This window comes from Myxococcus sp. SDU36 (assembly GCF_030168875.1).
Lineage (GTDB): Bacteria > Myxococcota > Myxococcia > Myxococcales > Myxococcaceae > Myxococcus > Myxococcus vastator.
This window is the reverse complement of the sequence record NZ_CP077414.1, coordinates 1,886,069-1,941,908: the sequence shown is the minus strand read 5'-3', so window position 1 is coordinate 1,941,908 and position 55,840 is coordinate 1,886,069. Positions and strand designations below refer to the sequence as shown.

Sequence of the window (55,840 nt, the reverse complement as noted above, 5' to 3'; positions counted from 1 at the left end):
CAGCCTAGGGACGGCCTGATTCCGCAGTCAAGTTCAAGGGCGGCGGAGCGCCCTCCCCTCGCCCACGGCCTCATCGCTCCAGGGGGCCCAGGTCGTCGAAGTGGGTCAGCTTCCGGAACTCGGCGAAGCGGGCGTGGATCTCCGGGCGCGTCACCTCGCGCAGGCGCTCCAGGCTGAACTTCTCCACCGTGAAGGAGGCCATGACGCTGCCCATCACCATGGCGCGGCGCAGCAACGCCTGATCCAACACGCCATTGGAGGTGGCCAGGGCGCCCATGAAGCCGCCGGCGAAGGTGTCCCCCGCGCCGGTGGGGTCGAAGACCTCCGCCAGGGGGAAGGCGGGGCACGCGAAGATGTGCTCGGCCTCGAAGAGGAGCGCGCCGTACTCACCGCGCTTGATGACCACGCGCTGCGGGCCCATGGCCATGATGGCGCGAGCGGCCTTCACCACGTTGTGCTCGCCGGCCAGCTGCCGGGCCTCCGCGTCGTTGACGAACAGGAGGTTGACGCGGGAGAGCGTCTTGAGCAGCGCCTCCCGGCTGCCCTTGATCCAGAAGTTCATGGTGTCGGCGGCCACCAGCTTCGGCGCCTTCACCTGGTCCAGCACCTGCGCCTGGAGCTCCGGGTGGATGTTGCCCAGGAAGACGTAGGGCGTATCCCGGTAGGACTCCGGCAGCTTCGGGGAGAAGGCCTGGAAGACGTTGAGCTGGGTGTCCAGCGTCTGCGCCTCGTTCAGCTCGTAGCCGTAGCGGCCCTTCCAGCGGAAGGTGCGGCCCGTCTCCCGGGTGAGGCCCTCCAGGTCGATTCCCCGGCCACGAAGGAAGTTGAGGTGTCCTTCGGGGAAGTCCTCGCCCACCACCGCCACGACGCGCGCGGGGCTGAAGAACGAGGCTGACGTGGAGAAGTAGGTGGCCGAGCCCCCGAGGATGTCCTCCTTCTGGCCGAAGGGGGTTTCCACTGAGTCCAGGGCAACGGAGCCGACGACGAGCAGGGACATGCGAGCTTCCTGGGGGGAGATGCCGTGAAAGCAGGCACGGCGCTCCCCTGGGCCCCGTGCCCATGCCGGGTACGTCGTTTCCCGTTTGACGTCAAGCGCCGAGCGCCGGGTTCAGGGGACCGGAATGCCTGTCAAGGTGAGGATGGCCTTCAGGTCATCGTCGGTGAAGAACAGGCCGCCGCCCACGAAGAAGTCGCGGCCCGCCACCAGGCGCCGCGTCGCCAGGTCCCGCTGCTGCGCGTTGAGCATGTCGTCCATGCCCGCGATCAAATAGAGGTGGTCAATGGGCTGGGCGCGCAGGCTGGCGCGCAGGCGGGGGTAGCGCAGCTCGTCGTCCGCGAAGTTGAAGGCGTCCATCTGGACCCGGAGCGCGTCGTTGAAGAAGTGCAGGTCGGCGCCCACGCCGCCGGTGGACTCGATGAGGCCCACGCGCAGGGTGGTGAAGTACCAGCGCTTGGCGAACTGCGCGCTGACCTTGAGGCTCTCCTTCGTCACCTTCCGCGTCTGCACGACGGGGTCGCCCTCGGACGGGGGGTTGGTCTGCAGCACCTCCGTCGTCACGCTGCCGCGCGGGTCGTCCACCAGCTCCAGCAGGTAGTACTTGTCCGGCTTGGGGATGAGCCGCACGGAGAAGACGTTCTTCGAATTCCCCTGCGCGGCCAGGTAGGTGCTCTGGATGCCAATCTCCGCCTGGAGGTCGGTCAGCCGCGAGGCGAAGCGCGACACGTCCTGTACCGTCTCGCGGAGCTCGCGGCCCACCGTCTCGTCGGCCAGCAGCACGCCGGCGGCGCCCTCCCCTTCCTTCACCTTGCGGGTGATCTCCTCCAGGTTGCCCAGCGTGCCGTCCAGCTTCCTGAGCGTCTCCTTGAGGCTGGCGACGGACTCCTTCACGTCGCCTTCACCCGTGCCCACGATGTTCTTCACGCTGCCGAGCACCTGGCGCACGTCGCGGGTGATGAACTCGATGTTGTCGATGATGCGGGTGATCTCCGCCTGGTTCCCCTGGGTGATGCCGCGCACGTCCCGGGAAATGGCCTCGACGTTGCCGACGATGGTGTCCAGGCGGTCCGCGTTGCGCCGGACCGTGGCATCCACGGAGTCCGACAGCCGCACCAGGTTCTCCACGATGCGCTGGAGCGACCCCGCGCCGCGCTCACCGCCGAGCACCTCCCGCAGCGCCCCCGTCACCTCCTGGATGTCGGCGGTGATCTGCGACAGCGACTCGAAGACGGCCTCCATGCCCTGCGTGTCGACGACGCGGCGAATCTGCCCGCCCGTCTCCAGGCTGGGGGCGCCCTCCGTGCCGGGGTTGAGGTCCAGCAGGTAGTCACCCAGCAGCGACTCGGAGCGCTTGGTGACGACGGCGTCCTCACGCAGGTCCACGTCGTCGCGGATCTTCAGCCAGACCTTCGCCCGGGTGCCCTCGAGCGTGATGCCGTCGATTTCGCCCACCGGGATGCCGGCGATCTGCACGCGCCCACGCACGGCGAGGCCGGACGCATCCCGGAAATAGGCCCACACCTTCGTGGATTCGCTGTCGCTCAAACCACCCTTGCGAGCGAACAGGACGAAGGTGACGAAAAAAGCCCCCGCCGCGATGACCAGCAGGCCCACACGGAAGGGCGTGACGAGCTTCTTCACCTGATGTGACTCCGAGCGCGACCGGCCGACGCGACTCTAACGTTTTGCATCCCGACTGCCACATTTTCCTGGGGCCTGCCGCCCTCGCGCCGCCCCGCGCCCCCGGTCAATTCTTCCCGAACCAGGTCTCCAGGAACACCTTCACCGCGGGGTGCTCCGCCTCGCGGAGCTGCTCCGGCGAGCCGTTGGCCACGATGACGCCCTTGGAGAGGAAGGCGATCTGGTCCGCCACGTTGAAGGCGGAGGAGATGTCATGGCTGATGACCACGCTGGTGACGCCCAGCTCCTTCTGGGCGGCCAGGATCATCTCATCCACGTAATCCGTGGTGATGGGGTCCAGGCCGGTGGTGGGCTCGTCATAGAGCACCACCTTCGGATCCATGACGATGGCCCGCGCCAGGCCCACCCGCTTGCGCATGCCGCCGGACAGGTCCGCGGGGAACCGGTCCTCCACGTCCTTCTTCAGGCCCATCAGCTCCAACCGCGCGCGGACCTTCTGGCGGATGACGTCCTCCGCATCCTTCGTGTGCTCCCGCAGCGGGAAGGCCACGTTCTCGAAGACCGTCATGGAGTCGAACAGCGCGGCGGCCTGGAACACCATGCCGAACTTGTTGCGCACGTCCTGGAGCGACTCGACGCCCATGGGGACGATGTCCTCCCCGTCGACGATGACCTGCCCCTTGTCCGGCTTGAGCAGGCCAATCATGTGCTTCATCAGCACCGTCTTGCCGGAGCCGGAGCCGCCCAGGATGACGCAGGTGCTGCCGACCGGCACGGTGAGGTTGATGCCGGTGAGCACCTTGTGGTCGCCGAACGTCTTGTGCAGGTCGACCACCTGGATCATCGGCGTGCCGGACGCCGGAGCGTTGGAGGCCGGGGGCGCCATCAGAAGAAGAGGACGCCCAGGATGAAGTCGAGGATGAAGATGGACAGCGCGCTGGCCACCATCGCCTCCGTGGTGGCCTGCCCCACGCCCTTGGCGCCGCCCGAGGCGTTGAAGCCCTTGAAGCAGCAGATGAGGGACACCGCCAGGCCGAACACGGCGCCCTTGAGCAGGCCCTGGAAGATGTCCTCCGGCGCCAGCCACTGCTGCGTCCGGGAGAGGAAGGTTCCGGGGGAGATGCCCAGGCCGCCTACCGCCACCACGTAGGCCCCGCCCATGCCCATGGTGTTGAAGAGCATGGTGAGCGCCGGCACCATGAAGAGGCCGGCCAGCACCCGGGGGACCAGCAGGTACTGCACCGGGTTGACGGCCATGGTCTCCAGCGCGTCCACCTGCTCGGTGACGCGCATGGTGCCCAGCTCGGTGCACATGGCGGAGCCGGCGCGCATGGTCACCATCAGCGCGGAGAACACAGCCGCAAGCTCGCGGGTGAGCGTCAGGGCCACCGTGGGCCCCACCAGGCTCTCCGCGTCGAAGAGCTGGAAGGCGGTGGACGTCTGCAGCGCGAACACCATGCCGGTGAACGTGCCGGTGAGCGACACGATGAAGATGGACCCCACGCCCACGAAGTCCAGCTGGGCGAAGAGGTTGACCAGCCGGAAGGGGCGCCGCACGCTCCAGCGGAACACGTCCAGCCCCAGGGTGACGATGCCGCCCAGGGTGCTGACGATGTCGATGAGGCCCTGGCCAAAGCGCGTGACGGCCTGGGTGAAGGGCCCGGGCTCGCGTGCCGGCTCGCTAGGGGTCTGCGTCGTCATTCGTTCGGGGCTACTCTTTATGGCGGCACGCTGGCCGGCACAAGGCCCGGAGAGGCAGGCGACGAAGACACTTCCTCCCTTGGAAGCGATGCCGTTATGTTCCGCGCCCCTTTACTCCCATGCCCGGCGCCGTCCGCTGCCGGGCAGAGAAACTGACGAACGAACATGGCAACTCATAAGGTCGGCGGCGAGGTGGATGCGCTTTGTACCCGATGCAAGCTCACCCTCGCGCACACCATCCTGGCGATGGTGGGAACGAAGATTGCTCGGGTGCGCTGCAACACGTGTGGCGGAGACCACGTCTATCGCGCGGCGCCCGGCGCGACGGATCGCCCGTCGTCCAGCACCACCCGCACCCCGCGCGCGTCCTCCAGCGCGGCCTCCAAGGCGGAGAAGCTCATCATCTCCTTCGAAGAGCAGCTCGCTGGCAAGGATGTCGCCAACGCGCCCCGCTACAGCCCGAAGGACACCTACAAGGTGGATCAGGTCATCCAGCATCCCACCTTTGGCACGGGCTTCGTCTCGGCTGTTCGCGGCGACAAGGTGGACATCACCTTCCGCGGCGACACCAAGACGCTGGTGCACGGCCGCGGTGGTGGCCCGGTGGAGAAGCCCGCCTTCAACCCGCCCAACCGGCAGGTGACCGGCCCCGCGGACAAGCCCCAGCCCGTCAGTGACAGCGCCGAGCCGGCGCCCGCGGACGGCGCCGAGCCGCCCCCCGCGTCGGAGGACTGACCGGGGCCGCACAGCCATCATGGAGGGGCACGGACGATGACACTGCGCGCGCTGCCCCTCCTGATGGTCCTCGCCATGCCGGTGGCGGGGATGGCGGGTGCGCCTGACGTCACCGTGACCTGGTCGCCCGAGCGCATCGTGCTCGGCACCGATGCCCCGGTGACGTTGAAGGTCCAGGTCCCCGCCGGCACGGGTCCCCTCCACGCCGCGGCTTCCACGGGCACCTTCGCCTCGAACCGCGTGGAGGGTGGCGCTGTCCGACTCTTCGACTGGCGCCCTCCCTCGGTGCGTTATCCGCAGGTGGCCGTGCTGCTCTTCTGGACGGACGCTCCCGCCGCTGACGCGCCGCCCCCGGTGACGGTGGTGCGGCTGCCGCTGGTGGGCCTCACGGAGCTCGATGTCGCCACGGCGGCGGGCGCGCACGTCGAGGTGGAGGTCGCGAATCGTCGCTTCGGCCCCGTTCGGGCGAACGGCCGGGGACAGGCGCGCGTGCCCATCGAAGTCCCTCCTGGCGTCCGGCAGGCGCGGGTGCTGGCCACGCGAGGGACGCTCCGCACCGATGCAACCGTTCCGCTGGACCCTCCGCCGGACTCGCCGCTGGCCGCGGTCCTCACACCGCCGGCCCTGCCCTCGGTGGAGGGGGGCTGGCTGTTGATGGCGGACGAAGCGCCCCTGCGCGCCAGTGACGTCGACGTGGTGGCGGAAGGCGCGGTGGTCGCCCCGGCCCCGGAGGACACGCGGACGACGAGCCTTCCGTCAGCGGTGGTGGCCCCTGCCGCGGAGGACCTCCGGGCAACAACGGGGCCGCCGGCTGGCGACGTTCCCCGCGCGGCCGACGTCGGAGCCGAGGCCCAGGACGTGCTGCGCGTTCGCGTCATTCCCGCTTCCGGCGCCCAGCGGGTGAAGGTGCGCGTCCGCCGAATGGACCGGGCGCACGCGGCACCCACCGAGGCCGACGTCACCGTGCTGTCCACGTCCGTCACCGCGCGGGCACCCGAGGCGGTCGACACCTGGCGCAGCTCGTACTTCCTGCTCGCGGGTGGCGTGTTCGCGAGCGGCGCCAACTCCGGTCCGTCGGGCGGCGTGGGCGTGTCGGTCCTCACGCCTTGGTGGCGTCACCGGGTCGCGGCGGAGCTGGAAATCGGAGCCCGCACCGCCACGGACGGTGGCCCGGTGGATGCGCGCGAGACGGTCCACTCGCAGGTGGTGGCATTGCCCCTGCTGCTCTCCGTGCGCGTGGAGCTCTTCCGCCGTGGCGCGTTCTCCCTCCACGGGCGAGCAGGCGCTGGGCCCGTCCCCTTCTTCCACCACGCCCTCTCCAGTGACTTCCAGGGCGAGGTGAAGGAGAGCCGCGTCGTTGGCATGGGCTTCGTCGCGCTTCAAGCAGCCCACCGCTTCGACCGCTGGAGCGCGTTGGCGGAGGCGCGAGGCGCCTGGGCCCCGGTGCACACGCCCTGGCTGGACAGCCAGCTCGGCGGACTGGCCATGTACCTGGGCATGAGGTTCGAGCCGTGAGCCTGGCTCGCGCCGTGCTCCCCGAGCCAGCAACGGCCTCGAATTCCGGAGCAGGAAAGGACCAGAAGGCGCAGTCCCGGACCGTGTCTCCGCTCCCGGTTTCGGGCCTGATTCCCGTCCCCTTCGCATTCCTCTCCAGGAGTCTCCATACCCATGAGCATGACCCAGGCCAACTCCCACCACGGGCTCGCCGCCCTGCTGACGCCCCAGAACAGCGTGCTGGTGCTGATCGACCATCAGCCCTACCAGTTCGCCAACCTGCACAGTCACGAGCCGACGATGGTGATCAACAACGTCGTCGGACTGGCCAAGGCGGCCAAGGTCTACAACGTGCCGACCATCCTCACCACGGTCCTCGAGGAGCGCGGCGGCTACCTGATCAAGGCCTTGCAGGACGTGTTCCCCGAGCAGAAGCCCATCGACCGCACCTTCATCAACACCTGGGAGGACCGCCGCGTGGTGGACGCGGTGAAGAAGACGGATCGGAAGAAGTTGGTGATCGCCGCGCTGTGGACGGAGATCTGCCTGGCCATGCCCGCCATCCAGGCGGCCGGTGAGGGCTTCGACGTCTACGCCGTCACCGACGCCTCGGGTGGCGTCAGCCGCGAGGCGCATGACATGGCGGTGCGCCGCATGCAGATGGCGGGCGTGACGCCCATCACCTGGATGGCGGTGGTCGCCGAATGGCAGCGCGACTGGGCCCGCGAGGAGAGCGCCGCAGGGCTCGCTGGCGTGCTGGCCGAGCACGGCGGCGGCAGCGCCGTGGCCTTCGCCTGGGAACTCCAGCTGCTGGCGGGCCGGCCCGGCTCGGGCGTCTGAACGCGGCCCTCCCCGGCAGGGGAATGACGGACTTCCCGACTGCTGGCATTGTTCTCCTGAGTCCGCTGTCGTCAGGGGGCTCAGGAGAACGAGGCCTTGGAGACGCGCGCTGAACGGCTGAGCCCCCTGCCATTGAATGTGGTGGCCATTTCCGTTACCCGGCGGAAGTGGAATGGCGTCTGCGTGGATGTGAATGAGATCCGCTGTTCGGGTCGGGCCGAGCATCCGCTGTGCTTGGAGGGCCAGACACGCCTGAGCGCGTTGTTGGAGGAAGTCGGGTCGCCCTGCGAGCCCCGCCTGCGCGAAGGCCGGCCCTGCCCCATCGGGTACGTCCCACGGCAGTTGAACCTCATGCCCGCCGGCATGCCGCTGTGGGGCTACGGCGCCGACTCGCGACTGGTGCGCGATGCCGTGCTCACGTTCGACCTGAAGGGCCTGGGTGAGCGCCTGGGCCAATCGCTGGCCCCCGCCGGATTGGACGCGCCGAGACTGCGCTTCGCCGATGACCGGCTCTGGACGCTGATGCGCTTGCTCGCCGAGGCGGTGGATGACGACGACCCCGCCGCGCAGCTCTACGGCGACGGACTGATCGCCGCCATCTTCGCCATGCTGGGCTCGCGCCGTGGGGAGCGACCCTCGACGCGCAAGGGGCTGGCGCCGTGGCAGCTGCGGCGGGTGCTCGACTACCTGGAGTCGCGCCTGCCCGAGCGGGTCGAATTGTCGGAGCTGGCGGCGCTGGTGGACCTGTCACAAGCGCACTTCAGCCGCGCCTTCAAGGCCTCCACTGGCGTGGCTCCCTATCAATGGCAGCTGCGGGCCCGCCTCCAGCGCGCACAGGCGATGATGCTGACCACGCCCGTGACGCTGGAGCGCGTCGCTGAAGCGACGGGCTTCGCCGATGCGGTGCACTTCGGCAAGGCCTTCCGGCGGGCCCACGGCACCACCCCCGCGAGGTGGCGCCAGGACCGGAAACGCTAGGTGTTGGACGGGGCAGCCGTTGAGCCCCGTGCGTTCTTGGCCGCCATGAAGGTTCGTCGTTACTCAGGGTCGAGGCTCCATACCCCTTCATCCCAGCGCTTCAGTGCTTCCTGCGCCACGAACGGCACGAGTCCGGTCAAGTCCCGAATCCTGTGTAGTTGGTTCGGAGGGGGTTCGGGGGAGGAAGGCTCCTCGGCGGCGTCATGCAGCGGAAGTGTCAGGGGTTGATTTCAGCAGAGACATGTCAAGGTAGCGGCGGTCATCCCAGACACCGGTGACTTCGAGGGCGACAGCGGTGATGAGGCGCAGTGCACTGGCGCGGTCCGGGAAGGCGCCGACACCACGGATGCGGCGCTTCACCTCGCCGTGGAGGCGCTCCAGTCCGTTGGTGCTGCTCGTCGCGTACCTGATGCCGACGGGTCACGTCGCGGCCTACAGCGTGCCGCTCGTCGGGGGCGCGTTCATCTGGGGTGGAAAGGTGTACCGCTGAGCTGCGGCAACTCCAATAGGAGACACTCGGTTCTGGCTCCCCAGGGGCCGCGCTGCGAGACTCGGGCGCGCTGCGAGCACTCTCGCTGTCGAGCGTGGCGGGCAGCCCCCCTTCCGTAAGGACGTGGCCATGCGTTCCCGAACATGCGGCGCACTCCTGCTGTTTCTCTCGGCCTGCGCAACGACGGAGCCAAGCCCGAGAGGCCCAGCGGCCTGGAACCCGAGGATCGCCAACCTCCAGAGAGCGGCGACGCTGCCGTGGGCGGATGGCGGGCGCTGCGTGGTGCGGGAGGCATCCAACGAATGGCCTTTCCTCGCGGAGAGGTGCTTTCACGCTCTCGATCGCGACAGGGTCAGGTTTCGGGATGTCACCGGAAGATGCGCTGTCGCCTCTGCGCCTGCGGCTGCGGCTGCCGTGCCCATGGGCGTAGCGCTCTGCGTCTTTGCGTCGCCGGCCGTCATCACTGGAGCAGTGATTGTTATTGGAACCGTGGTGGTGGCGGTTGCGATCAAGGAGGGGCTTGATGCTTATGAGCGGAACGCATCGCGTGAGCGTGCGAGGCCTGAGACCCAAACGCGGCCATCCCATGAGCAGGAGCGTTTGACGCACCGAAAGCCCAAGCCCGATCCATCAGGGCAGGACGGGTTCCCTCCGGGGCCGACCGATCCATTGGACCGAGAGCGCCGCCCCGAGTGCAGGCCCGTCCCGGTGCCGCACGCGGGCGAGGATGACCCGCATAACGAGTGCGCCGACAAGTTTCCGCCGAACCGCTACCCCGGCATGGACGTGCTCGTGAACGGAAAGCAATTCGACGCGCTGCAAGTCGGCGTGCGTGTGTTGTGGGAGATCAAGACCCACCAATTTGACACGTATTCGCTCTTTCTTCGGAATCGGGTGGCGCGCGACCATGTGGATGAGATGCGGGAAGATCGCGACATTGCGCAGAACTGCGGATATGACTTCGTCGTTGGGGTGAGCAGCGCCGCGCACAAAAAGGCGCTGCTCGATTTGGCGCCCGACCTTGAACCCAATATCGTCGTTACAGAGTGCAAACGATGACCACGCAAGATCGCCTCCATTTCGCCGTCTACTCGCCCGCGCTCGTGGACGACGATGGCCGCACGCTCGCCGTTGTCCATGGGATTGAGCGGGCTCTTCCAGGTTTGCGCCTAGAGTGGGAAGTAGACAAAGGAGGGCGCCCCATCAAGCTACCGCAGCGCGACGCCTGGCTCTCTGAGGCGGCAACACGCGGAAACTTCCCGTTGCTGTGCAATGGCGACGAGAGCTACCCCGTGACGATTTCCGGGTTGAAAACACCCGCGAGTCAGGCACCGGGAGGCCAGCCGCTGCTCGATGTCCATGCGGACCTGCCGCTAGACGCGACTGTTATCGCCGCGGCATCGAGTGTGCTGGAAGGCATTGCCGAAGGCGCGCGCGCCTTCTGGGGGCTTTCGTCGTCGGAGGGCTACGGCTCGGAAGTCGCGCAGCAGATGCGCCACTCAGATCATGGACCGGAGCGTTCACCCCGTGGGCTTCCCATGCTCAATTTCCCGGAGAAAATCCGCTCACCTGAGATTCCCTATTATCTCGGGTGGCTGAACTACTGGTCTGCCCCTGCCGCGCAGGCCATCGGATTCCCGGACCCTGCCCGCGACGCGGACCTCCTCTCACGGGCACGGCGCACGGCGACGGGGGGATGGGTCGTGCAGCTCACGGACGCGCCGCTCGACCTGGACACCCCCGCCCACCTGGACGCGCTGAAGCGGGCCTATGAGCGCTTCCCGGCGATCGGCGGGCGCTCTGCGCCTTGACCCCTCAGCTCGGGGCACCCCTGCGCGCGTGCCGGCGATGGTAGGGTGCCCATCCGGCGTTGACGCGCACGCCTGCTGATGGGCGAGCAAACCGGCAACATGGCACCAGCCCCCCGGGCCGTGGGGGCCAACACCCGGCAGTGTGCTAGTTCGTGCTGAGCACGTCCTGCGACGCCGCGGAGCGCCGGGGAGCGCGAATGTCCAGCTCCGCGAGCAGCTCGCCCGCCTGCCGCAGCAGCGCCTTCAGCTCTGCTTCCGCCTCGGTCGGCCCGAAGAATTCGCCGTCGCCCAACCACGCACGCAGGTCCGTCGCCAGCGCCCGGGCCGTCTGGTAGCGGTCAGCGGGCCGGGGTTGAAGGAGCTTGCGCAGCGGCAAGGCCAGCCCCTGCGGAAGCGACTCCGTCATCGCCTCCAGCTCCGCCTGTGTGTAGGTCGCCGCGCGCCAGATCGCGTCTTCGACGACGGACGGACTCCCCGCCATCTGGGCCCGCTTGATGGCCTGCCGGACGCGCCGGCGCTGCCGGACCGACACGGAGTCCTTGACGTCCTCGGTCAGGGTATCGGGGGCGTCGAGGAGGTTCTTCCCCGTCGCCAGTTCGAGCAGGACGTTGCCCAGCGCGAAGAGGTCCGAGCGCGCATCCACGCGGCCCGTCAGGAGCATCTCCGGGGACGAGTAGAACGCATCCCCCTGCGCGCGGTGCACGGTGGACGCCACGCGGCCGGGCAGGTCCGAAAGGGCGAGCCCGAAGTCGGCGATCTGCGTGGCGCCATTCCAGTCCACGAAGATGTGCCCCGCGTCGAGCGACCGATGAACGATGTTCAGGGGCCTCCCCTTCTCGTCCGCGGCTTCGTGAGCGTGCGCGAGCGCCGTTGCCACCTGCGCCCCCACGTACAGCACGAAGAGGGGCGATAGACGCCGCCGGCATTCACCCGCGACCGTCACCAGGTCGTTCACGCTGTTCCCCAACGGCCGGTCGGTGATGGCGTACCAGCCGCCCTCGCCCTTGTGTATCCCGTGGACGCGAACGATTCCGGGGTGATCCAGAAACGCCGCGAGCCGCACTTGCTCTTCGAGCTTCAACCGGGCGCGCTCGATACGTGCCCACGATTGCCCATCGCGGGGGACCCCGACCGCCTTCAGCAGCACCTGTTTTTCGACGTGGCCTTCCAGGGTGCGGCGCCTCGCCAGAAGGAGGCTCAGCCCGTGGTGGGCCTCGCCCAGGTTGTCGCGGAACTCGTACTGGAAGCCATCCTGGACGAAGAGAATCGCCCCTCTTGGAACCCCGAACTCGATTGCCGACACGATCGTCCCTCCTCACATTCGCGCGGGCACCGAAGCCAACGCGTCGTGCCGGAACCTTACCTGGGAGATAGTCGGTGAGGGAACTACCCCAAGGGGTCCTGTCCGGTCTGCCGAGGGACGGCCGGAATCGACCCCCTACCCTCCACGTCCCCCAAGGGGCTCAAGGCCAGCGGTAGACGACAAACCCGGCGTTGAAGTTGCGCGCCTTCACTTTGCCGTCCGTGAAGGCCTGGGCAATGCTCTCAACCACGAAGCAAATGGGCTGCTCGTCCTGACCTGGGAGCTTCACGCGGTCATACCGGACGACGAGCGACGGTCCGTCCGCGCGGCCCATCTTGTCGGACAGATAGTAGGCCTTGCCGTAGAAGCGGGTCCCGGCGGGGGCGCGCTCCCACTGGCTACCGCCCTGGTCCATGCCCTTCGGGACGATCCCCACCACATCGGCACCAGGGGTGAACCACACGTCATCCGTTCGGCCGTAACGATCGTCGAGCTGAACCGCGAACCTGTAGCCGCTCTGCCAGTGCAGGTGGTCCTGCATGGCCTCTATCGCCCCTGTCGGGCAGGTGAAGGACTCGGGCCGGATCTGGGCGCTGGGACAGCCGGCCATCAACGCCGCGGCGAGCGACAGCGACGCGCAGTTGACGGCAGCGGGAGACTTCTTCGATGCGCGAGACGTGCGTCCTTGGGTCATCGCTTCAGGCGGCGGGGTCTTCAAGGTGGATCCTTCCTTCTGTGCGGCAGCGCTCTCCGGCCCCGAGGGAGCCACGGGAGTGGGGGCAGGAGGTGACATAGCAGGAGAGGCTTTCATAGGCGGAGCCGAACGACGGGGGCTGAGAGGACGCGGGCTCGCCGCGACGTGCGGATCGGTGGCAGGGGCCTCAACCTCGCCTGAGTAACTCCAGAGGCCCGCACCGACTGCGAGCGCGACGACGCCAGCGATGGCGGCAAGGCGCCACACCTGCCGACGCGGGCGGTCCAGCAAGGCAACCGGCCGCTTGAGGGGGACGGGCGTGGGCAGCACGGCCAGTGCCGCGAGGGGGGCGCCTCGCGCGGGCTCCACCTGTCGCTGCTCCGATGGTGGGTGGCACGTCACGTCGTAGGCGTCAGAGGGATGGGCCCGGAGATCCGCCAGCTCGCGACGGAGCGCCTCGGTGTCGACCGGGCGCTGGGAGGCCTCATGGGACAACATGCTCAGAACGAGGTCGCTCACCCCGTCGGGAACACGCGCGTTCACCGTTCGGGGAGACGGCGTCATCAGGGCGGGGTTGTTCAGGTCGAAGCGCGCCCGGTGCGCCGTAGGTCGCGGGTCGGTCAGCAGCTCGTGGAGCATGACGCCCAGCGCGAAGATTTCATCGGAGACCTGGGAGGCGTAGCGGGCCCGGGGCTCGTCCCTGTGTTCCCGCATGAATTGAAACTGCTCGGGGGCCCGATAGCGCTCGGTGCCCGGGGGCAACCCGCCTTCCGTCAGGTCCTCGGCGAGGGTATAGGTCGCGCAGCTGAAATCGATGATGACAGGTTCACCATCGCTCTTCCGGATCAGGACGTTGAGCAACTTCAGGTCCCGATGCAGGACACCCATCCTGTGCATGTACGCCAGCGCACCCGCGAGCTTTTCAAAGACGCTCAGGAGCTCGCGAATCGTCGGGTGCTTGCGTTCGGCCCACTCCGCGAGCGTCCAGCCGTCCACGTAGTCGAGCGCGAGGTAGAGGTGGCCACTCTCCGCGAACCCGAACCCTCGCGGCTGGACGATATTCGGGTGGTCCAGCATGAGCAGCGACGTCACCTCACGCAACGTGCGCGCGTGGGTCTGCTTGGCGTCGCCGCTGGTCTCCCGGTGCCTGGCTACTTTGAGGGCACGCTGAACGCCGTTCTTTTCGCCAAGGAAGACAACCGCGAAACCGCCGCCGCCAAGCGTCTTGGAAATCTGCCACCCGTCAATGAGCGAGACTGCCGGCACCGCGATCGGCTTCGTCACGGGGCAACCTCCGCTCCAGGCTTCGGAAACCGCACGTCCGGAATCGACAAGTGCCGACCACCCTCCCCGCGCAGATCCAAGGTGGAGACGAAGCTTGCGTCAGACTCCTGGATTTCGGCGACCGCGAGAACGCGCCTGCTTTCCCCGGGAGGAATCGGGAGCTTCTTGTCGGTCACGATCCGCGCACGCAAAGGCATGCCAACCCGACCCGTGAAGGTCGCCTCCAGCGGTGCCCAGGCGGGTTGTCCGGCCCCGTTGACGATCAACATGTCTACGAGAATCCACCCCTTCCCCCGAAAAGACACGGCCTTGATTGATTCAAGTCCGCGTGCGCCGCCCAATACCTCTTTAATGGGGGAAATTGAGACACCCTCCGCATCCAAGTAGCCAAGCAGCACGAAATCTTCGGGCTTCGGCGTCGGGGCGCGAGCGTCCGTCGGACAGGTCTCGTTCGGTGGCGCCGGGCGCTGCACCTCGATCCGGATATCCACTACAGCCGGGTCGGTCACGAGCGTGAAAGCCGCCCGTGCCGGAACCTTGCCGTCAGAGAAGAAGACTCCGAGTTCCTGTCGTTCGCCAGCGGGAAGATCGGCCAGGGGCTGAACGATGACGGAGCGCTCGCCGGCATCCAGGACGCGGAGCCGCGACTCATCGAAGGTGAGGGTCTTCCGCTGGATTGGCGAGGGAAAGAACAGCAGCGTCATGGTGTCCCGCGCGACGTGGATGACGGGCGGCGAGTCGGCGGGAGCGCTGGCGACTGTAACGGAACGCTCGCGCCTGACGCGCGCCCCCGGTGCCGATTCAGCCCTCGCGGCAGCTCCCCACGCGAGTGCCAGCGCCAGAGGAAGAGCCAATCTCAAAGGTTGGAACAATGGTACGTGACCTCCCGAATGGGCACGTTACCATCACCAACGCACGCGCAGTGGGGCTCTTTCCTACCGCCGGCGCGGCCTCCCAAGCCCCCGAATCGCGTCAAGGCGCTGCACGTCCGCCGATCTCCGGGAAGCGCTCGTAGGTCCGCTTGAGCATGTCCAGATGGGCGGGGTCGTTCAAGTCGAGTGGCGCGTCGGTGAGCTGCACGACCCAACCCGATGCAGTGCGCCGCGCTCGTGAGAGCAGGTCGGCGTCGCGGGCGGGGTCTGGGAACCCGATGGCCTGTGCGGCAGCGGCAGACCAGTAGTTCATCCAACCAAGGTAATAGGGAATCTCGGGCGAGCGAATGTGCGGGGGGAGTTTCAGGGCGGGCAGTCCCCGGCGTGGCGAAGGCGGACCTTGCAGCGTGGGTGCTGTCTGATACGCGATGTCCACCTTGGCGGCGTACGGCGTTGCACTCCCCCAGAAGGCGCGTGCGCCCTCCGCCACGGCTTCAAGCACAGCCGCCGCTGCCGCAATCACAGCCTCGCACAGTGGCATTTTCGCATGGACTTCCAAAAGGGGCTGACCGCCTGGACTGAAGAGTCCCGACCTTTCCCTTCCATCAACCGTCACGGGGTAATTCACGTCCCCGTTGCAGACAATGGGGAACTCCCCGTCGTCAATGCTTTCCAGGAGCCATGCATCACGCTGTGGCAATGGGATGGGGCGCCCGCTGTCTGAGAGCCGCCACTTCAGCCGCAAGCCGGATAGTGCCTGTTCCATTCCATGGATGACGTCGACCGCGCGACCGTCTTTGCCCACGAGCGCAGGCGCGTAGGTGATAAGGTTGAGGGTTCTTTGCTGAGTCATCGTGGGCATCCCGTGACGCTGATATTGAGGGACTCATCCTCGGCGAGCAGAGCGTCTTTGTGCGCTTGGGTGCTCACTCCGACCCTTCAAGCGGTGCTCTCATAAACGCAAATCGCCCAGACAGCTGGACGACCATGAAACCTTTGCCAGCGATTCTGACGCGCTCTGCGTCTTTGGCCTGCCCACTGGCGAGCCACTTATCTGCATCTTCCTGAGTTGCGAACTCATGGGAGACGATGAGCTTGAATGAGGGGTCAAAAAATCACTATAGAACCTACGGAAGTCATCCTCCCGCCTGACGTGGCGAGGATATATCAATGCAATCTGGGCAAGCTCAATTGCATCTCTTTCCGACGAACCCTCCGGGTACACCTGAGCAATCGAACCAAGCAGACTGAGATTTACGTCTATGTCGAAGTCTGGAATATAAGGCATAACAACACCGCGCCTTTCGTCTTCGCGTGACAGACGCCCTGGATGCCCAGGGCACGCCCAACGGCGTCAAGGCGCGGTGACGGTTGTCCGCAGCAGCTCGCGAGCCCGCGCCATGTCCCCGGGCACGGGCGCCTCCACGGCGCGCGCCTCGACACCCGCCAGCGCGGGCCACTCCACCCGCGCGGCATGAAGCGGCGTACGAGACAGCACCACCGTGTCCCCTGCCCCGCCCAGCTCCTTCTCCGTCAGCGGCGCCTCGCGGCCGTACTGGTGGTCCACGAGCAGCGGGTGCCCCAGGGACAGCAGGTGCACGCGAATCTGGTGCGTTCGCCCGGTGAGCGGCTCGGCCTCCACCAGGGACGCGCGCTCGAAGGTCTCCACGGGCCGCACGCGGGTGCGCGAGGCCTTGGCCTCCGTGTCCCCTGGCCGAGCCACGCGCATGCGACCCTTCCTGCCAGCCACCAGGGGCGCATCCACCATTCGCGGCGCTTCGACCCGGCCCTCCACCAGCGCCACGTAGCGCTTGCGCACCGTCCCCGCCTCGAAGGCTCCCGACAGGGCCCGGTGCACCGCGGCGTCCAGGGCGAACACCAGGGCCCCCGAGGTGTCCCGATCCAACCGGTGCACCACGAAGACCTTCTGGCGCCGCTGCGTCTCCAGCAGCTCCCGGAGCGAGGGGCCGCCTTCGCGCCCGGGAATGACGAGCATCCCGGGCGGCTTGTCCACCACGAGCACGCCGCCGCCCTCGTAGAGGATGCGGACGTCCGTCACTCGTACTCCGTCGCCGGCACCACGGTGATGGGGCCCAGGCCCTTGAGCTGCTTCTTCACCACGGCCGCCTTGCCCAGCACCACCACCGCGGGCGCCTGCGCGAAGCAGTACTTCCTCGCGGCGGCGATGACTTCCTTCGGCGTCACCGCGCGCAGCCGGTCCCGGAACTTCTCCACCCAGTCATCTCCCAGCCCGTGCAGGCGGGCCTCGGCGATGCTTCCGGCAATGGACTCGTTCGTCTCCGTGCGCAGCGGGTACAGGCCGGCGAGGTAGGACTGGGCATCCGCCAGCTCGCGGGGCTTGAGCCCCTTCTCCCGGACGCCGCCAATCTCCGCCAGCGCCACGTCGATGATTTCGCGCGTGGACTCCGTCTTGGTGAAGGTGGACAGCGCGAAGACGCCCGCCGCGTTCATCGAGTCGAACCACGAGCTGACGCCGTAGGTGAGGCCGCGGTTGACGCGAATCTCGTTCATCAACCGCGAGGTGAACCCGCCGCCCAGGGCGATGTTCATCGCCGTGGCCGGGAAGTAGTCCTCGTGCCCCATGCGCATGCCGGGCCCGCCCAGCCGCACCTGCGACTGCGTCTGGTCCGGCTTGTCCACGAGGATGACCCGCCCTCCCAGGGCGATGCGCTCCGGAGCGGGGATGACCACGGGCGCGCCCGGCCCTCCCGTCCAATCCGCGAAGGCTTCCTCGGCCGCCGCCGCCACGCGCCGCGGGTCCATCGCGCCCACCACGATGAGCATGGACACCTTGGGCCCCATGCGCGCTTCGTGGAAGCGCACGACGTCATCGCGCGTGAAGGTCTTCACCGTCTTCGACGAACCGCCCACGTCGTGGCCGTAGGGGTGGTCCCCCCACAGCGCGCGGACCATGGCGCGGTCGGCGATGACGGACGGGTCGTCCAAATCGTTGGCGAACTGCGCCAGCTCGCGCTCGCGCGCGTCGTCCACTTCGGACTGCGGGAACGTGGGCTCGCGCACCACCTGGCCCAGGATACCGAGCATCTGCTCGAAGTGCTCGGACGGCGTGGTGAGGGCCACCGACAGCGTGTCTTCACTCACGCCCACGCCCAGGCTGGCGCCGACGAACTCCACCGCTTCGTCAATGGCCTGCGCGTTCAGGCGGCGGGTGCCCCGGCGCAGCAGCCGGGCGGTGAAGTCCGCCAGGCCGTGCTTGCCGTCCGGGTCGGTGGCGCTGCCCGCGCGAATCACCAGCCGCACGGACACCATGGGCAGGGGCCCACGCTCGGCGGCGATGACCTTCAGGCCGCTGGACGTGGTGCTTTCATGCAGCGTGGGGAGCGTGAGGGCGCTCGTCGTGGCGCGAGGCGCGCCGCGCTTCGACGCGGCCTTGCGCGGGGACGAAGCCTTTCGGGCGGCAGGGACCTTGCCGCCGGCGCGCTTCGCAGGACGTGCGAGGGACTTTCGGGAGGGGCTCTTGCGAGAGGCCATGGTGTCAGGGCTTTCCTTGGAGGGGCCGGGCTCAGGCTTCGGTGGGCGCGGGAACCAGCGTCACCACGGAGCGGTGCTCGGGCGCGAAGTACTTCGCGGCCACGGCCCTGACCTGGTCGTTGGTGATGGAGGCGTAGGTGGAGGGCAGCGTCAGCAAGCGGCGCCAGTCGCCGAGCAGCGCCTCGTAGTGGCCCAGGGCATGCGCCCGGCCGCTGTTCGTGGCCAGCTCGCGCAGGTGGTCCGAGCGCAGGTTGTTCTGCGCCTTCTGCAGCTCGCGCTCGGTGATGCCCTCGCGCGCGACCTTCTCCAGCTCCGCGTACAGCGCGGCCTCCACCTGCTTCGGGTCGGAGTCCGGCTTCAGGGCCAGGTAGAAGAGGATGGTGCCCGGGTCGATGCGCCAGCTCCAGTCGAGCATCAGCGACACGGCCAGCTTCTGCTCGTACACCAGCGAGCGGATCAGCCGGCTCCCCTCACCCTTCGTCAGCACGTACTGGATGACGTCCAGCACGAAGGTGTCGTCCTCGCGCGCGGACGGGCCCCGGAAGCCCAGCATCAGCGCGGGGGACTGCGCGGGGTGGCGGACCTCGGCGCGGCGCTCGCCCTTCTGCTCGGGCTCGGAGTTGAGCACCGCCGCGGGCGCGGGGCCCTTGGGGATGTTCCCGTAGTACTTGCGCACCAGCGCCAGCGTCTTCTTCGGGTCAATGGCCCCGACGATGTAGAGCACCGCGTTGTTGGGCGCGTAGTAGGTCCGGAAGTAGTCCTGGCAGTCCTCGCGGCGGATGGCCTCGATGTCCGCCATCCACCCGATGACGGGCCAGCGGTACGGATGCGCCTTGTAGACGAGCGTGCCCAGCTCCTCGTCCATGAGGCCGAAGATGTCGTTGTCCACGCGGACGCGGCGCTCTTCCTTCACGACCTCGCGCTCGCTGGTGAGCGTGTCCTGGGAGATGCGCAGCGAGCGCATCCGGTCCGACTCCAGGTCCAGCACCGTCTCCAGCGCGTCGGCGGAGAAGTCGTCGTAGTACACCGTCAAGTCCGTGGACGTGTACGCGTTGGACCGGCCGCCGTTGGACTCCAGCGTCTTGTCGAACATCTTGGGGCCGTACTTCTTCGCCCCGTTGAACATCATGTGCTCGAACAGGTGGCTGATGCCGGTGATGCCGGGCCGCTCGTTGCGGCTGCCGACCTGGAACACGGTGTAGAGGCTGACAACGGGCGCCTGGTGGTTGGCGAGCAGCCGCACATGGAGGCCGTTGGGAAGCGTGGCCTCGTGGACGTCGAACAGGGACTCGAGTGCGGGGTCCGCCACGCGAGTGGGTACTTTGCTCGGGGAAGCCTTGGGCATAGGGCCCCGAACCTAACCAGAGCGTGGCTATAGATCCACGACACCCGCACGCAAGGCCATCACCACGGCCTCCACATGAGAGTTGACGCCCATCTTCCGGTAGATATGCGACAGGTGCGTGCGCACCGTCCGCCGCTCCAGCGTCATCACGTGCCCCACCTCGGCGTTGGACAGGCCCTTGGCTACGTAGCCCAGCACCTCGAACTCCAGCGGCGTGAGCGCCCAGGGGTTCTCCGGCTTCTTGTCCTCCTGGGTGGACTTCGCCTGGACGGACTGGAAGTAGTTCCAGAAGCGTTTGGCGATGATGGGCTCCAGGACCGTCCCGCCCTCCATCACCTCCTGGATGCCGGAGCGGATCTTCTCCGGCCCCACCCGCTTGACCAGGTAACCGGAAGCCCCGGCCTGGATGGCTTCGTAGACCTTCGTCTCGTCGTCGAAGGACGTGAGGATGAGGATCTCCACCTCCGGGGCGCGGCGCTTCACCCGCTGGGTCACCTGGATGCCGTTGATGCCGGGCAGCTCCAGGTCCAGGAGGACGAGCTGGGGGCGGAGCTGGACGATGTCCTCCACCGCGGATTCCCCTTCCTGGGAGGTGCCCACCACCTCCAGTTCGGGAAAGGTGGCCAGCACCTTCACCAGGTTCTTGAGGAGCTGGGGTTGATCCTCGACGACGAAGATGCGGGTCGGATCCATGGTCACCGCCTCGGAGACGTGAACGAGTCCACCAGCACCTTCAGGTGCTGGCCGCGCTTGATGCGCAGGTCCAGCTCCTTGGGCTCTCCGGTGGCGACGGACACCAGCTTGATGCGCCGGGTGCCCACCTTGATGGGATATCGGTTGAGGGGCGTGCGACGGCTCAGTCGCGCGCCGTCGACGTAGACGGCCGCCGGCACATTGGTGGTGATGGTGACATACGCGCGCTGAGACTTCGGGGGCGGCCTCGGCTCGGGGGGCGCGTCCTCCTCGTCTCCTCTCGACGCGGCCTCTGGAGCGGGCGGCGGACGCGCCGGCGCCGGCGGCGCGATGGGCAGGGCAGGCGGTGGGCCCACGGGTGCGGCCTCCGCCTCCGCCTCCCGCGGGGCCTCCTCCGGCGCGGGGGCGGCGTCACCACCGAGCTGCCACGCGGCCACCAGGAAGGTGACCAGCCCCACCCCGGCGATGGCCGCCGCGATGCCCAGCCTGCGTCCATACCGGTGCTGGGCCACGGACAACCGCTGCTCCGCGCTCATCAGGCGCCGGTGTACGTCGGACGTCGAAGACAGCGCCGGATCGGATGGCGGCATCGCCATGTCGTCACGCACGCGCGCCGAGCCCGGCTGCACCGCGGGCAACACGTCCGGGATCGTCTTGGGCCCCTTGGCCTCCGCGGGCGCACGGCGGAGACGGGCGCCGCGGCGTCCTGGCGCGGAGACGGAGACCGAGCCCTCGTCATCCGCGGACGGTTCGGGCGAGGAGAAGTCCTCCACGACCTTGAGGCGCGGGTTGCGCCCGATGCGGGTGTGGCCACTCCCGCCCCCCACCGACGACGGCGGGCGCCGAGGCTTCGGCGGGGCGGCGCCCGGCGGCGCGTCCCACCCTTGCTCCAGCGGTCCGGCGGGAGCGGGCCCGGTGTCCTCCTCCCCCGGCGCGGAGGTGGCGTCGGAATGGGAGACGCGCGAAGGCGCCCGTACCCGCGTGGCCACGTCCGCCACGTCCCGCTCGTACAGCTCCGGGCGGTATTCCTCGAACGCGGGCTCGGAGGCCTGCTGCGTCTCCGCGCTGGCCTCGTCCTCGGTCAGCGCGCGGCTGTACGGGGCCCGCTGGACCACGGACTTCTCAAGCTCCTCCGCGCGCAGGTCATCCATCTCCGCGCCAAAGATGGGCTCCAGCGTGAAGGGCTCCTTGAACGGCGGGGGCCCCGCGCTGACGTGGCTCATCTCGTTGGGGAACAGCTCCCGCACGAAGCGGCGCACGTCGTCCGCCGAGGGCATGCCGCCGCTGGCCGCGAGCTGATTGCGCAGGGACATGGCGAACTCGCCACAGGAGCGGAAGCGGCGCTGCGGCGTGGGCTCCAGCGCGCGCAGGATGAGGGGGTCCAGCCGTGAGTTGATGCGACGGTCCACGCGGCTGGGCGGCGGCAACGCCTCGCTGCGCCGCGTGGACACTCCGCCGCTGCCGGGCACCACGGGCTCACGCTGGGTGAGCAGCTCGTAGGCGATGGCGCCCAGCGAGTAGATGTCCGACTGCGCGGAGTGCGGATCGCCCCGCGTGACTTCCGGCGCGCGGTACGTGCCGCGGCCCCGGTGGCCAAACGACTTGCGCAGCTGGGGCACGGCCATGAGGGCGCGCAGCGCGCCGAAGTCGCACACCGCGGGCAGGCCGTCATGCGACAGCACCACGTTGCCCGGGGTGATGGCGCCGTGCACCACGCCCGCCTGATGTGCCTGGTCCAGGGCCTCCAGGAGCTGGATGATGATGTGCAGCGCCACGGTGGGCGGCAGCACCACGTCCTTGGAGTGCAGGCGCTGGAGCGCGGTGCCCAGGGTGAAGCCGTCCACGTCCTCGCGGACCACGGCCAGTCGCTGGCGGATGACGCCCAGGTCCACGACGTGGAGGATGCCCGGGTGCCGTACGGGCTGGAGCAGCCGCGTCGTCTCCGCCAGGTCATGGGCGTAGGCCGGGTCCGACGTCCTGGGGTGGAAGAGCTTCACCACCACGGGGATGCCGGGGATCTCGATGCCCTGATACAGCTCGGCCAGCTCCCCGCCTTCCACCTTGCCCGTCAGCCGGTACGTGGCGGTCATCGCTTCTTTCGCGCCGGACGTCGCCGCGTGACGGCGGAAAAGACGAAGCCACACCACACGCACGACTCACCGCGGCGGCCACGCGGCAGCTCCAGGGTGCACCCCGGGCACCGAGGACGGACCCGGACCGGGCGCTCGGCCGCACGCTGGGCGGGCTTGCGCGCGGCGGGCTTGCGCGCGGCGGGCTCGGTGACGGGCCTGGTGGCGGCGACCTTCAGACGCAACCGGGCCTCCAGCCGGCGGACCCGGTCTTCGAGCGCGGCAATCCGGGCGGACAGGCGAGCTTGAACCGCCTCGGGGGCCTCCGAGGGCTGTCGTCGGGTGGGCGAGCGCATCGCAGAACCCGGAGCGTGCCACGCCGGCTCCAAACCCCGCAAGGTAAGAGCCGGGCCAGCCACACGCGTGTTATGTGTCTGAGTCCCTTGGCACCATCACTTTCCCCGTTCCGTCCCATCCCGGGTGGGCCCGCGCCGGACCCGCTTCACGGGAGCTTCCGTTCTCCCCTCAATCGAGCCCGCGCCGAGGACGCCGCGCAGCGGGCCGGTGGACTGCTCGCCGACGAGGAGCTCACGCGGCTGCTCACCTCGCCCCGCGAGCGCCGGGAGGTGGTGCAGCGGGCGCGGGACATCTTCGTCAACCGCAACCTGCGCATGGCCAGTGTCGAGCTGTTCGGCTTCGACATGGATTACACGTTGGCCATCTATCACATGCGCCGGTTGGAGCAGCTGTCGTTCGACATGACGCTGGCGAAGCTGGTGAGCGAGTACGGCTATCCGCCGGTGGTGGGCGGGCTGCTGTACGACCACCACTTCGTGATGCGCGGGCTGGCGGTGGACCGCGTGAACGGCAACATCCTGAAGATGGACCGCTTCGGCCACGTGGGCCGCGCGTACCACGGGCTGCGTCCGCTGAAGCGCGAAGTCTCTCGGGAGCTGTACCGCAACAAGCGCGTGCGGCTGCGCACCCCGCAGTTCGCGTGGAACGACACGTTGTTCGCGCTGCCGGAGACGTGCCTCTTCGCGGGCATCATCGAGCTGCTGGAGTCGCTGGGACACACGGTCCAGTACGGCAAGCTGTACGACGACATCCGTGAGGCCATCGACACGGTGCACCGGGACAACTCGCTCAAGCGCGAGGTGCGCAAGGATTTGGCGCGCTACGTGTTCCTGGACCCGGAGCTGGGGCCGGCGTTGCACAAGCTGCGCTCGGGTGGGAAGCGGCTGTTCCTGCTGACGAACTCCGCGTGGGACTACACGGACGCGGTGATGAAGTACCTCCTGGACGGGCAGCTCGCGGAGTACCCGAGCTGGAGGAACTACTTCGACGTAGTGGTGACGGCGGCGGGCAAGCCGGGCTTCTTCACGGACGCCCGCCCCTTCCTGGAGCTGGACGCCAACACGGAGGAAGGCCGCGTGGTGGGCGAGGCCACGTCACTGGAGCGCGGCAAGGTCTATTCGGGTGGCAACCTGGCGCGCTTCGAGGAGCTGACGGGCTACCGGGGCGAGAACATCCTGTACGTGGGCGACCACATCTACGGCGACATCTTGAAGTCGAAGAAGTCGTCGCTGTGGCGCACGTGCATGGTGGTCCAGGAGATTGAAGACGAAATCACGTACACGGCGACGCGGCAGGAGGAGATTGGAACGCTGTCGCAGGTGGAGGTGCTGCGTGAGCGCTTGGACGACGAGGTGAACCACCACAAGACGTTGCTCAACCTCCTGGAGCGGCGGCTGGAGCGCGAACACCTGGCGCCGGATGAGCGCCTGGGCGTGGAGGAACTCCGCAAGCAGACGAAGGTGGAGCTGGAGCGGATGCGGCGGGCCTTGAAGGAGGCCAGCGAGGTCGCGGACACGCTCGAGGAGGACGTGGAGGAGGGCTTCAACCCGTACTGGGGGCTGCTCTTCAAGGAAGGCAACGAGAACAGCCGCTTCGGGTACCAGGTGGAGCAGTACGCCTGTCTGTACACGAGCCGGGTGTCGAACTTTTTGCACCATTCGCCCATGCAGTACTACCGCTCGCCTCGGGACAAGATGGCCCACGAGCAGGCCGGCGCCCTGTCCTCCCGGCTGTCCCCGATGGGCAGCGAAGGTCCTCCGAAGGGCGCCGGGACCGAGGAGGCCTCAGGCGACGTGTCAGACCCTCCCGTAGGATGGGAACCTGTCGGGTAGCCATCCCTGGAGGTTGGATGCTACCTTGAGGACTTCACGGGTTCCATCCAAGGAGAGGTGTGGGCATGGGCAGGGGCAGGAATCGGAAACCAGCGACCTACGAGGACATCGAGCAGCTTCCGGTCGGCTGGGTCGGAGAAATCGTCGACGACGCGCTGTATGCCTCGCCCAGGCCCGCCTATGGGCACCTGCGCGCGTCCGGCCGACTGACGAGCCTCCTCGCGCATCCCTTCGAGTTCTCACGTGAGGGGCCTGGTAGCTGGTGGTTCCTGGTTGAGCCCGAGCTCCACTTCGAGCGCGATGTGGTGGTGCCCGACGTGGCCGGGTGGCGCCGCGAGCGGCTGCCAGAGCCCCCAGACCCCGAGCTGCCCTGGTTCAGCACCGCGCCAGACTGGCTGTGCGAAGTCCTCTCCCCCTCCACGCGGAGCCTGGACCGGGTCCGGAAGATGCCGCTGTACTTCCGCCAAGGCGTGGCGAACGTGTGGCTCATCGACCCCGTGCGCCAGTCGTTGGAGGTCTACCGGCGCGGGGCCACGAGCTGGGTCCGGAGCCAGTTGTTCACGGGGAGCGTCACCGTGAGCGCGGAGCCGTTCGAAACCCTCTCCCTGGACCTGGGCATGCTGTGGACGCCACGAATGGGAGGCGTCGTGCAGCCGTGACAACGGCCCTCACGGCGCGGCGGAGGCCCCCACGCGGCCCCAGATGACGTCGGTGAAGCGCGAGCCGGGCTCGTCCTCCAGGCCCAGCTTGCGCAGGTCGTCCGTGTACTTCGCGCCCTTCACCACCACCCACCGCCGCGCCACGCGCCGGGCCTCCGCCAGCGTCTCGTGCGTCAGCGGCGCGTGCTCCGCGAAGCGACGCAGCATGTCGAACGCCGGCTGCGACTTGCGCGGCTTCGCGAACATCGGGTCGAAGAAGACGACGTCGAACGCGCGCGACGGCAACGTCTTCAGGTACTCGCGCGCGTCCGCGTGCAGCACTTCAATGGGCCCGGAGTCCTCGCCCAGCGCGTAGCGCCGCAGCCCCTCCCCCGCCACCGCCCCCAGCGCCAGGCTCCGCTCCAGCCCCACCACGCGCCCCGAAGGCCCCACCGCCAGCGACGCCACCATCGCGTCCTGCGCCAGCCCCAGCGTGCAGTCCAGCACCGAGTCCCCGGCGCGAAGCTCCGCCACCCGCACGAAAGCATCCGGCTCCCCCGCCCGCAGCCGCATCCGCCGCAGGTGTGCCATGCCCGCGTGGAACCCGAACGAGCCCTCCGCGTCCCACAGCGTCACGCCATCACCGCCCACCACCAGCAGCGCCGCCGCCTTCGTCCCCAGCCACGGCGCCACGCGCTCCTTCGCGCGCCGAGCCAGGAAGGGCACGCCCCACCGCGCCGCCACGGCCCGCGCCTCGCGCACCAGCGCCGCGTCCACCTTCGTGCTCGTCGTCACCGCCAGCGGTACCAGGGCCACCCTCCTGCCTCGCATCCACCATGCCCGCGGCGAAGGGGCAACGGATTCCGCCATCCACGACGCTCCGCGCCACGTCACAGTTGGCCCATTGCGTCAATCGTGGAAGCCCCTGCCTGCCTCCGTCGCGGAGCCGACAGGATTAGTACGAATTAACGAACTCCATAGGAATTCGCGCCCTCGTGCCTCAGAATCGGACTTCCTTCGGACGATGGAGAATCTCCCCAATCCGCGCCCGGAGTGGATCGCTTGGAGAGGACAACGATGCACAACAGAGCAACAGGAATGGCCGTTGTTGTACTGGTCGCAACCCTCTTGGTGGGCGACGCGTTCGCAGCCACCTTTGGAGTCACGCCGTCGGGCTCGTCCGCCGTCTTCTACGTCGACACCAACGCCTGGGCGGACATCCACTACGTCCGCAACAATCAGGGGCAGCTCAACTATCGGATGGGCATCGTCAACGGCCGGAACCAATACACGGTGACCGGCCTGTCCGCAGGCGAGACCATCGACTACTCATTCACGTACTGGGACGTGTCCTGCAACTGCGCCCGTGACACGGCCTGGACGCGCTACACGCACTCCGGCACGCAGCCTCCGCCCCCCCCGCCGGACGCGGGCACGGACGCGGGCACGGACGCCGGCACCCCGCCGCCGCCCACGGACGCGGGCACGCCTCCCATGGGGCCCATCGTCCCGCTGTACACCACGTCCACGCCGCTGGAGCCCGCGACGGTCCAGGAGACGGCCACCGCCATCATCACCCGGGTGGGGGACCGCGTCCGGGATCGCCACGCGCGCGAGGACATGTTCCAGTCGTATGACCACTACCTGCCCCTCTATTTCCAGGCGCGCACGCACTACATCGAAATCGTCGACGAGGTCGCCAAGGGCGGCAACCGCATCACGGTGAACCTGCACACCGTGTACCCGTATGACCGTCCCGACTTCCGCGCCTTCTTCCGCGGGCTCGGCACCGTGGCGGAGTACTTCCACAACGCCCAGTTCACCGCGGTGAACGACTACCACTACACGTCCAGCGTCAACTTCAACGCCAAGGAAGGCCGCGCCATCCGCGTGGGTGACCGCATGGAGCTGGAGGTGGGCGTCTTCCTTCGTCAACCGGTGGAAGGCCGTTTCAACTACTACTCCACCACGTACCTCTACATGGTCGGCTCGGGCGGCGTGGTGCCCTACGACGTCACGGGTTCCATCCGGGACTCCATCCCCATGCCGCAGGCGGGCTGGAGCGGCGGCCGCACCACGCTGAGCTCGCCGCAGTCCAACGAGCCCGACAACCGCTTCCTGCAGATGGCCAACAACCTGGCGCCGGTGAGCGCGCAGCCCTTCGTGGAGGGCCGCCGCATCCACCACACGAACTTCGGTGACGGCAGCCACTCCGAGCCGGGCAACCCCGCCCTCACCCAGCACCAGGGCAAGCTGGGGCCCAGCTACGTCGCCCCGTCCTGCGTCTCCTGCCACGTGCAGAACGGCCGCGCCCTGCCCCCGGCCACCAACACGACGCTGACGAACTACGTGGTGAAGGTGGGCCAGGCCAACGGCGCCGCCGATCCGTTCCTCGGCTACCGGCTGCAGCCGCGCCGCACCAGCGGCACGCCCGAGGGCGCGGCCCGCATCACCGGCTGGACGGTCAGCTCCGGCACCTATGGGGACGGCACCGGGTTCGAGCTGCGCCGGCCCAACTACGCCTTCACCAACAACACGCCCACGAACTACTCGGCGCGCATCTCTCCGCAGCTGGTGGGCATGGGCCTGCTGGAGGCCATCCCCGAGTCGGCCATCGCCGCGCTGGCGGACCCCAACGACAGCAACGGGGACGGCATCTCCGGCCGCATGCACCAGGTGAGGGATCCGCAGACGGGCGTGACGCGGCTGGGCCGCTTCGGTTGGAAGGCCAGCACCGCCACGGTGCGCCACCAGGTGGCCGAGGCCCTCAACAGCGACCTCGGCGTCACCACCTCCGTCTACCCGTCGCTGGACTGCGGCCCGTCGCAGCAGGGCTGCGCCGGCACCAGCACCGAGCTGGCCAACACCGAGCTGGACAAGCTCACGCGCTACATCTCCCTGCTGGGCGTGCCGGCGCGCCGCAACCTGAGCGACGCCACGGCGCTGCGCGGTGAGACGCTGTTCAACAACGCGGGCTGCGCGCGGTGCCACACGGCCTCCCTGACGACCAGCGCGTACCACCCGCACGCGGAGCTGCGCGGTCAGAGCATCCGTCCGTACACGGACCTGCTGCTCCACGACATGGGCGCGGGGCTGGCGGACAACCTGCCGGACGGCCAGGCCACCGGCGCGGAGTGGCGCACGCCTCCGCTCTGGGGCATCGGCCTGACGGCGGGCGTCAGCGGCGGCGAGGCCTACCTGCACGACGGCCGCGCCCGCAACCTCGCCGAGGCCATCCTCTGGCACGGCGGCGAGGGCCAGGCGGCGCGCAACAACTTCGCCAACATGAACAGCGCGGACCGCAACGCGCTGCTGGCGTTCCTGCGCTCACTGTAAGCCGCTGAAGCACTTCCAGGGGGCCGCGCGTCACGGGCGGCCCCCTGTTTCAAGCTCAGGACGCGTTCGCCGCCTGGAGCTTCCGGCCGCCCTGCATGATGGCCACGGTGACGGACTGGTTCCGGCCGTTGCGCTTCGAGTGGTAGAGGCACTGGTCGGCCAGGTCGATGAGCTGCTGCTTCTCCGTGCCGCTGTCGGGGAAGGTGGCGATGCCCAGCGACATGGTGATCTTCAGCGGCCCCATCTCCGTCTGGAACGTCTCCGCCTTCACGGCCTCGCGGATGCGCTCGGAGATGATGAAGGCGCCCTTGGCGTCCGTCTCCGGCATGATGATGACGAACTCCTCGCCGCCGTACCGCGCGACGATGTCCGTGTCGCGCGCCATCGTCTTGATGATGCGGGCCACGCCCTTGAGCACCTGGTCTCCCGTCGGGTGTCCGTAGGTGTCGTTGACGCTCTTGAAGTGGTCCACGTCGGTGAGGATGATGGAGCACTTGCGCTGGTAGCGCCGCGCCTGGGCCAGGATTTCGTCCGCCCTCGCCTGGAAGGTGCGGTGGTTGAACAGGCCGGTGAGGCCGTCCGTGGTGGCCATGCGCTCCATCTGCTCGAAGAGCTGCGCGCGCAGCACCGCCTGCGCCGCCTGGATGGCGATGACCTCAATCATCCGCAGCACGTCCTGCTCGAAGGCGGCCTTCTTGCGCGAGCCCGCCACCAGCGTGCCAAGAATCCGGTCGCCCGCCACCAGCGGGAAGATCTTCAGCGCGCCCAGGCCGCGAATCTGCGTCTCGTCGTCGAAGATGACCTGCCGGTCCATGGCCTTGATGTCGCGGCCCGGCAGCGGCGCCCCGTAGCGGACCACGTTGGCCACCAGCCCGTTGTTGTCCTCGAAGCTCTGGCCGGACAGCGCCTGGCCCTGCGCCGTCACGCCGGACATGCGCACCACGCGGTGCATGCGCTTGCCGTCCACCTCGGACACCAGCGTCACCGCGCAGAAGTCCAGGCCCGCGAGCTGCCGGGTGCTCTCCAGCACCGCCATGAACACCTGGTCCGGGCTGCCCGCGCGGTTGAGCTCCTCGATGGCGCGGAAGAACCGGTCCTTCTCATCGCGCGTCTTGCGGATGTAGCTCATCACCCGCTCCACCTCGATGGAGCGCAGCACCTCGCCGGCGATGATGGAGAGCAGCTTCTCATCCTGGTCGCTGAAGGGCTCGTTCGCCAGCCGGTCCGCCACAAGCACGCCGCGCACCAGCCCGCTGGCCTCCAGGATGGGCACCGCGAGCAGCGCCTGCACCGCGGGGCCGCCGCCCTCGTAGTACGTCACGCCCTTGAGCCCGTTCGGCGAGTTCATCCGCACCGGCGCGCGGCGCATGAGCACGCCGCCGATGATGCCCTCGCCCGAGTTGAAGCGCTCGCGCTGCACGCGCTCGGAGCCGGAGCGGCAGTCGTACAGCTTGAGGCTCCGGTCATCCGACGTGAGCAGGAACGCGGCGCAGGTGTACGTGCGCAGCCCCGTCTCCGCGATTTCGAGCGCGGCGTGCACGGCGCCCTCAATCTCCTTCACCGAGGCCACCAGCCACTTCTCGTCCGAGCTCATCCCGCTGAAGCTGTCCTGCGTGCCGGACGACACCAGCCGGAAGGTGCGCGCCCGCTCCTCCACTTCACGGATGCGCTTCTGCACCGCGTCGCTCTCCGCCCGGCGCGCGGCGGCGATGCGCGTCGCCAGCACCAGGTGGTAGAGGCCGGAGAACAGGGCCAGGAAGGCCGCGTGCGTCAGGTAGCCCGTGGTGTTGGGCACCGGACCGCCCAGCGTCACCAGCGCGTCGTACACCAGCGCCACGCCCAGCAGCGTGAGGCCCGCGTTGCGCGGCAGGAAGGCCACCAGGAACGCCATCAGCAGGTAGACGATGGGGAACAAGTCCCCGCCGCCAATGGCCACCACGACGAAGGCCGCGGAGATGAGCGCGCCGCCCAGCTCCAGGTCATCCCGCAGGTCGATGACGGCGCCCACCGCCCCGCGCATGGCCCGGCGCCAGGCGGCCACGGCGATGCCCACCAGCAGGCAGCCCACCAGGGCCGCCTCCGTCCACCCCAGCGTGCTCAGCCCCCGGAAGCCGCCGCGCGCCAGGTGGATGAACGTGGCGAGCGCGGCCGCGGCGGGGATGGACCGGACCGCGAGACGCAGCAACCTTCCGGGAGACGGAAACTCGGGAAGCGACGTCATGGGGACTCCAGGTGGAAGATCATCTCGCCCGGCTTCACGAAGCCGAGTTCCTCGCGCACGGCGCGCTCCAGCGCGGCCGGGTCCTTGCGCAGGGCGGCAATCTCCCTGCGCAGGGCCTCATTCTGGGTCGACAGGGAGCGGTTGCGGGCCTGCACCGACTCCACGTCCTGCCGGAGCGAGAGGTAGCGGCGGAAGCCCTTCGCGTCCACGACGGACACGAGGCTCAGGGCCGCAGCCACCCCCACCACCACCACCAGGAACTTTCGCCTCGCCGTCATGAGCACCGAGGACCGTACCAGTGGCCCCCTGCCCCGCAAGATTTCCGCTCCAGGCCTGTAGCAATGCCGGGAAACTACTCGGGCTGGGCCAGCAGCTTCTCCACGGCCTTCGCCATGTCGGCGTGGGATTCCACCCCATGCCAGCCCGCCACGGCCCGGCCCCGGCGATCCAACAGCACGGTGGTGGGCAGCCCCTGGATGGCCCCGAAGGCGCTGTGACCGTCAATCATCGCCTGGTTCGCGATCAGCACCGGGTAGCGCAGCGCGTAGTGGTCCGCGAAGGGGGCCAGGACCTTCTCCCCCTCCAGGTCCATGCCCACCGCCACCACCTGGAAGCCCCGGGAGCCGTAGTCCTTCTGGAGCGCCTCCAGCGTGGGCATCTCCGCCAGGCACGGGAAGCACCACGTCGCGAAGAACGAGACGAGCACCACCTTCCCGTCCAGCGCGCGCACGTCGTGCGGGGTGGGCCCCACCGACGGCAGCGCCAGCGCGTTGAGGAAGGCGTGCCCCGCGTCCACCGGGCGAGTCCCCCGGCAGCCGGCCAGCGCCACCAGCGCCACGAGGGCTCCCCGGAGCAGCGCGCGGGACATGGCGCTCAGGCCTCCGAGGCGGGCGGCCCGGCCCGCTGACAGTCACGGCAGAGGCCGTACAGCTCCATCTTGTGCGACGTCACCTTGAAGCCGTGCCTGCGGGCCACGGCGTCCTGGAGCGCCTCGATGCGCTCGTTCTCGAACTCGATGATGGTGCCGCAGCGAGTACAGACCAGGTGGTCATGGTGGTCGCGCCCCGCGGCCGCCTCATAACGCGTCTGCCCGTCCCCGAAGTTGCGCGCGTGGGCCAGGCCACACTCGTTGAGCAGCTTCATGGTCCGGTACACGGTGGCGACGGACACCTTGGTGTCCTGTTCACGCACCTTGTTCCACAGCTCCTCCACCGACAAGTGGCCTCCCACCGAGAAGAACGTGTCGATGATGAGGCTGCGCTGGCGCGTGCTCTTCAGGCCGTGCTGGGCCATGTAGCGGGCAAGCACCTCGTCCTTGTCCCGGTCGTCGTCGTGGTGGTGATGGCTGTGGCTCATGTGAGATCCTTCAAGGCCGACCCGGCCATTTCCCGACAAAGGCGCCCCGCCGGAGAAGAAAACGTCACCGGCATGTGTTGGGCTCCGAACGCGGCGGGCCTGATACTCCGGTCCCATCCTCCCCGCAACGCCTGGCGTGCGGCCTCGGGGAGCGCCGCCCCACCCGCCCGCTCGTCCCCGCGACTTGCACTCGCCGTAGGCTGTTTAGATTGGAATCGGACTGGCTCATTGACACCTGTCTGCAGGCGAAGATAGAGGCATCCGCCCTCGTAAACGAGCATTTTTCCGCGACCTTCATGAACAGTCCCTGGCAGAGAAGACGGCAGCCCGACGACGTCCCCACCCCCGTGGCGGTTGCCGTCTCGGACTTCTGCAGGCGCGCGAAAGCACCCGCACCGGCACCCGAGGTCCGCGAGGCGCTGGCCCTCCTGGCCGAGGCTGATGATTTCCGCGTCCGCGCACTGACAGACGGCGAACCCGAGGCCTCCCCCCTGGGGCCCTTCGCCGTCATCGACATCCTCAGCGGCACCCAGGCCTCCGTGGCCGCGCAGCGTCAGGCGTGCGGCTTCTATGAGGTCGCCCGCGAGCTGGCCCACCTGCGCGAGCAGAAGACGCCACCTCCAGCGCCCGCGGAGCCCCCCCTCACCTTCGCCCCGCCCCCCGCCGCGGAGGCGTCCGCCGGGAGGAAGGGTGGCAAGGCCTCGAAGGAGGACCTGGAGGCCACCGTCAAGGAGCGCATCGCCCCGCGCAAGCGCGCCCCCATGGAGGACACCCTGGGTTCGCCCGCCGACTTCGCCGAGGAACCCGCCCTCTCGCGCAGGGACCTGCCGCGCCCCCGGGGCCGCTTCACCCGCGTGGAGGCGCCGCGCGCGTCCTTCCTGGAGCTGACGCGCCTGACGGGCAAGCCCATTGTCGAGGCCGCCCTGGAGGCCGCCGACCACCGCTTCGCGCTGCTGCGGGCCCTGTCCCAGCGCTTCAATGGCGCGCGGGGCGAGCTGACGCTGATGGATCTGGAGAACGTGCTCCGGGACCACGCGCTGATGGACGCGATGGTGGAGAAGGAGCGCCGCCAGGTGCTGGACGGCTTCACTGGCCAGCGGGGCGCCGCCGGCCGCGTGGCCTGGGCCCTGGGCCTGAGCCCGTCGGAGCTGCAGCGGCTGGTCTCCGTGCTGTCGCTGACGGAGGACGTGGAGGCCCTGCGCGAGCGTTTCCGCCGCGAGGCCCTGGCCGCGCCCCACCTGACGCACCGGCTGGATCTGCTCGGGCGTGAGAAGTACCTGGCCGACCTGGGCATCCAGAAGAAGTTCGCCGACATGCTCCGCAAGGAACTGGAGCGGCTGGTCGGTGACGTGCTGCAAGATGCCAGAGACCTGCACGAACTGGCGGATGCCGTCGCCCGCAAGCACGGCGCCCCGGCCGAGCTCGTCTTCCGCGCCTTGGAGCGCTTGGGACTGGCGGACGGACTGCGCAAGCAGCTGCTGGCCGGCTCCCGCTGAATCAACACCCTGACGAGGCACTGAGAACCATGCCCATCTACGAGTACTCCTGCCAGAGCTGTGGAAAGATGATCGACGTGCTGCAGAAGATCTCCGACCCCGCCCCTGCAACCTGCAGCGCGTGCGGGGCCGAGGGGTCGATGACGAAGGTCGTCAGCCGCTCGAGCTTCGTCCTCAAGGGCGGGGGTTGGTACTCCGACCTGTACAGCTCCACCAAGAAGGACGGCGGCGGCTCCACGTCGAGCAGCAGCGCCTCCTCCTCGTCGTCGAGCGCGTCCTCGCCGCCGGCCAGCAGCACGCCCGCTCCGGCCCCCGCGCCAACGGCCTCGGGCGACAAGAAGTAGTCCCCGGCCCGCGCCCACCTGGGCCGGGCCCGCCGAAAATTCGCTCCGGGCATGGGAGCGGCGCACACTCACGCCCCGTGCCCTTCCCCCCCTCCAAGCGTCCTCCCCGTCACTGCGCGCTGTGTGGCCATCCGGAGCTGACGGACACCCGCGGGTTCGGCCGTTTCCTGCTCGTCGCGGACCCGCATGGCCGCGGCCCCATCTGCCCCTCGCAGCGCGGATGCCGCGGCGGCAAGCGCGAGGCGCTGGAGCCATCCCCGCTGACGCAGCCAGCCCGGTGAGCTAATCAGGACACCTGCCGGGCCCTGTCCCGCGGAGGTGCCATGCCGCTCGCCCCATTCCGAATCCTGCCCCTGTCCCTGCTGACCGTGCTTGGCGCGGGCTGTGCGTCCCAGACGCGCATGCCGCCCGAGGCGCGGAACTCCCTCAACCAGACGCTCTCCGGCCCGGAGGCGGAGCAGTACCTGCGCGTCTCCAGCAACGTCACGCCGCTCTTCGGTGACGCCTCCAAGCGCCTGCTGACGCCCTACGCGCCCGAGGACGTCCAGCTGCTCGACGACACGAAGGGCACCCCCATCAACCCGGGCGCCGTGGAGCGCGTGCTCCCCGCCGGGACGAAGGTGCGCATCACCCGCGTGGAGTTCCCCACCTCCTGGGTCATCACCGAGCGCGTCCTCTACAGCCCGCGCGCCTGGCCCTGGGTGTACCTCACGGAGGCCGGCGCGCCCGCCAACGCGCCGCCGCTCATCCTGGTGATGCCGCCCAACCTGGACCGTCCGGAGGACTTCCGCACGGAGCTGGAGAAGTACCTGTCCGCGCGGGACGTGAAGCCCACCCTGGACGCGCTCCCCCCCGCGGTGCAGGCCGCCGTGCGAGAGAAGCGCCTGGTGGCCAACATGTCCGCGGACGCCGCGCGCATGGCCTGGGGCCCGCCGGAGACGGTGCGGCGCTCCCTGGAGGGCACGGCCAAGAACGAGGAGTGGACCTACCCCGGTGGCCGCCGCCGCGCCTTCTTCACGGACGGACGCCTCGCGCGCGCCGAGGAAGGCGGCGGCCAGGTCGTCCCCTGAGCGGACCGCGGTGAGCGCCGGCTAGCGACGGCGGCGCTTGCCACCACCGCCGCGGCCCCCCCCCCCGGACTTGCGCGCCGCCTGGGCTTCACCCGGGCGCGTGAGCCGGGGAAGGTCGCCGGCCATCACCGGCCAGAAATCGCCCTTCAGCAGCTCGGCCACCAGCTCGGCCTGCGTCTGCACCGGCCGCTTGAAGAGCGTGGCGCCCCGGCCAACCTCGTCGAGCGAGCCCCGGGCGTCGCTGCCTCCGACACAGGGGAGCTTCAGCGCCGCCGCGGCCTCCACGGCCAGGTCATTGGACGTCTGCTTCACCCGGGCGTTGTAGCCCTCCACGGCGCTCAGCACGCTGAGGGAGCGGATGAAGTCCATGGCCGGGTTCTGTGAGTCCCGGTCATAGGGCCGCGCGGCGATGATGGCGGCGCCCAGGGCCTTCACCTTGGGAAGGCACTCGGCGGCGCTCCACGGCTTCTCGCGGTTGCTGCCCCACATCTGCACCGGCTCCGGGGCCAGCTCCGGCTTCGGGAAGAAGCACAGGTACTGTCCACGGTCTGTCACCAGCTCCAGCCCGACGAAGACCTTCAGCTTCGACTTCGCGCCGATCTCGAAGAGCTCGTCGCAGCCGTCCTGGGTGTTCGTCTCGGTGAAGGCCACCCCGTCCAGGCCGAACAAGGCGGCCCGCTCCAGCACGGCGCGAGGATCCAGCTCGCAACCCTTGGACAGGTGGGAATGGGCGTGCAGGTCGATGAGCATGGGCGCTGCTCCCTAACAGGCTCCCCCGAGCCCTGTCGAGCCTGCAACGCCCTGCCCCCGGCTCAGGCGAACGCGTAGGACTGGAAGGTGCCCTGGGTGGCCTGGGTGTTCTTCTCCTCGTAGGTGCGGATGAGGTACCCCATCAGCATCAGCGAGGACGTGTTCTCCAGCACCCGGGACGGGTCCTTGGAGATGAGATTCGCGCTGTAATTGAGGAAGAACTGGGCCAGCTCTTCACCTGCCTCCTTGACGATGAGCGCATTCAGCGCGGAGGGCTCCATCGTCCGGATGGTGTTGATGAAGTCTACGGCCAGGTCCTTCTTGGTCTTCATGTCCACGGGCCTTCCCCCTTCCCCACTCCGCCGCCACTCGCGGCCCCCTGCCACGAGCGCCCCACGCAATCAGGTGCGACTTGAGCAACATAGGCACGGGCAAGATGCTGCAAACCCCCAGGCGTGGACGATCAATATCCCCACGGCAGGGAAGCCGGGTTTTTGACACCCCGGAACGGCGCGTGCGATAACCTTCTATTGTCCTGAATCAGCACCGCACAAGGAGTGGCAGGCGATGTTCACGGGCGTGAAGGTCTTCTCCGCCACCAAGGCGAAGGAGCGCGAGGAACTGGGTGAGAACGTCACCCGGTGGCTGAAGAGCAACTCCGACCTGGAGATTGTGGACCGGGTCGTGTGTCAGTCTTCCGACAACGAGTTCCACTGCTACACCATGGTGTTTTTCTACAAGCACGGCAAGAGCGAGCAGGCGGCCCCGCAGTCCTGAGCGGGATGCGCCGGCGGAAGGGGGACGGCCCACCCCTCCACCGGAACATCTCCGCGCCGCTACTCCTGGTGGGGCACGTAGACAGCGACGCCGCGCGGCGGGACGACGAGCACCGTCTCCGTGCCAGCGAGCTGCAGCGTCTGCCCCGTGAAGATGTCCACGTAGGTGTCGCTGCTCGCGGCCAGGCTCCCCATCAGCTCCAGCACCAGTGAGCGCTCCACGGCGCCACGGTTGATGGCCACCAGCGCGCCCCGCCCGTCCGGAAGATCCCGCTGGAACACGTAGAGGTCGTTCTCCACGCGCAGGGTCCGCCGCGCGCCCGTCTGCAGCGCCGCGTGCGCCAGGCGCGCCTGCCCCAGCTTCTGCACGAAGCCGAGCAGCTCCTGCTCCATCGGCGCCAGCGTGCCGCCGAAGCGCATGAAGCGGCGGTTGTCCGGATCCCCCGCGCCCGGCAGGCCGACCTCGTCGCCGTAGTACACCAGCGGCACGCCCGGCTGCGTCAGCACGAAGGTGAAGCCGTACTTCATCTTCTCGAAGGCGGTCGGGTCCGTCACCACCGTGGACGGGCGGTTGGGGCCGAAGGGGTCGCTCCCCTCCCCTTGCAGCTGCCCCGCGGCCTGGGAGATGAAGCGCGCGACGTCGTGGTTGCCCAGGAACGGCGAGTTGAGCGTCCCCGGCGCGTAGAAGACCTCGTTGGCGCGCACCGCGTCGTCCACGCGCTGCAGGCCCTGGCCGTCCGCGAAGGCCTCGCGCAACGGCCAGTACAGGGGGAAGTCGAACTGCCCGTCCAGCTCCCGCGGGCTGATGTAGCGGGCAATCTGCGAACGGCCGTCCGCGCCGACGAACGTCTCGCCCACCAGGTAGAACTCGGTGCCCGTCATCGCGGTGATGTCCTTCAGCTTCCCGCGGATGGTGCGCCCGGCCACCTGCTCCATGTGCTTCACCGCGTCCAGGCGGAAGCCGTCGAAGTCCGCCTGCTCCAGCCACCACAGCGTGTCCGCGGCGAACTGGTCCACGAAGTCCGTGGAGCGCCAGTTGAAGTCCGGCAGGTAGTCCGTGAACTTGCAGATGAGGCGCTGGGCCTCCCAGTCGCAGTCCTGCGAGCCGCACACGCAGCTGGCGGACGTATTGAACCAGCCGTCCTGGCCGTGGTTCGTCCAGTAGGGGTGCTCCTGGTGGACGTGGTTGAGCACCAGGTCGGCGATGACGCGGATGCCCCGCTTGTGCGCGGCCTGGGTGAGGGCGCGCAGCTCCTCCAGCGAGCCGAAGCGGTGCTGCGTCTCGCGCGGCTTCGACGGCCAGTAGCCGTGGTAGCCCGTGTAGTACTTGCCGCCGGTGCCGATGAAGCGCCCTTCCGGGTTCTGGTCCACCGGCGAAATCCAGAGCGTGCGCACGCCCAGCGCGTCGAAGTAGCCCTCTTCCAGCTTCTGGGTGATGCCCGCGAAGTCACCGCCCAGGTAGTTGGCGATGGGGTCCACGTCCGCCACCGGGCCGTCGTTCTCCGGCCGGGCGTTGTTGAAGCGGTCGGTGAACGCGAAGTACATCAGCCCCGACTCCCAGCGGAAGCGCTCCGGCTCCACCCAGAACGGCAGGTAGAGCGGCTCCGCCTCGCGGCCCTGGCTGTCCCGGGCCACCACCTTCACGTGGTGCTTGCCCTGCTCCAGGCCCTGCACCTTCAGACTGAAGCGGCCGGTGGCGGCGTCATAGGCGTCCGGCCGGGGCGTCCCGTCCAGCGTCAGCACCAGGCCCTCACCCGCCGGGCCGGCCTTGTCGGTCCCGTCGAGGTAGGAGACGGCCACGTCCAGCGCGCCCTCGGGCGTCACCGTGAAGCGGTTCAGCTCCAGCACGGGCTGGCGGCAGTCCGGCACGGTGAGGCGCGAATACTCCTCCGCGCGAACCCAGCGCGAGTACGGGTTCTCCGGGTCCAGCTGCTCCTTGTCGCCCAGCACGAAGCGGTAGCCGTAGTCGCGCGGCTCCAGCCCCTCCAGGCGGAGCGTGAACACGCCGTCGCCCCGGTCGGTCATGGCCTGAGGCAGGGAGGCGAAGTTGTTCCACTCCCCCATGACCTGAACGTCGCCCGCGACGGACTGCTGCGGTGCGTAGGTCAGCGTCACGTCACAGGTCCGGACAGGGATGGAGTCAGACTCACCACATGCGGCCGCCGTCAGCAGCGCAGGGAGCGTCAGGAGTCGAGGAAAGCGGAGGTGCGTCATGCGAGCCCCGTTCTACGGGAGGCTCGCTCGCTTTTCCAAGCCCCCGGCGCGCAACCGGATGACTCATTGCGTCGAATCATGGACGCTCGGGGTGGCGGGCTTCGTATTCCTGCAGGGTGCGCAGGACGGTGCTCGCGAGCGGATGGTCCGAAGGGGCCAGCTCCAGGAAGCGGTGGTAGTTGCGAGCCCCCGCCTCGACTCGCCCCAGCTTCACCTCCACGGCCCCCAGCAGCAGGTAGCACTCGGCGTTGCCGGGCTCGAGCCGGGCACACTCGCGGGCGGAGTTCCGTGCGGCCGTGTACTTCCCCTCGCGCTGGAGGGCTCGCCCGGCGGTGAGCACCCTGGACGCGGGCCCCGCCGTCACCGTCGACGCCGCCAGGGCGTTGCCCGCCTCGCCCAGCCGCGCCGCCTGGGCCTGCCGCGTCGGTCCTCGTGCGCCCGTGCCAGCCGCGGGAACGACCTTGCCGCTCCGCGCTCCGGAGACCGGCCGCGCCACGCCGGAGCGCCCGGCCGCGGCCTCGGCTGAGGCCTCCGGCGTGTCGGCGTTTCCCGACACCTCTTCGTCATCCGCGTTCTCGCCCCCGGCCTCGGAGGCCCGCGAAGGCGCCGCTGCCGCGACCGGGGGGGTGGCGGGTGCGGCGGGAGGCACGATCCGCTGCGCCACGGGCGGCCCGGGCAGGCGCGCGTCCTCCTTGGCGGCGGCCAGCAAGTCGGACCCCACCCGCGTCACCGCCACGACGGCGAGCACCGCGGCCGCCACCAGGCCGACCCCGGCCACCCACTGGGAGCTCCGGCTGCTTTCGGCGAACAGGCCCACCCGCGTCACACGCGGCGCGGGCGCCTCCTGCTCCGCGTCGTCCACCTCGACCGGCCCGCTCTCCTCGGTGCGGAAGTCCGGCTCCAGGTCCAGCGCTGGCACGCCGTGCTGCGTGGGCGCTGGCAGCGGGGGCGCCTCGCGCCAGATGGACATCTCCTCCGCGAAGGCGACCGGCACGCGGGCATCCACCCCCAGCGCCTCCAGGTCGGGGCGGAACAGCTCCCGCAGCAGGTACGCCACGGACATGGGCGAGAAGCGCGGGGTGGACGAATAGAGAAACCCGGCCAGGGCATCCCCGAGCGCGTGGGCGGACTCGAAACGGGAATCCTTCCGGAGCGCGAGCGCCCGCCGGAGGATGGAGTCCAGCGCCACGGGGATGTCGGACCGCACCTGTCGCGCCGACGGCAGCGGCTGGCCGTTGTTCAACCGCTGCAACACCGTGTGGACCTGGCCCTCCAAGGGCAGCCGGCCGCAGAGCATCTGGAACAGCACCACGCCGGTGGCCCAGACGTCCGTTCGGGCATCCACCGCTTCGCCCCGCGCCTGCTCCGGCGAGAAGAACAGGTACTTCCCCTTCACCACGCCGGGCTCGGTGTTGAAGCTGCGCAGGGAGCGCGCCTTGGCGATGCCGAAGTCGACGATCTTGACCTGTCCCTCGTAGCCGATGAGGACGTTGTCGGGAGAGATGTCCCGGTGGACGATGCCCAGCGGCTCGCCCTTCTCGTCACCGCGCGTGTGGGCGTAGTGCAGGCCGCGGCACATCTCCATGGCGATGAAGACGGCGATGGGCACCGGCAGGGAGTGGAAGCCGGAGCGCAGCGCCCGCTTCATGATGCGGTTCAGCGGCTGGCCTTCCACCAGCTCCATGGCCAGGAAGTACTGCCCGTCCACCTTCCCGAAGTCGAAGACCTGGGCGATGGCCCCGTGCGACAGCGTGGCGGAGATGCGCGCCTCGCTGATGAACATGGACACGAAGGCTTCGTCGTTGGCGTACTCCGGGAGCACCTTCTTGATGAGCACGGACTTGGTGACGCCCGCCGCGCCCCGGAGCCGGGCGCGCCACGTCTCCGCCATGCCGCCATGGCCCACCCGCTCTTGAAGCTCATACCGGCCGAATCGTTCTCGCGGCGCACTTGCCATCGCGGCTGACACCCCCTTTCAAAGTTTACCGCATAACCCGGGAATGCGGAGGCCAACCCCGCAAGGCGGCTGTGATATCGTCCGCGCCGTGGCGAGTCTGGGAGATGAGGACGGGGACGACGAGCTGGTCCGCACCGATGCGTTGCCGGCCATTCGCGTCCAAAGGGTACGTACCCGGCTGGTGGTGTTGTCGGGTCCGGACGCTGGCCGCGACTGGCCGCTGATGCCCGGACGCTATCGCGTGGGTTCGGGCAGGGATGCGGACATTCTCCTCTCGGACCGGGCGGTGTCGCGGCAGCACCTCCTCCTCGAGGTGAACGAGAGCGGCGTGCGCGCGGTGGATCCGGGCTCGCGCAATGGCTCCTTCTGCGAAGGCATGCGCTTCCAGGAGCTGGAGGTGCGCACCGGCGCGGTGCTCAAGCTGGGCACCACCGAGCTGAAGCTGATGCCGGAGAGCGAGCGGCCCCGGGCGCGCCCCCTGTCCGCGCGCAGCGCCTTCGGCTCGCTGGTGGGCAACAGCCGCCGCATGCGGGAGCTCTTCACGTTGCTGGAGCGGCTGTCCGCGGGTGAGTCGGACGTGCTCATCCAGGGCGAGACGGGCACGGGCAAGGAGCTGTGCGCGGAGGCCATCCACACGCACAGCCCTCGGGCCCGGGGGCCTTTCGTCATCGCCGACCTGGCGGGCATCGCGCCCGCGCTGCTGGAGAGCGAGCTCTTCGGCCACGTGAAGGGCGCCTTCACGGGCGCGCACGCCGACCGCGCGGGCGCCTTCGAGCGCGCCCACGGCGGCACGCTGTTCCTGGACGAGGTCGGCGAGCTGCCGCTGGAAGTCCAGCCCCGGCTGCTGCGCGCGCTGGAGCGCCGGCAGGTGAAGCGCGTGGGCTCCAACGACTACCGCACCGTCGACGTGCGCGTCGTCGCGGCCACGCACCAGGACCTGGAGGGCTCGGTGCAGACCGGGCGCTTCCGCGGCGACCTCTTCCACCGGCTCGCGGTGCTCCGCGTCGGCCTTCCGCCGCTGCGGGAGCGGCTGGAGGACGTGCCGCTGCTCGTCGACACGGTGCTGCAACGCATGGGGCGTCCTCCCAGCGCGCTGTCGGACCAGACGCGCGCCCTGCTCGCGCAGTACCCGTGGCCGGGCAACGTCCGCGAGCTGCGCAACGTGGTGGACCGGGTGGTGAACCTGGGTGACGAGGCCCTGCCGGACCTCCCGGACCTGCCTTCCCACGCCGAGGACCCCACCACCCTGCCTCCGCCTTCGGATGACCCGGAGAGCACGCGCCCCATCTCCCTGGACCTCCCCTTCAAGGAAGCCAAGGACCGCATCATCGAAGGTTTCGAGCGCGACTACCTGCGCGCCCTCATCGACCGCTGCGAGGGCAACGTGTCCCGCGCGGCCCGCGAGGCGGGCATCGACCGCGTGTACCTGCGCAAGCTGCTGCGCAAACACGGTCTGGACACGTCGCCTGCGTAAGTGGGTGTGGGCCTCCGGGCCCCCTGCTTTCGCGGTGACGTGTGCAGGTTCGCGTGGCCGGATGTCTCCGGGCCGGGTCATGACGTATCGAACGGCCCGGCATTCCGGCGGGCCCCTTTCGGGACGTGCCGACCATGACTCTTCGATCGCGCTTGTTGGCCCTGCTGCCCATCGCCCTGCTTCCCCTGATGGCGTGTGGCGGCAATGAGGGCAAGGTCACCCTGCTGCTGACCGACGCGCCGGGTGACGACATCCGCACCGCTGTCGTCACCATCTCCGAAATCTACCTCCAGGGCGGCGACGACGGAGAAGGGGGCCGCGTGGTGCTGCGCGATTCGCCCGCCACCGTGAACCTCCTGGAGCTCGCCAATTCGACGTCCGAGCTGGTCTCCGAAGCCGTGGTCCCCAATGGGGACTACTCCGAGCTTCGCTTCGTCATCACCGGTGGCTACATCGAAGTGGCGAATGAGGACGGCTCGTCGACCGTGTTCGCGTCGTCTGCCGACTACGCCGGCCTGCCCGCGGGCACGCAGGTGGGTGGCCAGCTCCACATGCCCAGCTATGGCGCGTCCGGGCTGAAGGTGAAGTTCTCTGAGAAGCTGACCATCGAAGGCGAGCAGAAGGTGCTGCTCGTGGACTTCGACGTCGGTCAGAGCTTTGGCAAGGAGGCGGGCAACTCAGGCAAGTGGGTGATGCGTCCCGTCATCAAGTCCGCCGAGGTGACGGCCTCCGGCAGCATCCGCGTGACGGCGGACACGGCCGCCACGGTGGCGCTGCCCGTGGTGGACGGCCGCCAGGTGACGCTGGGCGACTTCAACGCGGTGATGACGAACGAGGCGGGCAGCCGTGAGCGGCTGGCGCTGACCGACACGGACGGCGACGGCACCTATGAGGCGGTCTTCAAGTTCCTCATCCCGGGCACCTTCACGGTGCAGCTCGAGCCGCCCGCCTCCGTCAGCGCCTCCACCGCGCCTGAGCACCCAGCGACGGTGGAAGTGGGTTCGGGCCGCGACGTGACGCATCACTTCACAATTACGAGCGCGACCCAGCAGTAGCGCGGGCGCGACCTGCACACGGTTTTATGGGGACTGGCGCGGGGTCGGTCCCCATGGCGAGGCGTCGGGGTGAGTTCCCCGGCGCCTCGTTTTTTTCTGCGTCATCAAGGCTTTCGCAGGAAATCCGGTCACAGGTACGCTCGGTGAATCCACCTCGCCGCGAAGAGGCAAGCGTGCTCACCGAACAGGTCCGCCAGGCGCGTCAGAAGCTCGTATTGGCCCACTTCCATGACGAGGTCCGGCAGGACTGGGACGCCGTCCTGTCGACGTTCCCGCACCCGCACTACGAGCTGGTCCCCACCCTGACGGTGCACGATGGCGACAGCACGGTGCGCACGTACTACCGCGACACCCGCATCGCCTTCCCGGACCAGGCCCACGAAATCATCTCGCTACGCCACAGCGATGACGCCGTCATCGTGGAGTTCTGGCTGATGGGGACCCACCTGGGCCCCCTGGGCGCGATACCGCCGACGGGCAACCGGTTCCGGGTGAGGATGACGGGGTTCTTCATCTTCGATGAAGCCGGGACGCTGGTCTGCGAGCGCGTCTATTTCGACACGCTCAGCATCCTCAAGCAGCTCGTCGGTGGGCTCGACTTGAAGCGCCCGAAGAACTGGCTCCTCGCCGTCCGGTGCTTCAAGGGACTCCTCGCGATGTCCAGCGGTCAGCCCGCCCCGGCCCTGACGCAGACCCCGCCGCCGTCCTTCAGCGACGAGCCCGCGTCGAAGGCCGCTCAGTAGACGACGAGCGCCTGCGGCGCGTGGTAGCTGACGATGGTCAGCACCGGGATGCGCGGCGCCTCGTCATCCGTCTCCGCGCCGCCCGACGTGAGGCGGACGCCGTCGAAGCGCGCGAGGATGACGTAGTCGCGCCGGGTCTCCAGGAACGGGTCGGCGCTGGCCAGCCGGCCGAGCGCCTCGCGGCCCGTCTCGTCGGAGATGTTCTCCACGAAGCGCCGCGTGGTGCCGCGGCCAGAGCGCTCGGCCGTGCTCGCCGCGCCGCGCCCGCCCACGTCACCCGAGTACGCGGTGACAGAGTCGATGCGCTCGCCATAGCCCACGACCTCGTCCGTCTGGACGGAGCTGAGGGCCTGCTCCACCAGCCACACCGTGGGGCGCGCACCTTCCGAGCGCTGATCCGCGACCTGCGCGCGCAGCAGCACGTAGCGGCCCTTGTACGTGTCCGGCCGGTCCATGGCGGAGGCCAGCGAGAAGATGGGGATCTGCTTCTCCTGGAGGTAGCGCAGCTCCCCCGTCACGCTGCCGCCGCGCTGGGCCACCACGCGGGCGATGAGCTTCGCGCCTTCGGGACGGACGCTCAGCTCCTGCGCCCAGGCGCGGCCCAGCAGCGCGTTGAGCTGGGTGAAGGGCGTATGCTCGATGCAGGCCTTCAGGCCATCCCACGCCTCATCCCGTGAAGCGCCCTGGAGTCGTCGCGCGGCGGCTTCACACACGGCCGGGTTGGCGTACCGGGCGGCGAAGGCCTTGGGGTCCTCGGTGGGGCTGGGCGCGGGCGACTCCGGCGGAGGCCTGGCGACGAACACCTCTTCCCTCGGGTTGGGCGCGTCCTCCGACCACGTCACATGGGAATGCGAGGCGCCGCAGCCGGCGGCGAACGAGCCCAGCAGGGCCCAGGTGGACAGCTTCCAGGAAGGACGGCGCATGGGCGGAACCCCTAGAGGGAAGCGGAGCCAGGGCTGGTGGAACGGCTGCGCTGCTGGACGGTGGGCGCGGGGTGCGCACCGGAGCGAGGCACTGGAAGCACGACGGCGCACGCATCCGCGCACCTGTCACTCAGGCACGCCTGCGTCTGGGGCGCGGTGGCCTGCTGGGCGACCTCCGCATAGCAGCGGTCCGCGGTGCCCGGGCAGTTGGCGCGGGCGGCGCACTCGCAGCACGGCGAGGCCACCGTGGCCATGAACTGCACCTCTTGAAGGACGTTGGCCAGCGCGCGGTAGCAGGAGCGAGCGCCGGGAGCGAAGCGGCCCTTGGCGTCCACGACGAACGACGTGCCCTCCAGGCCGCACTGGTCCACGGCGGTGATGTAGCGCCGCTCGCAGAGCGCGGTGAGCGTCGCGTCCGGGCGGCCCTCGCGGATGTTGCCCACCGCCTCCGTGCACAGCGCGCGGCTCACGTCCTGGAGGAGCCTCTTGTTGGACGCGTCCTGCGAATCGCTGGGCGAGCCCGCGGACAGGTCCGCCTCGAACACGCATTCCTTCCCAGCACGCAGGGTGTCCACGGTGCAGGACCAGGCGGTGGGGGACTCATCCGCGACAGGGGGCGCCGCGAGCGCTTCGGGCGGAATCGCTGGCGCGCTGGACTCCGGCGCCGAGCCCAACAGGAAAAGGGAGACGAGGATCGCCTTCATGGACATGGCAGGTTAGGACGACGCCTCGCCGGGCACAAACCGTCCCGCGTCAACTGTTCCGCGAACAGCGGCGTGCTCCCCTTCCCTACCTCCGCGGCGCCGGTCCGACGTCCACCGCTCGACGAAGCGGAGGCCTCGGAGTCCTGGAGCGTCCGCCCCGGGCCGCGCATGATGGCGCCGGTTTCCTCGCAAGGGGTGGATGGTGGGACGTGTGGAAGACGCGGCGTGGCGGCCGTATGAAGACGGGGGCTCCATCGGGTGGATGGGGACCCAGGGCGGCACCATCGCGCGGGATGAGGACTTCGGCGGGCTGGCGCGGCTCACCTACGAGTTGGACGACACCCGATCCTTCCACGCCATTGCCTGCTCCGTCACCGGCTGGCTCCTCTACCACCGCTTCTTCGACAACGCGGCGGCGGCCACCGCCGCCTTCGAGGAGATGAAGCCCGCGCTGGAAGCGCTCCTCACGCAGCTCCCCGCAGGAGGGCCGACGTCTCCCGCGAACACCCGCCTGGCCGGGCCCATGCTGGCGGCCTTCACCGTGCGTCATGGATAGATGCCCGGAGCGAAATGCCTTGGCCCGCGAAAGCCCGAGCGCAATCGCGAAAGGAGCGGATGCCTGGAACTGGTGACAGTGGCACCTGAGTGCGGCGGCGGGAGGCGGCGCTAACCTGGCGCCGCGCCCCTTATTGCTCTGGCAGCCAGAACCAACGTCCGTTGGAGCGTAGCGCGCCAGCCAGAAACTCCGAGAAGGAGCGCGCGATTTGGCGGCAGTAGGCCGGGTCTGGGAACGCTTCGTTGTAGCCGTCGCGAATGGGGTAACGGCCGTCCAACTGGTGACTCACGTCGAGCAGGGCGTAGTTGCTGTCCCGCACGTCGCAGAGGGCATACCAAGAGGCGGGACCGGCCGTGTCCGTGTCCTTCTTCCGCATGGTCACTCGCGCGCGGCGAATCTCCGCGAGCGGGAAGAAGGAGAAGGCGGGGTCAACGGTCCCGAAGAGGTCCGCTCCATCACAGTGCAGGTAGAAAGCGCGAAGGTCTGGGTCCAGGCGCCATCCAACGCTTTGCTCGAACGCTTCGATTTGAGCTGGCGTAGCAGGGGGCCGCGCGTGGTGAGCGCGGGACACCTCTTCGAGCAAAGCAGGCATTTGCATCGGGCTACTCTCCGTAGGGGTAATCCACGCCCACCTGTGTCCAAGGAGGGGCGTTGGCATAGCACTCGTTATAGAGGTCGAAGAGATCCGTGTGCAGATCCTTGGGGAACGGAATGATGTTGTCCCAGTCGGTGGGATTGCCGCCGCGCCAGAGGTCTCGAACGTGATGACCTTCATAGAGCCGGCCGCTGGGCTCCGTGGGCCATGCGCCCAAGCGGTTTCCCCACGCTTCCCGGAACCCTGGGCGGGCGTTGCTCCAGCGGCTACGGGCTGCGGCGGTCTGGTCAGGGCTGAGCGTGCCGTAGTTGCAACAACAGTGGGTCATTCCAAAGCGGCTTCCGGCCCTCATGACGGTGCCCTGGAAGTCCATTTTCACGTCCGCGAGCCACATGCAGCCCTGGAGAGCGTGGCCGCTCCCAGAGCACTTGTTTGCGCAGTAGTCCATGAGTTGGCGGCTGCACTGCCACGGCCCGTAGTAGATGACGGTTCGGAACTGGCCGCCCCCAGGCACAGTGACAGGTGTAGAGCGACAGCAAAATTGACCCCCTCGTGCCACTAAAACTGACCCCCTCTCCGGGCCTGCAAACCAGGGAGGTAGGCAGCAATGGAAGGGACAGCAGTAGTAGCCCTCCGCTCGACAGCGGAGGAGTCGATGGTCGAGCAGGAAGTGGTGCGGCAGGTGCGCGTGCTGGCGGAGGCGGGCTGGGGCGCCAAGCGCATCGCGCGTGAGGTGGGCGTGGCGCGCAACACGGTGCGGCGCTACCTGCGTGCGGGGAGTGCGGCCGACACGCAGGTCCGACCGAAGGCCCGGCGGCTCACCGAGAGCGAGCAGCAGCGCGCGGTGGAACTCTGGGATTCGGCTGCTGAAGGTAACGCCGTTGTCGTCAAGGCGCTGCTGGCGCAGGAGGGAGTGGAGGCCAGCGTGCGCACCGTGCAACGCGCGGTGGAGAAGAGGCGGCGCCAGGTGCACGCAGCTCAGACGGCGACGGTGCGGTTCGAGACGAAGCCAGGGCAGCAGATGCAGGTGGACTTCGGCGAGAAGAAGGTGCGGCTGGGCGGGCAGGTGGTGAAGGTCTTCCTGCTGGTGGCGGTGCTCTCGTTCTCCAGGCGCTTGTTCGTGCGAGCCTTCCTCAACCAGCGCGGGGACGACTGGCGCGAGGGCGTGGCCGCGGCCTTCGTGCACTTCGGGGGCGTGCCGCTGGAGGTGCTCTCGGACAACGCCCGGCCCCTGGTGGAAGAGAACAACCGGCAGGCGGGCACCGTGCGCTTCCACCCGGCCTGGGTGCAGTTCTGCCGGGACTGGGACGTGACGCCCAAGGCGTGCGGGCCCTACCGCGCTCGCACCAAGGGCAAGACGGAGTCGGGCGTCAAGTACGTCAAGCGCAACGCGCTGGCGGGCCGGGACTTCGAGGCCTTCGGTGCGATGGAGGCCCACCTGGCGCAGTGGATGGGCGAGGCGGATGAGCGCGTGCACGGCACCACGCACGAGCCGCCCCTGGAGCGCTTCGAGCGCGAGGAGAAGGCCGCCCTGCGCCCGCTGCCCCTGCGAGTGCTGCCGCGCCGTCACCAGCGGCTCAAGCGCAAGGTGGCCAACGACGCGCTCGTGGACGTGGACACAGTGCGCTACAGCGTGCCGCACCGGCTGGTGCGTGAGAATGTCGAGGTGCAGGTGGGGACGACGAGGTGCGCATCTTCCACGCCGGTGCGCTGGTGGCCACGCACGCTCGCCATCGGCAGCCGCACGCGCGCGTCGTCGACCCGGCGCATTGGGAGGGGCTGTGGCGTCCGCGTGACGAGGAACGCTCCGAGAAGGACTCGTCGCTGACAGGCCTCGGGCGCTCGCTGGAGGACTACGCCGCCGTCGTGGAGCAGGACTCGAAGCGAGGTGCCGCATGAGCCACGACCTGGTCCACGCGCGCGTACGGGAGCACCTGGGCCGGCTGCGCCTGGGCCACCTGGCCGAGCGGCTCGACGCGCTGCTGTCGGAGGCGGCCCGCACCGAGCCCACCTACCTGGACTTCCTCGACGCGCTGCTGCGCGAGGAGATAGGCGCCAAGCAGAAGAAGCGCGTGAGCATGGGAATCACCATCGCCCACTTCCCCGCGGTGAAGACGCTGGAGGACTTCGACTTCAAGGCGCAGCCCTCGGTGGACAACAAGCTGGTGCGGGAGCTGGCCACTGGACGCTTCATCGCGCAGGCGGAGAATGTGCTGCTCTTCGGCCCGCCGGGCGTGGGCAAGACGCACCTGGCGATTGGACTGGGACGGGCGGCAGTGGAGGCCGGGCACTCGGTCCTCTTCACCAGCGCGACGGCGCTGCTGGCGGCGCTGGCCAAGGCCGAGAGCGAAGGGGCCCTCAAGGACAAGCTCAACTACTTCGCCAAGCCCAAGCTGCTCATCATCGACGAGCTGGGCTACCTGCCCTTCGAGAAGAGGAGCGCGCACCTCTTCTTCCAACTGGTGGCGCGACGCTACGAGAAGGGCAGCCTGCTGATTACCACCAACCAGTTGGTGGGCCAGTGGGGCGGCGTCTTCGGCGACGACGTGCTGGCCGCCGCCATCCTCGACCGACTGCTGCACCACAGCCACACGGTGCTCATCCAGGGCGACAGCTACCGGCTACGCCAGAAGCGCAAGGCGGGGCTGCTGGGCCGCAGCGCGCCGCCTGGCAACGACGGCTGAGTCGAGCACGAGCGCAGTGCCTCGGACGTGGCCTGCGCGCGCCCTCGCTTGAGAAGCAGCGAGGGCGCGCTCCGGCGGACGCACGCAGGGAAACGACGTAGCATCACGGCGCAGTCCAACTGGGCCCGGGGAGGGGGGCAGTTTTAGTGACGTAAGGGGGTCAAAAGTTCCTGTCGCCTGACAACAGGTGGCCCGACCCACTTCCGGATAGCGTTGGCCGTGCGAGGGAGTGGCGTTTCGGCACACGCAGTGAAGAGGAGTGCCACCAGGGCCGCGAGGCAGCACGCCCGAGAAGTACTGACTATCAGTCTTGGCATGGTGCGCGGCGTAAGCACGATATGGCTTGAGTTGTCTATCCCGACATGGGGCATCTTCGAATGGGCCCGTACGAAATGCCTTGGCCCGCGAACGCCCTCTGGCGTTAGTGACGGGCCCGCCATGTCCTCCCAGCGCCTCCATGAAGAAGACAGCTTCGAGAACGAGACCTTCGCCGACCTGAACCTCTAGGAGGCGGACCTGGGCGGAAAGGAGTTCTACCGCTGCACCTTCCGCGACTGCACCCTGCAGGAGAGCCGCTGGACGAGGACCCGGATGGAGACCTGCGTCTTCACCGGCTGCGACCTCACGCGCGCGCGGTTCACGGAGACGTCCCTGCGGGACGTGCGGTTCGAAAGCTCCAAGCTGATGGGCATCGACTGGAGCGACGTGGGCACCTTCCCCGAAGTCACCTTCGACGGCTCCAACCTGCGCTACTGCACCTTCGCGGGGCTCAGCCTGCGGAAGACGGCCTTCCTGCGCTGCGCGGCGCTGGAGATGAACTTCATCGACACGGACCTGTCCGAGTCGGACTTCAGCGAGTCGGACATCACCGGCAGCAACTTCCGAGGCTGCACGCTCACGAAGGCGGACTTCGGGACCGCGAAGGGCGTGTTCATCGACCCCGCGCGCAACCGGGTGAAGGCCACGCGCATCCCCGTGGAGGCCGCGGTCAACTTCGTCCAGACGCTCGGGCTCGTGGTGCCCGGCTACGGTGAGGGCCCGACGGCGAAGACGGAGCGCAAGAAGGGCCGTTGAGGGAACCTCAGGCGTGGGGACGCAGCACCTCCAAGAGCGTCCCCAGCTTCTCCAACGCGAGCCGCGCGCGCGTCTTCACCGTGCCCAACGGGTCGCCGGTGCGCTCGGCAATCTCCCGCTGGGAGAGGCCTTCGAGGTAGGCCAGCGCCACCACCTCGCGCTGCTCCGGCGGGAGCTGGGCCAACGCGGCCACCACACGGGCACGAGCCTCCCCTTGGCTGGCCGCTTCGTCCGGCGCGGCGGGCGCGGCGCTGACCGGAGGCTCCTGCCGCGCGGCCCCTTCCACCATGCGGGCCGCAGTACCCTGCGCCCGCAGCCGGTCGATGGCGCGCGTGCGCACGATCGTCGTCACCCAGGCCTCCAGGCCGCCGCGTTCTGGATTGAACTCTCGGGCGCGCCGCCAGACCTCCAGGAAGGTTTCCTGCAACACCTCCTCCGCGTCGGCGTGGTTTGGTAGCAACCGCAACGCGATGGCGAAGCACCGTCCGCCACAGCGCGTGTAGACGTCGCGCATGGCCTGCGGACTTCCCAGGGCGACCTGCCGGAGCAGGGCCAGGTCCAGCGCTGGGTCGCTTGCTCGGAGCACAGCGGAGGAAGGAGGCGCCATGTTCGTCCCGGATAGCTCAACCAGCAGGGCAGTTCCCAGCTTCAAGTATCGGCAGGCGGGCGCCCGGGCGCGCTGTGCCTTCCAGGGTGGGCAGTGCCCGCCCCCATCCTTAACGTTGACGAGCCAACGCGGCCGGCACGGAAGCCGTCCAGCATCGACGACAATCGCGATTCGCCGCGAGGCCATCACCACCCAAGACCTATAAGGGCCGCCAGCCACCATGACTGAACGACTCGGAAGCGTATTCATCGAGGGAGTCAGCCCCGAGCTGGACGCGGGACGCCACGCCGTGAAGCGCGTCGTGGGAGAGCGGTGCACCGTCAAGGCCGATGTCTTCAAGGAAGGCCATGACGTCCTCGTCGCCGTCATCCGCTGGCGCCAGGTGACCCCCAAACCCCAGCAGACCGACTGGGCGGAAGTGCCCATGCACTTCCTCGGCAATGACCGGTGGGAAGGCGACTTCCCCCTGACGCGGAACGGCCGCTACGAGTACACGATAGAAGCCTGGCCAGACCTCTTCCGGACCTGGACGTCCGAGCTGAAGCGCAAGGTCGACGCGGGCCGCGACGTGCGCAGCGAGCTGCTGGAAGGCGCCGCCCTGCTGGAAGGCGCCGCCGCCCGAGCCCGCACGACGAAGCAGTTGGACGACGCGCGGGTGCTGACCGAAGCGGCCGTCCGGCTGCGACAGGCCCCCTCCCCGGACCTCCTCGCCGTGGCTCTGGCCCCCGAGCTGGCCGACGTGGCCGCGTCTCATCCGGACCGCTCGCTGGCCGGCCGCTACGACAAGGTGTTGGAGGTCTTCGCGGACCGGGAGAAGGCCCGCTTCAGCGCCTGGTACGAGTTCTTCCCGCGCTCGGCGCTGCGCGACGGCGTCACCCACGCCACCTTCCGGGACGCGGAGGCCTGGCTGCCGTACATCCAGCAGCTCGGCTTCGACACCGTCTACCTCCCGCCCATCCACCCCATTGGCCGCACGGCGCGCAAGGGCAAGAACAACAGCCTCACCGCGGCGGCCGACGACGTGGGCAGCCCCTGGGCCATTGGCGCCTCGGAGGGAGGCCACAAGGCCGTGCACCCGAAGCTGGGGACGCTGGAGGACTTCCGGCACTTCGTGGAGACGGCGCAGGCGCACGGCATCGAGGTGGCGCTGGACCTGGCCTTCCAGTGCTCGCCGGACCACCCCTATGTGAAGGAGCATCCGGAGTGGTTCCAGCACCGGCCGGACGGCACCATCAAGACGGCGGAGAACCCGCCCAAGCGCTACGAGGACATCGTCAACTTCGACTGGATGGGCCCCGCCCGTGAGTCGCTCTGGGCGGAGCTGGAATCCGTCGTCCTCCACTGGGTGAAGCAAGGGGTGAACACGTTCCGCGTGGACAACCCCCACACCAAGCCCACGCAGTTCTGGGCCTGGCTCATCCGCCGCGTGCAGGAGGCCCACCCCCAGGTCCTCTTCCTGTCCGAGGCCTTCACCCGGCCCAAGGTGATGAAGGCCCTGGGCAAGGTGGGCTTCACCCAGTCGTACACCTACTTCACCTGGCGCAACTTCAAGGGCGAACTCCAGGAGTACGTGGAGGAGCTCACCCAGCCGCCGGTGTCCGACTACTTCCGCGGCAACCTCTGGCCCAACACGCCGGACATCCTCCCGGAGTTCCTCCAGAACGCGGGGCCCGGCGCCTTCCGCCTGCGCGCGGCGCTGGCCGGCACGCTCTCCTCGGTGTGGGGCATGTACTGCGGCTACGAGCTGTGCGAAGGCCGCCCCATCCCGGGCAAGGAGGAGTACACCGATTCGGAGAAGTACCAGCTCGTCGCATGGGATTGGGACCGGCCCGGCAACATCCGGGACTGGATTGCGCGCCTCAACGCCGCGCGCCGCACGCACCCCGCGCTGCACCAGTACGGGACGCTGCGCTTCTTCTCGTCGGACAACGACCGCGTCCTCTTCTACGGCAAGCGCACGCCCGACGGCGGCAGCATCGTGCTGATGGCGGTGAGCCTGGACCCGTATGACGTCCAGGAGGCGCTGCTGCACGTACCGATGGAGTGGCTGGGCGCGCGCCCCGACGAAACGTATCAGGTGCATGAGTTGATGTCGGATCAGCGCTCGCTGTGGCAGGGTCCCGACGTACAGGTGCGCCTGACGCCCGAGCAGCCCGCGGCCCTCTGGGCCGTTCACCGGTTCCGCCGCACCGAAAACGCGTTCGACTACTACGAGTGACACCCCGAGAGGCGTATGGACCTGGATCCCCTCTGGTACAAGAAGGCTCTCATCTACGAGCTGCACCTTCGTGCCTTCCATGACTCCAACGGTGACGGCCACGGGGACATCCCCGGCCTGATAGAGAAGCTCCCGTACCTTCAGGACCTGGGCATCAACTGCCTCTGGCTGCTGCCCCACTACCCCTCTCCGCTGCGCGATGACGGCTACGACATCGCGGACTTCTACGGCGTCCACCCGGACTACGGCACGCTCGCGGACTTCCAGCGGCTGGTGGATGAGGCGCACAAGCGCGACATCCGCGTCATCACCGAGCTGGTGGTGAACCACACCAGTGACCAGCACCCCTGGTTCCAGGAAGCGCGAAGCGACCCCAACAGCCCCAAGCGCGACTGGTACGTCTGGAGCGACACCGACGAGCGGTACAAGGGCGCGCGCATCATCTTCCTGGACACGGAGCGCTCCAACTGGACGTGGGACCCGGTGGCCAAGCAGTACTTCTGGCACCGCTTCTTCAGCCACCAGCCGGACCTCAACTACGACAACCCCGAAGTGCAGGAGGCCATGCTGGACGTCATGCGCTTCTGGCTCAACATGGGCGTGGACGGGTTCCGCTGCGACGCCGTGCCCTACCTCTTCGAGCGCGAAGGCACCAACTGCGAGAACCTCCCGGAGACGCACGCCTTCCTCAAGCGCCTGCGGAAGACCATCGACGCGGAGTACCAGGGGAAGATGCTGCTGGCGGAGGCGAACCAGTGGCCGGCCGACGTGCGCGTGTACTTCGGCGACGGCGACGAGTTCCACATGGGCTTCCACTTCCCGGTGATGCCCCGCCTCTTCATGGCGGTGCGCCGCGAGGACCGCACGCCCATCGTCGAGATCATGCAGCAGACGCCGGACATCCCGGACAACTGCCAGTGGGCCATCTTCCTGCGCAACCATGACGAGCTGACGCTGGAGATGGTGACGGACGAGGACCGGGACTACATGTACCGGGAGTACGCCACCGACCCACGCATGCGCATCAACCTGGGCATCCGCCGCCGGCTGGCGCCGCTGATGGACAACGGCCGCCGGCGCATCGAGCTGATGCACAGCCTGCTCTTCACCCTGCCCGGCACGCCCGTCCTCTACTACGGCGACGAGATTGGCATGGGCGACAACATCTACCTGGGCGACCGCAACGGCGTGCGCACGCCCATGCAATGGACGGGAGACCGCAACGCGGGCTTCAGCCGCGCGGACTACGCACGCCTGTACGCGCCCGTCATCGCCGACCCGGTGTACGGCTACCAGTCCATCAACGTGGAGGCCCAGGATCGGGTGAAGTCCAGCCTCCTGCACTGGGTGAAGCGGATGATTCGCATCCGCCAGCGCTACCCCGTCTTCTCCTTGGGGAACCTGCGCTTCCTCCAGACGGACAATCGCAAGGTGCTGGCCTTCATCCGTGAATGGGAGGGCCAGACGGTCCTCGTGGTGTGCAACCTGTCGCGCTTCGCGCAGCCCGCGGTGCTCGACATGCGGGATTGGGAGGGCGCGGTGCCGGTGGAGTTGATTGGAGAGACGCCTTTCCCGCGGGTGGGTGAGCTGCCGTATCAGCTCTCCATGGGCCCCTACATGTTCCTGTGGTTCCGGCTGGACAGGCCGCAGCAGGTGAGGAGCCTTGAATGACGACCCTGGATTTGACCAAGCTCCCGGACTACCTCAAGCACCAGCGCTGGTTCAGCGGCAAGGCGTGGCCCATCAAGCACGTCACGGTGATGGACCACGCCACCATCGAATCGGGCGGCTGCTCCTTCAGCCTCGCCGTGGTGGAGGTCATCTACGAGCTGGGCAGCCCGGAGCGCTACCTGCTGCCCGTGCATCCCTCCTCGGAGGGCGTGCGGGACGCGCTGGAGAGCGACGAATGCCTGCGCGGCCTCTTCGACCTCATCCGGACCGGAGGCCAGGTGGCGTCCGCGTCCGGCCGCGTGCAAGGCGAATGGATTGGCGGTCAGGACGGCCTGCTCGCCCTCCCCGCGTCACCAGCGGTGCGACGGCTGCAGGTGGAGCAGAGCAACACCTCGGTGGTGCTGGGTGAGCAGGTCATCCTGAAGATCATCCGCAAGCTGGAAGCCGGCGTGAATCCGGAGCACGAGGTGGGCCGCTTCCTCGCGACCCGGACGTCGTTCCGTGCCACGCCCACGCTGCTGGGCGCGCTGCAGTTGGAAGGGGCGGCGGGCGCGACGCTCGCGGTGGCCCACCGCTTCGTGCCGGATGCGACGGACGGCTGGAAGTACACGCTGGACCGGCTGCGTCAGGAGCGCGCCGTGGGTGAGCGCTTCCAGTCGGAGATGCGCGACCTGGGCGCGCGGCTGGGCGAACTCCACCTGGCGCTCGCCTCGGCGACCGACGAAGAGC

General features: G+C 68.8%; 51 protein-coding genes and 2 pseudogenes (1 of these 53 only partly in view). 24 read left to right on the top strand and 29 right to left on the bottom strand.

What is annotated here, in order from left to right; translation table 11 throughout:
* Nucleotides 1–70: 70 nt before the first annotated feature.
* From KGD87_RS07855 to KGD87_RS07840, 4 genes are all read right to left on the bottom strand, one after another.
* Entirely contained in the window at nucleotides 71–997 is a 927-nt protein-coding gene (locus KGD87_RS07855) for a PfkB family carbohydrate kinase (protein WP_176420826.1), read from the bottom strand.
* A 111-nt stretch (nucleotides 998–1,108) separates the two neighbouring features.
* Nucleotides 1,109–2,638: an MlaD family protein gene (locus tag KGD87_RS07850; protein ID WP_284666851.1), complete on the bottom strand. Its 1,530-nt coding sequence runs from the start codon at nucleotides 2,636–2,638 to the stop codon at nucleotides 1,109–1,111.
* A gap of 106 nt (nucleotides 2,639–2,744) precedes the next feature.
* On the bottom strand, nucleotides 2,745–3,482 hold the full coding sequence (locus tag KGD87_RS07845) for an ABC transporter ATP-binding protein (RefSeq protein WP_284668598.1): 738 nt from the start codon (nucleotides 3,480–3,482) through the stop codon (nucleotides 2,745–2,747).
* Between the two features lie 41 nt (nucleotides 3,483–3,523).
* Entirely contained in the window at nucleotides 3,524–4,339 is an 816-nt protein-coding gene (locus KGD87_RS07840; protein ID WP_284666850.1) for an MlaE family ABC transporter permease, read from the bottom strand.
* 165 nt (nucleotides 4,340–4,504) lie between these two features.
* Here KGD87_RS07840 and KGD87_RS07835 point away from each other — a divergent pair, with 165 nt between their 5' ends.
* The 4 genes from KGD87_RS07835 to KGD87_RS07820 all read left to right on the top strand — a co-directional run bounded on the left by KGD87_RS07835 (nucleotide 4,505) and on the right by KGD87_RS07820 (nucleotide 8,386).
* The gene (locus KGD87_RS07835) at nucleotides 4,505–5,074 is read left to right on the top strand and encodes a hypothetical protein (RefSeq protein WP_284666849.1); all 570 of its coding nucleotides are present in this window, start codon (nucleotides 4,505–4,507) and stop codon (nucleotides 5,072–5,074) included.
* A gap of 36 nt (nucleotides 5,075–5,110) precedes the next feature.
* Nucleotides 5,111–6,589, top strand: coding sequence for a hypothetical protein (locus KGD87_RS07830; RefSeq protein WP_284666848.1), 1,479 nt, complete (start codon nucleotides 5,111–5,113; stop codon nucleotides 6,587–6,589).
* 153 nt (nucleotides 6,590–6,742) lie between these two features.
* Nucleotides 6,743–7,408: a hydrolase gene (locus KGD87_RS07825; RefSeq protein ID WP_284666847.1), complete on the top strand. Its 666-nt coding sequence runs from the start codon at nucleotides 6,743–6,745 to the stop codon at nucleotides 7,406–7,408.
* Nucleotides 7,409–7,591: 183 nt separating this feature from the next.
* Nucleotides 7,592–8,386, top strand: coding sequence for a helix-turn-helix domain-containing protein (locus tag KGD87_RS07820; protein ID WP_284666846.1), 795 nt, complete (start codon nucleotides 7,592–7,594; stop codon nucleotides 8,384–8,386).
* Between the two features lie 201 nt (nucleotides 8,387–8,587).
* On the opposite strand, the pseudogene KGD87_RS07815 reads toward KGD87_RS07820, so the two are convergent.
* Nucleotides 8,588–8,779 (bottom strand): annotated as a pseudogene (locus KGD87_RS07815) (transposase); the annotation flags it as partial.
* Here KGD87_RS07815 and KGD87_RS07810 point away from each other — a divergent pair.
* From KGD87_RS07810 to KGD87_RS07800, 3 genes are all read left to right on the top strand, one after another.
* On the top strand, nucleotides 8,733–8,876 hold the full coding sequence (locus KGD87_RS07810) for a hypothetical protein (protein WP_284666845.1): 144 nt from the start codon (nucleotides 8,733–8,735) through the stop codon (nucleotides 8,874–8,876). The pseudogene KGD87_RS07815 and the gene KGD87_RS07810 overlap by 47 nt on opposite strands.
* A gap of 129 nt (nucleotides 8,877–9,005) precedes the next feature.
* Nucleotides 9,006–9,935, top strand: a complete 930-nt coding sequence (locus KGD87_RS07805; protein WP_284666844.1) for a DUF6310 domain-containing protein — start codon at nucleotides 9,006–9,008, stop codon at nucleotides 9,933–9,935.
* Nucleotides 9,932–10,687: a DUF5953 family protein gene (locus KGD87_RS07800; protein WP_284666843.1), complete on the top strand. Its 756-nt coding sequence runs from the start codon at nucleotides 9,932–9,934 to the stop codon at nucleotides 10,685–10,687. The genes KGD87_RS07805 and KGD87_RS07800 overlap by 4 nt, the downstream gene beginning before the upstream one ends.
* A gap of 145 nt (nucleotides 10,688–10,832) precedes the next feature.
* Here the strand turns inward: KGD87_RS07800 and KGD87_RS07795 are convergent, their stop codons facing one another.
* From KGD87_RS07795 to KGD87_RS07750, 10 genes are all read right to left on the bottom strand, one after another.
* Entirely contained in the window at nucleotides 10,833–11,990 is a 1,158-nt protein-coding gene (locus KGD87_RS07795; protein WP_284666842.1) for a serine/threonine protein kinase, read from the bottom strand.
* A 160-nt stretch (nucleotides 11,991–12,150) separates the two neighbouring features.
* On the bottom strand, nucleotides 12,151–13,968 hold the full coding sequence (locus tag KGD87_RS07790) for a serine/threonine protein kinase (protein ID WP_284666841.1): 1,818 nt from the start codon (nucleotides 13,966–13,968) through the stop codon (nucleotides 12,151–12,153).
* The gene (locus tag KGD87_RS07785) at nucleotides 13,965–14,822 is read right to left on the bottom strand and encodes a DUF2381 family protein (RefSeq protein ID WP_350102500.1); all 858 of its coding nucleotides are present in this window, start codon (nucleotides 14,820–14,822) and stop codon (nucleotides 13,965–13,967) included. Before KGD87_RS07785 ends, KGD87_RS07790 begins: the two co-directional genes overlap by 4 nt.
* Before the next feature lie 118 nt (nucleotides 14,823–14,940).
* Nucleotides 14,941–15,693 (bottom strand): DUF5953 family protein, encoded by a 753-nt coding sequence (locus tag KGD87_RS07780; protein WP_284666839.1) that lies wholly within the window; start codon nucleotides 15,691–15,693, stop codon nucleotides 14,941–14,943.
* A 501-nt stretch (nucleotides 15,694–16,194) separates the two neighbouring features.
* Complete coding sequence (locus tag KGD87_RS07775; RefSeq protein WP_284666838.1) at nucleotides 16,195–16,899, bottom strand: RluA family pseudouridine synthase; 705 nt, start codon at nucleotides 16,897–16,899, stop codon at nucleotides 16,195–16,197.
* Complete coding sequence (locus KGD87_RS07770; RefSeq protein WP_284666837.1) at nucleotides 16,896–18,353, bottom strand: M16 family metallopeptidase; 1,458 nt, start codon at nucleotides 18,351–18,353, stop codon at nucleotides 16,896–16,898. Before KGD87_RS07770 ends, KGD87_RS07775 begins: the two co-directional genes overlap by 4 nt.
* Nucleotides 18,354–18,384: 31 nt before the next feature.
* Nucleotides 18,385–19,698: a M16 family metallopeptidase gene (locus KGD87_RS07765; protein ID WP_284666836.1), complete on the bottom strand. Its 1,314-nt coding sequence runs from the start codon at nucleotides 19,696–19,698 to the stop codon at nucleotides 18,385–18,387.
* A gap of 27 nt (nucleotides 19,699–19,725) precedes the next feature.
* Complete coding sequence (locus KGD87_RS07760; RefSeq protein ID WP_284666835.1) at nucleotides 19,726–20,391, bottom strand: response regulator; 666 nt, start codon at nucleotides 20,389–20,391, stop codon at nucleotides 19,726–19,728.
* 2 nt (nucleotides 20,392–20,393) lie between these two features.
* Nucleotides 20,394–22,481, bottom strand: coding sequence for a serine/threonine protein kinase (locus KGD87_RS07755; protein ID WP_284666834.1), 2,088 nt, complete (start codon nucleotides 22,479–22,481; stop codon nucleotides 20,394–20,396).
* On the bottom strand, nucleotides 22,478–22,816 hold the full coding sequence (locus KGD87_RS07750) for a hypothetical protein (RefSeq protein WP_284666833.1): 339 nt from the start codon (nucleotides 22,814–22,816) through the stop codon (nucleotides 22,478–22,480). The genes KGD87_RS07755 and KGD87_RS07750 overlap by 4 nt, the downstream gene beginning before the upstream one ends.
* Nucleotides 22,817–22,888: 72 nt before the next feature.
* Between KGD87_RS07750 and KGD87_RS07745 the strand changes: the two genes are divergently transcribed.
* Nucleotides 22,889–24,649: an HAD-IG family 5'-nucleotidase gene (locus tag KGD87_RS07745; RefSeq protein ID WP_284666832.1), complete on the top strand. Its 1,761-nt coding sequence runs from the start codon at nucleotides 22,889–22,891 to the stop codon at nucleotides 24,647–24,649.
* Nucleotides 24,650–24,714: 65 nt separating this feature from the next.
* Complete coding sequence (locus KGD87_RS07740; protein WP_284666831.1) at nucleotides 24,715–25,308, top strand: Uma2 family endonuclease; 594 nt, start codon at nucleotides 24,715–24,717, stop codon at nucleotides 25,306–25,308.
* Between the two features lie 9 nt (nucleotides 25,309–25,317).
* Here the strand turns inward: KGD87_RS07740 and KGD87_RS07735 are convergent, their stop codons facing one another.
* Entirely contained in the window at nucleotides 25,318–26,181 is an 864-nt protein-coding gene (locus KGD87_RS07735; protein ID WP_284666830.1) for a class I SAM-dependent methyltransferase, read from the bottom strand.
* Between the two features lie 183 nt (nucleotides 26,182–26,364).
* Here KGD87_RS07735 and KGD87_RS07730 point away from each other — a divergent pair, with 183 nt between their 5' ends.
* The gene (locus KGD87_RS07730; protein WP_284666829.1) at nucleotides 26,365–28,623 is read left to right on the top strand and encodes a di-heme oxidoreductase family protein; all 2,259 of its coding nucleotides are present in this window, start codon (nucleotides 26,365–26,367) and stop codon (nucleotides 28,621–28,623) included.
* A gap of 55 nt (nucleotides 28,624–28,678) precedes the next feature.
* On the opposite strand, the gene KGD87_RS07725 is transcribed toward KGD87_RS07730, so the two are convergent.
* The 4 genes from KGD87_RS07725 to KGD87_RS07710 form a co-directional block, all read right to left on the bottom strand.
* Nucleotides 28,679–30,844, bottom strand: coding sequence for a sensor domain-containing diguanylate cyclase (locus tag KGD87_RS07725; protein ID WP_284666828.1), 2,166 nt, complete (start codon nucleotides 30,842–30,844; stop codon nucleotides 28,679–28,681).
* Entirely contained in the window at nucleotides 30,841–31,122 is a 282-nt protein-coding gene (locus KGD87_RS07720; RefSeq protein WP_284666827.1) for an FtsB family cell division protein, read from the bottom strand. Before KGD87_RS07720 ends, KGD87_RS07725 begins: the two co-directional genes overlap by 4 nt.
* Nucleotides 31,123–31,196: 74 nt before the next feature.
* Nucleotides 31,197–31,712, bottom strand: coding sequence for a TlpA family protein disulfide reductase (locus KGD87_RS07715; RefSeq protein ID WP_284666826.1), 516 nt, complete (start codon nucleotides 31,710–31,712; stop codon nucleotides 31,197–31,199).
* A gap of 5 nt (nucleotides 31,713–31,717) precedes the next feature.
* Entirely contained in the window at nucleotides 31,718–32,200 is a 483-nt protein-coding gene (locus KGD87_RS07710) for a Fur family transcriptional regulator (RefSeq protein ID WP_284666825.1), read from the bottom strand.
* 347 nt (nucleotides 32,201–32,547) lie between these two features.
* Here KGD87_RS07710 and KGD87_RS07705 point away from each other — a divergent pair, with 347 nt between their 5' ends.
* The 3 genes from KGD87_RS07705 (at nucleotide 32,548) to KGD87_RS07695 (ending at nucleotide 35,110) form a co-directional block, all read left to right on the top strand.
* Complete coding sequence (locus KGD87_RS07705; protein ID WP_284666824.1) at nucleotides 32,548–33,696, top strand: hypothetical protein; 1,149 nt, start codon at nucleotides 32,548–32,550, stop codon at nucleotides 33,694–33,696.
* Nucleotides 33,697–33,725: 29 nt separating this feature from the next.
* Nucleotides 33,726–34,040: an FmdB family zinc ribbon protein gene (locus KGD87_RS07700; RefSeq protein ID WP_284666823.1), complete on the top strand. Its 315-nt coding sequence runs from the start codon at nucleotides 33,726–33,728 to the stop codon at nucleotides 34,038–34,040.
* 323 nt (nucleotides 34,041–34,363) lie between these two features.
* Nucleotides 34,364–35,110 carry a hypothetical protein gene (locus KGD87_RS07695; RefSeq protein ID WP_284666822.1) on the top strand — a complete coding sequence of 249 codons (747 nt, stop codon included), beginning with the start codon at nucleotides 34,364–34,366 and terminating at the stop codon, nucleotides 35,108–35,110.
* A gap of 21 nt (nucleotides 35,111–35,131) precedes the next feature.
* On the opposite strand, the gene KGD87_RS07690 is transcribed toward KGD87_RS07695, so the two are convergent.
* Both KGD87_RS07690 and KGD87_RS07685 read right to left on the bottom strand, forming a co-directional pair.
* The gene (locus tag KGD87_RS07690) at nucleotides 35,132–35,860 is read right to left on the bottom strand and encodes a PHP-associated domain-containing protein (protein ID WP_163787477.1); all 729 of its coding nucleotides are present in this window, start codon (nucleotides 35,858–35,860) and stop codon (nucleotides 35,132–35,134) included.
* Between the two features lie 62 nt (nucleotides 35,861–35,922).
* Nucleotides 35,923–36,198 (bottom strand): hypothetical protein, encoded by a 276-nt coding sequence (locus KGD87_RS07685; protein ID WP_090492493.1) that lies wholly within the window; start codon nucleotides 36,196–36,198, stop codon nucleotides 35,923–35,925.
* A gap of 229 nt (nucleotides 36,199–36,427) precedes the next feature.
* Between KGD87_RS07685 and KGD87_RS07680 the strand changes: the two genes are divergently transcribed.
* Nucleotides 36,428–36,637, top strand: coding sequence for a hypothetical protein (locus KGD87_RS07680; RefSeq protein WP_163787247.1), 210 nt, complete (start codon nucleotides 36,428–36,430; stop codon nucleotides 36,635–36,637).
* A gap of 59 nt (nucleotides 36,638–36,696) precedes the next feature.
* On the opposite strand, the gene KGD87_RS07675 is transcribed toward KGD87_RS07680, so the two are convergent.
* Together KGD87_RS07675 and KGD87_RS07670 are read right to left on the bottom strand one after the other, a co-directional pair.
* Complete coding sequence (locus KGD87_RS07675) at nucleotides 36,697–38,850, bottom strand: alpha-amylase family glycosyl hydrolase (protein WP_284666821.1); 2,154 nt, start codon at nucleotides 38,848–38,850, stop codon at nucleotides 36,697–36,699.
* Between the two features lie 76 nt (nucleotides 38,851–38,926).
* Nucleotides 38,927–40,807: a serine/threonine-protein kinase gene (locus KGD87_RS07670; RefSeq protein WP_284666820.1), complete on the bottom strand. Its 1,881-nt coding sequence runs from the start codon at nucleotides 40,805–40,807 to the stop codon at nucleotides 38,927–38,929.
* A gap of 88 nt (nucleotides 40,808–40,895) precedes the next feature.
* Between KGD87_RS07670 and KGD87_RS07665 the strand changes: the two genes are divergently transcribed.
* From KGD87_RS07665 to KGD87_RS07655, 3 genes are all read left to right on the top strand, one after another.
* Nucleotides 40,896–42,281 (top strand): sigma 54-interacting transcriptional regulator, encoded by a 1,386-nt coding sequence (locus KGD87_RS07665; protein WP_284666819.1) that lies wholly within the window; start codon nucleotides 40,896–40,898, stop codon nucleotides 42,279–42,281.
* Nucleotides 42,282–42,415: 134 nt separating this feature from the next.
* Nucleotides 42,416–43,336, top strand: coding sequence for a DUF4382 domain-containing protein (locus KGD87_RS07660; protein WP_284666818.1), 921 nt, complete (start codon nucleotides 42,416–42,418; stop codon nucleotides 43,334–43,336).
* A 173-nt stretch (nucleotides 43,337–43,509) separates the two neighbouring features.
* Nucleotides 43,510–44,079, top strand: a complete 570-nt coding sequence (locus tag KGD87_RS07655) for an ester cyclase (RefSeq protein ID WP_284666817.1) — start codon at nucleotides 43,510–43,512, stop codon at nucleotides 44,077–44,079.
* Here the strand turns inward: KGD87_RS07655 and KGD87_RS07650 are convergent.
* Nucleotides 44,073–45,002, bottom strand: a complete 930-nt coding sequence (locus tag KGD87_RS07650; RefSeq protein WP_284666816.1) for a hypothetical protein — start codon at nucleotides 45,000–45,002, stop codon at nucleotides 44,073–44,075. The genes KGD87_RS07655 and KGD87_RS07650 overlap by 7 nt on opposite strands.
* A gap of 11 nt (nucleotides 45,003–45,013) precedes the next feature.
* The gene (locus KGD87_RS07645) at nucleotides 45,014–45,712 is read right to left on the bottom strand and encodes a hypothetical protein (RefSeq protein WP_284666815.1); all 699 of its coding nucleotides are present in this window, start codon (nucleotides 45,710–45,712) and stop codon (nucleotides 45,014–45,016) included.
* Nucleotides 45,713–45,905: 193 nt separating this feature from the next.
* On the opposite strand from KGD87_RS07645, the gene KGD87_RS07640 reads away from it, so the two are divergent.
* Nucleotides 45,906–46,262 carry a hypothetical protein gene (locus tag KGD87_RS07640; protein ID WP_284666814.1) on the top strand — a complete coding sequence of 119 codons (357 nt, stop codon included), beginning with the start codon at nucleotides 45,906–45,908 and terminating at the stop codon, nucleotides 46,260–46,262.
* A 130-nt stretch (nucleotides 46,263–46,392) separates the two neighbouring features.
* On the opposite strand, the gene KGD87_RS07635 is transcribed toward KGD87_RS07640, so the two are convergent.
* Both KGD87_RS07635 and KGD87_RS07630 read right to left on the bottom strand, forming a co-directional pair.
* Nucleotides 46,393–46,860 carry an SMI1/KNR4 family protein gene (locus KGD87_RS07635; RefSeq protein ID WP_284666813.1) on the bottom strand — a complete coding sequence of 156 codons (468 nt, stop codon included), beginning with the start codon at nucleotides 46,858–46,860 and terminating at the stop codon, nucleotides 46,393–46,395.
* Nucleotides 46,861–46,864: 4 nt separating this feature from the next.
* The gene (locus KGD87_RS07630; protein ID WP_284666812.1) at nucleotides 46,865–47,236 is read right to left on the bottom strand and encodes a hypothetical protein; all 372 of its coding nucleotides are present in this window, start codon (nucleotides 47,234–47,236) and stop codon (nucleotides 46,865–46,867) included.
* A gap of 276 nt (nucleotides 47,237–47,512) precedes the next feature.
* Here KGD87_RS07630 and istA point away from each other — a divergent pair.
* The 3 genes and pseudogenes from istA to KGD87_RS07615 all read left to right on the top strand — a co-directional run bounded on the left by istA (nucleotide 47,513) and on the right by KGD87_RS07615 (nucleotide 50,615).
* Nucleotides 47,513–48,756: pseudogene (gene istA, locus KGD87_RS07625) on the top strand (IS21 family transposase).
* The gene (istB, locus tag KGD87_RS07620; protein ID WP_284664148.1) at nucleotides 48,753–49,541 is read left to right on the top strand and encodes an IS21-like element helper ATPase IstB; all 789 of its coding nucleotides are present in this window, start codon (nucleotides 48,753–48,755) and stop codon (nucleotides 49,539–49,541) included. The pseudogene istA and the gene istB overlap by 4 nt, the downstream one beginning before the upstream one ends.
* A gap of 516 nt (nucleotides 49,542–50,057) precedes the next feature.
* A complete protein-coding gene (locus KGD87_RS07615; protein ID WP_284668597.1) occupies nucleotides 50,058–50,615 on the top strand; it encodes a pentapeptide repeat-containing protein in 558 nt (185 codons plus the stop codon).
* Between the two features lie 7 nt (nucleotides 50,616–50,622).
* Here KGD87_RS07615 and KGD87_RS07610 read toward each other — a convergent pair whose 3' ends face one another.
* A complete protein-coding gene (locus KGD87_RS07610) occupies nucleotides 50,623–51,222 on the bottom strand; it encodes a sigma-70 family RNA polymerase sigma factor (RefSeq protein WP_284666811.1) in 600 nt (199 codons plus the stop codon).
* Between the two features lie 220 nt (nucleotides 51,223–51,442).
* On the opposite strand from KGD87_RS07610, the gene KGD87_RS07605 reads away from it, so the two are divergent.
* The 3 genes in view from KGD87_RS07605 to KGD87_RS07595 are tightly spaced (at most 15 nt apart) and all read left to right on the top strand, a layout consistent with a single transcriptional unit that may run on beyond the window.
* The gene (locus KGD87_RS07605; protein ID WP_284666810.1) at nucleotides 51,443–53,440 is read left to right on the top strand and encodes an alpha-1,4-glucan--maltose-1-phosphate maltosyltransferase; all 1,998 of its coding nucleotides are present in this window, start codon (nucleotides 51,443–51,445) and stop codon (nucleotides 53,438–53,440) included.
* A gap of 15 nt (nucleotides 53,441–53,455) precedes the next feature.
* The gene (gene treS / locus KGD87_RS07600) at nucleotides 53,456–55,111 is read left to right on the top strand and encodes a maltose alpha-D-glucosyltransferase (protein ID WP_284666809.1); all 1,656 of its coding nucleotides are present in this window, start codon (nucleotides 53,456–53,458) and stop codon (nucleotides 55,109–55,111) included.
* Nucleotides 55,108–55,840: the 5' portion of a phosphotransferase gene (locus KGD87_RS07595; RefSeq protein WP_284666808.1), read on the top strand. It continues 602 nt past the right edge of the window; only the first 733 of its 1,335 coding nucleotides appear in the window; it begins with the start codon at nucleotides 55,108–55,110; its stop codon lies off the right edge, out of view. Before treS ends, KGD87_RS07595 begins: the two co-directional genes overlap by 4 nt.

Bases quoted from the DNA above. Each gene is read 5' to 3' on its own strand.
- KGD87_RS07690 (WP_163787477.1), bottom strand. From the start codon at position 35,860: ATGCTCATCGACCTGCACGCCCATTCCCACCTGTCCAAGGGTTGCGAG.
- KGD87_RS07605 (WP_284666810.1), top strand. From the start codon at position 51,443: ATGACTGAACGACTCGGAAGCGTATTCATCGAGGGAGTCAGCCCCGAG.
- KGD87_RS07725 (WP_284666828.1), bottom strand. From the start codon at position 30,844: ATGACGTCGCTTCCCGAGTTTCCGTCTCCCGGAAGGTTGCTGCGTCTC.
- KGD87_RS07635 (WP_284666813.1), bottom strand. From the start codon at position 46,860: ATGCAAATGCCTGCTTTGCTCGAAGAGGTGTCCCGCGCTCACCACGCG.
- KGD87_RS07770 (WP_284666837.1), bottom strand. From the start codon at position 18,353: ATGGCCTCTCGCAAGAGCCCCTCCCGAAAGTCCCTCGCACGTCCTGCG.
- KGD87_RS07645 (WP_284666815.1), bottom strand. From the start codon at position 45,712: ATGTCCATGAAGGCGATCCTCGTCTCCCTTTTCCTGTTGGGCTCGGCG.
- KGD87_RS07835 (WP_284666849.1), top strand. From the start codon at position 4,505: ATGGCAACTCATAAGGTCGGCGGCGAGGTGGATGCGCTTTGTACCCGA.
- KGD87_RS07660 (WP_284666818.1), top strand. From the start codon at position 42,416: ATGACTCTTCGATCGCGCTTGTTGGCCCTGCTGCCCATCGCCCTGCTT.
- KGD87_RS07810 (WP_284666845.1), top strand. From the start codon at position 8,733: ATGCGGCGCTTCACCTCGCCGTGGAGGCGCTCCAGTCCGTTGGTGCTG.
- KGD87_RS07680 (WP_163787247.1), top strand. From the start codon at position 36,428: ATGTTCACGGGCGTGAAGGTCTTCTCCGCCACCAAGGCGAAGGAGCGC.
- KGD87_RS07755 (WP_284666834.1), bottom strand. From the start codon at position 22,481: ATGACCGCCACGTACCGGCTGACGGGCAAGGTGGAAGGCGGGGAGCTG.
- KGD87_RS07780 (WP_284666839.1), bottom strand. From the start codon at position 15,693: ATGACTCAGCAAAGAACCCTCAACCTTATCACCTACGCGCCTGCGCTC.
- KGD87_RS07765 (WP_284666836.1), bottom strand. From the start codon at position 19,698: ATGCCCAAGGCTTCCCCGAGCAAAGTACCCACTCGCGTGGCGGACCCC.
- KGD87_RS07675 (WP_284666821.1), bottom strand. From the start codon at position 38,850: ATGACGCACCTCCGCTTTCCTCGACTCCTGACGCTCCCTGCGCTGCTG.
- KGD87_RS07745 (WP_284666832.1), top strand. From the start codon at position 22,889: ATGTGTCTGAGTCCCTTGGCACCATCACTTTCCCCGTTCCGTCCCATC.
- KGD87_RS07730 (WP_284666829.1), top strand. From the start codon at position 26,365: ATGCACAACAGAGCAACAGGAATGGCCGTTGTTGTACTGGTCGCAACC.
- KGD87_RS07830 (WP_284666848.1), top strand. From the start codon at position 5,111: ATGACACTGCGCGCGCTGCCCCTCCTGATGGTCCTCGCCATGCCGGTG.
- KGD87_RS07610 (WP_284666811.1), bottom strand. From the start codon at position 51,222: ATGGCGCCTCCTTCCTCCGCTGTGCTCCGAGCAAGCGACCCAGCGCTG.
- KGD87_RS07855 (WP_176420826.1), bottom strand. From the start codon at position 997: ATGTCCCTGCTCGTCGTCGGCTCCGTTGCCCTGGACTCAGTGGAAACC.
- KGD87_RS07650 (WP_284666816.1), bottom strand. From the start codon at position 45,002: ATGCGCCGTCCTTCCTGGAAGCTGTCCACCTGGGCCCTGCTGGGCTCG.
- treS (WP_284666809.1), top strand. From the start codon at position 53,456: ATGGACCTGGATCCCCTCTGGTACAAGAAGGCTCTCATCTACGAGCTG.
- KGD87_RS07640 (WP_284666814.1), top strand. From the start codon at position 45,906: ATGGTGGGACGTGTGGAAGACGCGGCGTGGCGGCCGTATGAAGACGGG.
- KGD87_RS07740 (WP_284666831.1), top strand. From the start codon at position 24,715: ATGGGCAGGGGCAGGAATCGGAAACCAGCGACCTACGAGGACATCGAG.
- KGD87_RS07670 (WP_284666820.1), bottom strand. From the start codon at position 40,807: ATGGCAAGTGCGCCGCGAGAACGATTCGGCCGGTATGAGCTTCAAGAG.
- KGD87_RS07720 (WP_284666827.1), bottom strand. From the start codon at position 31,122: ATGACGGCGAGGCGAAAGTTCCTGGTGGTGGTGGTGGGGGTGGCTGCG.
- KGD87_RS07750 (WP_284666833.1), bottom strand. From the start codon at position 22,816: ATGCGCTCGCCCACCCGACGACAGCCCTCGGAGGCCCCCGAGGCGGTT.
- KGD87_RS07825 (WP_284666847.1), top strand. From the start codon at position 6,743: ATGAGCATGACCCAGGCCAACTCCCACCACGGGCTCGCCGCCCTGCTG.
- KGD87_RS07695 (WP_284666822.1), top strand. From the start codon at position 34,364: ATGCCGCTCGCCCCATTCCGAATCCTGCCCCTGTCCCTGCTGACCGTG.
- istB (WP_284664148.1), top strand. From the start codon at position 48,753: ATGAGCCACGACCTGGTCCACGCGCGCGTACGGGAGCACCTGGGCCGG.
- KGD87_RS07845 (WP_284668598.1), bottom strand. From the start codon at position 3,482: ATGATCCAGGTGGTCGACCTGCACAAGACGTTCGGCGACCACAAGGTG.
- KGD87_RS07805 (WP_284666844.1), top strand. From the start codon at position 9,006: ATGCGTTCCCGAACATGCGGCGCACTCCTGCTGTTTCTCTCGGCCTGC.
- KGD87_RS07840 (WP_284666850.1), bottom strand. From the start codon at position 4,339: ATGACGACGCAGACCCCTAGCGAGCCGGCACGCGAGCCCGGGCCCTTC.
- KGD87_RS07760 (WP_284666835.1), bottom strand. From the start codon at position 20,391: ATGGATCCGACCCGCATCTTCGTCGTCGAGGATCAACCCCAGCTCCTC.
- KGD87_RS07700 (WP_284666823.1), top strand. From the start codon at position 33,726: ATGCCCATCTACGAGTACTCCTGCCAGAGCTGTGGAAAGATGATCGAC.
- KGD87_RS07715 (WP_284666826.1), bottom strand. From the start codon at position 31,712: ATGTCCCGCGCGCTGCTCCGGGGAGCCCTCGTGGCGCTGGTGGCGCTG.
- KGD87_RS07800 (WP_284666843.1), top strand. From the start codon at position 9,932: ATGACCACGCAAGATCGCCTCCATTTCGCCGTCTACTCGCCCGCGCTC.
- KGD87_RS07710 (WP_284666825.1), bottom strand. From the start codon at position 32,200: ATGAGCCACAGCCATCACCACCACGACGACGACCGGGACAAGGACGAG.